Raw genomic sequence first — 56,549 nt, 5'->3', positions numbered from 1 at the left:
ACGTCAGTTTCCAACCTTTCTGTACAGTCAGGAGCCGGGAAACTGGGGAAATTGCTATAACGCATTGCATGAAGGGGGGATGAACTGCGCCAGTCGCTTGCTGCAAACCTGAAGCCGCCAAATCCAGCTTTCAAGGTCAAATGGCGCAGCATGCCTTCGGCAATCGGCTGAGTGGAAGATCTTCTTTTTGAAGGGATGGCGTGAAGCGAACGAATTACCGGCTTGCTAATTGACGCATTGCACTAGTCGGCATTCGTGAATATCCGGATTTAAAGACGAAGAACGACCATGTTTCAGCGAATAATCTCACGCCGTGCCTGAAATGGAGAAAGGCGCTTTGCCACGCACCGTTCATGGAAGCCTGTCGATGCATGTTTGCGGACATCGGCGGTCTGGCGTGTTCGCCGCACTTTCCATTGCTCTGGCGCGGGTGAGCAGGCTTGCCGAAGTTACCGGGAAAATGAGCCTTGTGTGGCTGCTCATTGGCGCGGCGGCCGCGCTCGCCGCGGAACCCGCGCGCGTGGAGATCCTCGCGGGCGCAGACCCGATACAGCCGGCTGTCCTGGTACAGATCAAGGCGCTCAGAAGCATACTGGAGACGTCCGCTGCAAACGGTGTGGAAGTGTATCTCGACGCACTCGACGGCTTTCGCTTCGGCTCCGACGACCTCGCGCCCGAATTTCTGGCGCTAATGAAGAAGAAGTATGCGGATCAGCGCATCGATCTCGTGGTGGGGATAGGCAACCATGCCGCCGATTTCGCATTGAAGAATCACGCGCAGCTATGGCCCGGCGCACCCGTACTGCTAACGAGTGTGCCTGAAGAGTGGTTTGCGCAGCACACGCTGCCCGCAGGCTTCAATCGCGTGCCGTTTCGAATCGACATCACGAAAACGCTGGCGATCGCGGAGGACCTCCAACCCGACGCGCATCGACTCGTGGTGATCGGGGGCGCGACCGACACCGATTACTCATTCATCGATCGCGTCGCTCAGGTGGCAACGTTGCACGGCGCTCACTGGAGCACCGTCGAAACATGGCGGGGGCTGCCGTTGCGCGAGATCGAGCAGCGGCTCGCGCGCCTCGACAGGCAAACGGCCGTGGTCTATACGACCATGTATCGGGACAGCGAGGGGCATCGTTATTTGCCGTATCAAATCGTGCCCAATCTGGTCGCGGCTTCGCGTGCGCCCATCTACGCGTGGTATTCGACCTATCTCGACGGCGGGGTGACGGCGGGCGCCATGTACGACTTCGAAGAAAACGCTCGCTTGACCGCGCAAGCCGCGTTGTCGATCCTGCGCAGCCCAGGCCGCGTCGACGGGCCGGCGTTCCCCGCGCTGCCCGCGCGGTGCACGGCAAACGTCACGCAACTGGAACGCTATGGTCTTTCTGCCTCGGCGCTGCCAGCGGAGTGCCGGTTGATCGACTTTCCCAGGTCGATTTTCCGCGAATACCGCGGAGTGGTGCTGATCGCGCTGGCGGTGCTGCTGGCCCAGACGCTCACCATCGTCGCGTTGCTGGCGCAGCGCCGCAGCCGCCGGCTTGCGGAAGCCGAAGTCACTGCGCGGCGCGGCGAACTCGCGCGTGCGGCGCGATTCGCGACGGTGGGCGAGCTGAGCGCCTCGATTGCGCATGAGGTGGGGCAGCCGCTGGGCGCGATCCTGAGCAATGCGGATGCCGCGGAACTGCTCATGAAGTCCTCGCATCTCGATGCCGACGAGTTGAGGGAAATCCTCTCCGATGTGAAGCGCGACGCATTGAGGGCCAATGACGTGGTGCAGCGCTTGCGCAGCTTGCTGCAGAAGCAGAGCGTCGCGTTCAGTCCGCTGCCGCTCGACGCCACGCTGCAATGCGCATTGAAACTGATCGTGCCGGAAGCGAAACGACGCAACATTAGCGTGGAAGAGAATTACGCCGCAGGCAATGCCGAGATCATGGGCGACCCGGTCCAGGTCCAGCAAGTCGTACTCAATCTCGCGATCAACGCCATGGACGCCATGCAGGATACCGGCCAGGCCACCCGTATCCTCACGCTAAGCACGCAACGGCTTGCCGACGGCGTTGAATTCACCGTGGCCGACCGCGGCAGCGGCTGCGGGGCCGTTTCGGCGCAGCGCCTGTTCGAGCCGTTCTATACGACCAAGCCGCACGGCATGGGGCTGGGTCTGTCTATCGTCCGCTCGATCGTAGAGGCCCATCACGGGAGCGTCGACGTGGCGGCGCGCGAAGGGGGCGGAGCGGCCTTCACGGTGTGGCTGCCCTATGCCGGCGAGTCGCTCGATGTGGCGCGAGGGCGTGCGCCTCACCCGCAGCCGCGGGTGGCGAGGCTTGGCCGCGCAGGGAGCGCAGCCCAAAGAACCTCCTCTTGAGCTTGCCTGCGGCGCGGCTCAGGCCGCGGTATCGGTTTCGGGCGTCAGCACGTAGAGCGTGAGCATGCGGCTCAGTGCGTCGGTCATGGCCGCTTCGTCCAGACGCAGCGGGCCGGGGTCGTTCAGCGCCGCGTTGATCATCGTGGCGATAACCGCCTGGAAGCCGACTTTCAGCCGCTCCACCGCTTCCTTGTTGCGCCGCAGTTCCGGCAGGCGGATGAGGTGCGCCGCGATCTCGTCGACGAAACCGCGCGCGAACTGCTTGATGGGTTGCCAGCCGTCGGCCGTATGGTCGCGCCGCTGCAGCGAAGCCCGAATCATGCCGCGATGCCTCAGGTGCCACACGCGCACGCTATCGACCACGAGACGCAGATATTCGGCTGCAGTGGTCGTGCTGGCGCCGCCCCGATCCAGCTCGACTGTGAGCGCGCGCTGCACACGCGCCGCGTCGTCCAGCGCGAGACGCTGGAGCGCGTGAAAGAAGGCGTCTTTGCTTTCGAAGCGTCGATAGAACGCGCCCTTCGTGAGGTTCGCCTGACTGCACAGTTCGTTGATGCTCAGCGCCTCGTAACTGATCTCCGCAAGCAGGACCCGGCCCGCTTCCAGCAAGGCGTCGGCGGAGCGCTGGCCGCTGCGGTAGCGCGGCGCGACGAACCCGTCCCCGCTTTCCAGAGATTCGGACAACGGCTTTTCATCGTGGTGTGACATGGGAAAACCCTCGGTTGACCCGCCAAATGATACCCAATAGTATCTTTCAAAACGATACCCGTGAGTATCTTTTGTGCGCCGGGTTCGAATCACCATGGAGAGAGTCATGCACGCCACCCCCGAAAGTCCCGCGATCGTCAGTGCGGGCGCCCTCAAGACGTCGTTCAGCATCGAGCCGATGTCGCCTGTGATTGGCGCGGAGGTCGGCAACATCGACCTCACGCAGCCGCTCGACGACGACCAGTACGCCGCATTGCGAGCCGCGCTGCTCAAGCACAAGCTGCTCGTGTTCCGCGATCAGGACATTAGCGCCGCACAGCAGGTCGCACTGGCGCAGCGTTTTGGCGAACTCGAAGTGCATCCGGTTTTTCCGCATCACCCCGATCATCCGGAGCTTGTGGTGCTGGGCGGCGACAGCAAGATCCCTGGCCGCGAAAACGTCTATCACTCGGATGTGAGCTGGCGCGCGCGTCCTTCGATGGGCTCGATGCTGCGCTGTATCGAGTGCCCGAAGGTGGGTGGCGACACGATCTGGGTGAACATGGCCGAAGCGTATGCGCGGTTGCCTGAGGCCACGCGCAACGCGCTGGAAGGCCTCATCGCCGTCCATGATCTGCTGCCCGCATTTGGCACGCGCATGACGCCCGAGGAGCGCGAGTCGCGCCGCGCCGCATTTCCGCCGGTCATGCACCCAGTCGTGCGTACGCATCCGGAAACAGGCGAGCGTGTGCTGTACGTGAACGAAGCGTTCACAACGCACCTGGCGAATTTCATCGAAAAGAATGAGGTGCGCTTTGGCTTCGATTTCCGCCTGGCCGAAATGGATTTGCTGCAATACCTGTATCGCCAGGCGGCCGTGCCCGAGTATCAGGTGCGCCTGAAGTGGCGCCCCAACACGATTGCGTTCTGGGACAACCGCTCGACGCAGCACTACGCTATTCAGGACTACTTCCCAGCTCGCCGGCGCATGCTGCGTGCGACGATTATCGGTGACGTGCCGGTTTGAACGCAGGCCACTGACAATCCCGGGAGACTCGTTCAATGAAGCTGATCGATCAGGCATGGCGCACGCCGCACAACGCGGACGATCCCGTTGCGTCCCATTTGGCGGCACGTTTCGCAGCGTTGCGCGCGGCCTTCGCCGCCGCGCCTTATCCTACCTACGCGCAACGGCGCGACACGCTCCAGGGCCTGCGTCACGCGTTGCGCCGTCACGCCGCCGATTGCGCGGCAGCCGCAGCGGCAGACTTCGGCGTGCGCGCCGCGGGCGAGACGATGCTCGTCGACCTGCTGCCTTCGCTGCTGCATATCGACCACCTGTTGCGGCATATGAAGCGCTGGATGCGGCCTTCGCGGCGCTCGCCCGAACTGTTGTTCAGCACGAATCGTGCCGCGGTCCAGTACCAGCCCAAGGGCGTGGTCGGCATTGTGGTGCCCTGGAATTTTCCGTTCTATCTCGCGCTCGGGCCGCTCGCCACCGCGCTCGCCGCGGGCAATCGCTGCCTGATCAAGACCTCGGAATACGCACCCGCCTCTTCGCGTGCGCTGCGCGCGCTGCTTGCGGACGCACTCGGCCCGGACGAAGTCGAGGTGATCGAGGGCGACGCGCAGTGCGCAAAGCGTTTTTGCGCACTGCCTTTCGATCATCTCGTGTTTACCGGCTCGCCGGCAGTGGGGCGCGAGGTGATGCGTGCCGCCGCCGACAACTTGACGCCCGTTACGCTGGAACTGGGCGGCAAGTCTCCGGCGCTCGTCTCGCGCTCGGCCGATCTCGCGCGTGCGGCGCGCCGCATCGTTCACGGCAAGACGGTGAACGCGGGCCAGATCTGCGTTGCGCCCGACTATGCGCTGGTTCCCCGCGAATCGGTCGAAGCGTTTGTGGCAGCGGCCGCGCAGGCCTTCGAAGGGTGGGTGGGCGACGGCGCGAACTATACGTCGATGATCGATGCGCGTGCACACAGCCGCATGCTCGAACTGCTGGAGGACGCACGCGCGCTCGGCGCGAAGGTCACCGTATGCGGGTCGTGTGCGACGACCGGACGCCAGCTGCCGCTGCACATCGTCACCGGCGTGCGTCCGCAGATGCGCATTGCACGCGAGGAGATCTTTGGTCCGCTGCTGCCGGTGATCGCGTATGAAACCTTTGGCGATGCGCTCGACTACGTGCGCCGGGGCGAGCGTCCGCTCGCGCTTTACTGGTTCGGCGCCGATGCGCGCGAGCGCGCCCGCGTGATGCAGGAAACGCACTCCGGCGGTGTCACGCTCAACGACTGGGGATGGCACGCGATGAACCACTCGCTGCCTTTCGGCGGCACCGGCATGTCGGGCATGGGCAATTACCACGGCGAGGAGGGCTTTCGCGAGCTTTCGCATGCCAAGGCCGTGTTCGCCGAGCATCGATGGTTTCCGGTCGAGTTGTTTCATCCGCCCTATGGCCGTGCGGTTCAGCGTGCGGTCTTGCGCTGGTACTTCGGCTCAGGCCGCTAAGCCGCGCCGTCTCACTTCCAGAAAACACAAGCATGCAACCCACCTATCAACCCGCGCGCGCCTGGTTCATGACGCTCATGCTGTTCCTGCTCGTTGCGATCAATTTCATCGACAAGGTCGTGCTCGGTCTCGTCGCGGCGCCGCTCATGAAAGAGCTTGGCCTGTCGCCAGCGCAATACGGACTGCTCGCGGGCAGCTTCTTCTTCCTGTTCGCGGTGACAGGCGTGGTGGGCGGTTTCCTTTCGAACCGCTGGCCCACGCGGTGGCTGCTGCTCGCGATGGCCATGTTGTGGGCCGTTGTGCAGCTTCCGATTGCGTACAGCGCGTCGCTTGCCACCTTGATCGCCTGCCGCGTGCTGCTGGGCGCGGGCGAAGGGCCGGCGCAGCCCATCGCGATTCATGCTTGCTACAAGTGGTTTCCCGATGCAAAGCGCAATCTGCCTGTCTCGGTGTTCCAGCAGGGCGGCGTGTTCGGCATGGTCGTCGCGGGCATTGCCGTGCCGTGGATCGACGCGCGGTGGGGCTGGCGCACCAACTTCATCGTGCTGGCGGCGCTGGGTTTGGCATGGGCTGTCTTGTGGCTGATCGTCGGGCGCGAAGGGCAACTCGATGCGCACGCAACGAACGTGGCAACGGGCCCGGATGCGGATGAACCCGCGCCGCGCGTGCGCTATCGTGCGCTCCTGACGGACCGCACCGTGGTGTGCATCATCGCACTGCACTTTGCGGCCTTCCTGACGCTGGCGCTTGCCCTGACCTGGCTACCGGCCTACCTGAATCAGGGGCTCGGCTTTGCGCCGCAGCGCGCCGGCCAACTCTTCGCCGCGGTGCTCGTAACGAGTGCGCCGGTGAGCCTCGTGCTTTCCGCTTGGTCGCAGCGGCTCATGACGCGTGGCGTGCCATCGCGTATTGCGCGCGGTGCGTTCGTTTGCGGGTGTCTGGCCGTTGGCGGCGTTCTGCTCCTCGGGGTTGCGGTTTGCGATTTCGGCCCATTCGTCAAGATCGCGTTGATCGCATTGGCGATCGCCACCACGCCGATCATCTATTCGCTCGGCCCCGCAATGGTCGCGCAGATCGCGCCAGCCGGGCAACGCGGCGCGGCGCTCGCCATCGAGTATTCGGTCGCGTGGATAGCAGGCATCGTCGCGCCGCCCGTAGTGGGCTGGCTGATTCGCGGCGCGCACGACAACGTAGCGGTGGGCTTCGAGCAAGGCCTGCTGCTTACCGGGGCGCTGCTCGTGGTGCTTGCGTTGGGCGGCCTCGTGGTGCTCAACCCTGAGCGGTCGATCGAGCGCATCGCACGCCGGATTGCGGCGTGATGTCAAGCATTCCGAATTGTCGTTCTCGACTGAAGTCGATGTTCGGCCAGCAATTGATAACTACGTGATAACTGCGACAGGAGACTCGATGCAATCAAGCAACGCAATGCAGCTCAAGTTCGGCGGGGCGGCGCGGATGGCCGTTGCCGTGGCGATGGCTGCGTTTGGTTCGGCGGCGCACGCGCAATCGTCGGTGACGCTTTACGGGATCGTCGACACCGCCGTGCGCTATACGACCCATGCCAATGCGGCCGGGGACGACAAGGTTCAACTCGCCAACGGCGGTCTCAGCGAAAGCAACTGGGGGCTGCTTGGCGCGGAGGATCTCGGCGGCGGCAATCGCGTTGTTTTCCAGCTGGAGAGCCGGTTCTTCCCGAACTCCGGCATGAGCGATCCCGGTTATCCGTTCTTCAACACGGCGTATGTGGGTTTGCAGTCTTCCACGCTCGGCCGGCTGACGCTGGGGCGCCAGACCAACCCACTTGCGGATGCCGTGCTGAAAACCTACGTGAGTGCGCAGTGGTTGCCGACGGTCTACCAGTTCCGCCCGGAAGTCGCGATGGCCCAGGGCGTCTGGGCCAGCAACATGGCGAAATACATTGCGCGCTGGCAGGACATCACGCTTGAACTCTCATACGCGTTCGGCGGACAAGCCGGCGCATTCGGCGCGGGCAGCCAGATCGGCGCCTCGGTCACCTATATTCCGCAGTGGCCGTTGCGCCTCGCCGCAGGCTATCTGGACACGCGCGACGCGATCAACAGTTCCGCGCACTTCAAGGCGTGGACCGCAGGCGCGGCGTACACGTTTGCGGAAACGACCGTCAACTTCGGCTGGGCGATGAACCGGCAGGACGCCGGCTTTATGGGGAATTTTCCGAACGGCCCGTTCACAGCCGCGCAACTCACTGCGCTCAAGTTCAATACGTTTTCTTCGCGTGAAATGTTCTTTGGCGGCGTTTCGCAGCTGGTCGGGGACAATACGCATCTTTCCGCCAACGTGTGGCGCACGCTGCAAGAAGGCAAGAAACAAAGCGGCGATGGTAACGCCACGCAATTCCAGCTGTTGGCCGACTACGATCTCTCGCGTGCGACGAGCGTTTATGCGGAAGCCGATTACTCGTTGTACCGCGGCGGCCTGGTCGGGGCGCAACTGCAAGGTTTTGTTGGCGTCAGTGCAGCGGCGACCACCACGCAGCTCGGCATGATGGTGGGCTTGCGCCATATGTTCTGAGCGAGAGACGCGGCGCGGGCCGCGTCCGTTTTCTCGTCGAACGTGGCGCCGGCAGGGAGCGGCGGGACTCGCGCCTGCGGCATTACATCGCGTTTTCAGCTTTGCAGCGGCATTTCTTCGCCAGTCCATATAACATGCATTGAAAATGTATGTATTGGCGAGGGCGATCATGACCGTCTTTCGAATCGAAGAACCCACCCCCGCGGCTCGCGGTGGTTTCGCGCTGTGGGCGCTCGGCTTCCGGCCGTTCTATCTTGGCGGTGCGCTTTTCGGCGGCGCGGCCGTGCTGGCCTGGATGGCCGCGTATGCCGGCCACCCGTTGCCGGGTCTCGGTTCGTACCTGCCGGGCATGTTCTGGCACGTGCACGAGATGATTTTCGGTTTCGGCGCGGCGATCGTAGCGGGGTTTCTTCTGACCGCCGTGCGCGCATGGACGTCGGTCACGCCAGCACAGGGCAAGTCGCTGGCGGCGCTTTGGCTGCTGTGGCTCGCCGGGCGTATTACCGTTGCCTACGCAACGCCTGGCGTGGCCGCCGTGGTGGACAGCCTCTTTCTTCCCGCGTGCGCGATCGTGCTGCTGCGTGTACTTATCGGCGCAAAGAACAGCCACAACATCTTCTTGCCGGTCGCGCTCGGCATGCTCGCCGCGCTGAACGTGGCGTTCCACCTCTCGATGCTGGCGGGCCGCGCGGACTGGGCGCTGCACAGCGCGTATCTCGCCGTGGGCATGCTGGTGCTGTTCATCACGATCATCGGCGGGCGCATCATCCCGTCTTTCACGGCCAACGCTGTGCCGGGTTACACGGCACGGCGCTGGCATGGGGTCGAGCGCGCGGTGCTGCCGCTAAGCGCACTGGCGTTCGTGCTCGACGCGGTGTTCGGCTCCGGCGTGCTTGTCGCGCTAGCGGCGCTTGCGGCGGCGTGTGCACAAGGCGCGCGCATCTGGGGCTGGCGTTCGTGGCGGGTCGGCAACCGGCCGATCCTGACCATCTTGCACATCGCCTATGCGTGGATACCTGTTGGCTTCGCGCTGCTTGCGCTCGCCGCATTGGGTTTCGTCGCGCATACGCTGGCCATTCACGCGTTCACGGTGGGCGCTATCGGCTGCGCGATCATGGCGATGATCACGCGCACGGCGCGCGGACATACGGGCCGCAAGCTGGTGGCTGGCGGCTTCGATATCGCCTGCTATGGGTTGCTCGTGATCGCCGCGTTGATGCGTGTGGCGGGACCATGGCTCGCGCCACAGTGGCTCACGTTCTGGATCGAAGCTTCAGGTGCATGCTGGGTCGTTGCGTTCGCGGCCTATTGCTACCGCTACGCCGGCTGGCTCATCGCGCCGCGTGCCGATGGTAAGGAGGGCTGACCCTTCGGCCTTGCACACAGCGTGTTGCGCGAGTATGTTGGTTGGCCTGGGCTTGCCGCGCGTTGCGCCCCGGGCCCGCCGACGTAGGAGGGGGCAATGCATCACTGTGTTCAGATCGCAGCCACAGCCTGTCTCGTCTTTGTAACCACCGTGCAGGCTCAAACGTCAGCTTCCACGCCGCCGGATGCCGCTGTGCCGGAGCGTATGCCTTACGATATTCCTTACGGTTTGCCTATCGGGCTCGATGCGGCGAAGCATCTGCTCGCACTCGCTGAGGCCGAGGCGCGCAAGCACGACTGGAAAATGAACATCGCCGTGGTCGATCCGCATGGCGATCTCGTCGCGTTCGAACGCATGGATGGCGCGCAATACGCCTCCATCGAGGTTTCGCAGAACAAGGCGCGCACCTCCGCGCGCTTTCGGCGCGAGACACGCGCTTTCTACAGCCAGTTCGAGAGCGGTCATGCCTACGTGGCCACGCTCGACCAGGGGCTCGTGGCTTCGCCCGGTGGCTTTCCGCTGGTCGAGGACGGCAAGTTGATCGGCGCAATCGGCTGCAGCGGTGGCACGGGTGATCAGGATGCCGTAACGTGCAAGGCCGCGGCGTCCACGGTGAAGTGAGCGCTCAGCGCGCTGGCATTTCCGCACTCAATGCGGCGAACCGTATCCCTGCACGTTCAGCAGATGCTCGCGCATGCAGCGCGCGGCGGTTTCGCCGTCGCGCTCGAGAATCGCATCGACGATGGACTGGTGCTGCTGCGCGAAATGATGGCGCGTAGCCTGGTCCGTGGTCTTCTCACGCTGGGTTGGCTTGACCCGCATGCCGTTGATCACTTCCATGAGGGCAATGATCGCGGGATTGCGCGAGGCCTGCGCGATCAGCAGGTGAAAGCGCTGGTCCCATAGTTGCCACTCCTCATCGTTTTTTGCTGTCGCGTTTCTTTTCACGCACTTCTCCAGCTCGGTCAGATCCTCGGGCGTGGCCTTCGCCGCGGCAAGACCGGCTAATGCCGGTTCGAACATGAGGCGCATCTCCGCGATGTCGGCCGGGCTCGTGCGCGAACGCAGGCCGCGCAGCGTGGGCGCGAATTTCAGCGGCCGCGCGCCCAGGTAGGTGCCGCGTCCCACGCCGCGCCAGATTCGGCCCGACGCCTCCAGCGAGGCAAGCGCCGCGCGCAGTTCCCGGCGGCTCACGCCCAGGTCCTCGGCGAGCTTGCGCTCGGGCGGCAACGCGTCGCCGTCTTTCAACCGGTGTTGTGCGATGTAGGCAAGCAGGCTGTCGAGCGCGGATCTTTCCATGGTGCGATATGAACCATTAAGTATTGGTTCGATTCTAGCAGCCAGGCTGCCGCGCGCAAGACACGAGGTCTCAGGGACTGACGAAAGCGGGCATAAGCGCGTAAATTTAAGGGTTAACACCGGGTGCGGCCAAAAATCTTCCTTCGTAAGCTGATCGTGACGGATTGTGGAACCAATAGTGAATGGTTCGGCAGAAGTTCGAACCTTTCGCACAGGGAGTGGAAGATGTCTTTTACAACGCGTCCGGAACTGATCGGGACCTTCGGGATGGTGGCCTCCACGCATTGGCTTGCCAGCGCGTCGGCGATGGCGGTGCTCGAGAAGGGCGGCAACGCGTTCGACGCGGCCGCCGCAGCCGGCTTCGTGCTGCAGATTGTCGAGCCGCATCTCAACGGTCCCGGCGGCGAGTTGCCGGTCGTGTTCTACAGCGCGCGGGAAGACCGCGTGCGCGTGTTGTGCGGCCAGGGTGTGACGCCCGCGGCCATGACGATCGAGCGCATGCGCGCGCTCGGGCTCGAAGTCGTGCCGGGCACCGGCTTGCTGCCCGCCGTGGTGCCGGGCGCGTTCGGCGCATGGATGACGATGCTGCGCGACTACGGGCAACTGCCGCTCGAAGACGTGCTGAGCTACGCGATCGGCTACGCGGAGCACGGTTATCCGGTTCTGCCGCGCATGTGCGCGTCGATTCTCGCGATCAAGGACTTCTTTCTCAGCGAATGGACGACCTCCGCCGAGCAGTGGCTGCGCAACGGCGACGCGCCGGCACCGAACGAACTGTTTGCGAATCCCGCCATTGCGGCCACGTACCGCCGCATCCTGCGCGAGGCGAGCGCGAAAAGCGATCGCGCCGAACAATGCGAGCTCGCGCGTTCGGCGTTCTACCGCGGCTTCGTGGCCGACGCCATCGACCAGTATTTCCGCTCGACCGACGTGCTCGACACCTCGGGCCGCCGCAATCGCGGCTTGCTCAATGCTGACGATCTCGCGCGCTGGGAGCCCACTTACGAGGACGCGCTCTCGTACGACTATCAAGGCCTGCGTGTGCACAAGACCGGACCGTGGGGCCAAGGGCCGATGTTCCTGCAACAGCTCGCGCTGCTCACGGGCTTCGATCTGGACGCGATGGATCCGTTCGGCCCGGATTTCGTCCACACGGTCATCGAAACGTCGAAGCTCGCCTTTGCCGACCGCGACGTGTTCTACGGCGATCCGCGCTTTGCGAACGTCCCGATGGAGACGCTGCTGAGCGACGCCTACAACGACGAGCGCCGCCGTCTTGTCGATCCGCACAAGGCCTCATTCGAATTCCGTCCGGGCGCGCTGCTCGACAGCGAAGCGCGCGCGGCGCGCATTCTGGCGAACGCGGGGCGGCAGCAGCCGGGCGGTTTCGGCCAGGGCGAGCCGACTTTCGCGCCGCTACCCGAATTGCGCGGCGACACCGTGCATCTCGACGTGGTCGATCGCTGGGGCAACATGGTGTCGGCCACGCCGTCGGGCGGGTGGCTGCAGGCGTCGCCCGCGGTGCCCGGCCTCGGCTTCAACATCACCACGCGCGCGCAGATGTTCTGGATGGAGGAGGGCCTGCCTTCGTCGCTCGGTCCGGGCCGCCGTCCGCGCACGACGCTCTCGCCCACGCTCGTCACGCGCGAGGGCAAGCCCTACGCCGCGTTCGGCACGCCGGGCGGCGATCAGCAGGATCAGTGGTCGATGCAGCTGTTCCTGCGTCACGTGCATGCGGGCATGAACCTGCAGGCCGCCGTGGACGCCCCTTCGTTCCAGACGGCGCATTTTCCCGGCTCGTTCTATCCGCGCTCGATGCAGCTCGGCAAGATGTCGGCCGAGTCGCGCTTTCCCGAAGCCACGCTCGCCGAACTGCGCGCGCGCGGCCACGACCTCACCGCGGCCGAGCCGTGGGGGCTCGGGCGCGTCTGCGCGGTGGGCATCCGCAACGGCCTGATGCGCGGCGCGGCCACGCCGCGCCAGATGCAGGCCTACGCGATTGGCCGCTAGACACGTGCCACGCTCAACCGGAACCGACTGACCATGTCCACCGTCGCTGCCAGACTCGAAAGACTGCCGCTCGCTGGCTTCCACCGCAAACTGCTGCTGATCGGCGGGCTTGGCTATATGTTCGACGGGCTGGACTCGTCGTCGCTTGCTTTCTTGCTGCCAGTCGTGAGCAAGCTCTGGCATTTGACGAGCGCCGAAACGGGACTCGTCGCCAGCAGCACGTATATCGGTTATTTTTTCGGCGCGTTCCTCTCCGGCGTGCTGGCCGACGTGATCGGCCGACGCCGCATCATGATGAGCGCGCTGGCCATCTATTGCGCGGCATCCATGGCGAGCGCCACCGCGCAAGACTGGCACACGTTTTTCGCGCTGCGCATACTCGCGGGTTTCGGCTCGGGCGCGGAAACGGTCGTGATCGCCCCGTTTCTTGCAGAATTCGTGCCGCGTCGCTATCGCGGCATGTTCTGTGGCGCGCTCGTCGGCTTCATGTCGTTCGGATATCTAAGTTCATCGATTCTCGGCTATACCGTCGTGCGCAATTTCCCAGACGGCTGGCGCTATCTTGCCGTGTTGACTTCGCTGCCGGTGGTGATGCTGCTCTGGTGGCGCAGAACACTGCCCGAGTCGCCGCGCTGGCTCGAAAGCCGCGGACGCTCCGCCGAAGCCGACACTATCGTGCGGGCCATCGAGTCGCGCTACGAGCAAGAGGGGATTGCGCTGGCGCCGGTTGGCCCGCCAGGCGCGATTCCGGCCGTGGCGCAGGGCAGTCGCAGTGCGCTGCAAAACGTGCTGACGCTGTTCTCGCGGCGGCTCGTGGGCACGACGGCGGTGAGCTGGCTGATGTGGTTTTCCGTCGCCTTCGCGTATTACTCGTTCTTCTCGTGGATTCCGAGCCTGCTGGTCAAGGAAGGGTTGACGCTCACGAAGAGCTTTGGCTATTCGATCGCCATCTACGGTGCGCAGATTCCCGGCTATTTCTCGGCGGCGTGGCTCAACGAACGCATTGGCCGCAAAGGCGTCGTGGCCTCTTATATGACGCTCGGCGGCCTTGCCGCAATTGCGCTGGCTTTCTCGCATACAGGCGTGCAGATCACGGTGGCAGGCGTGTGCCTCTCGTTCTTCATGAATGGCGCTTTTGCGGGCGTCTATGCCTATACGCCGGAGGTCTTCCCTACGGCCGTGCGCACGACCGGCACGGGCTCTTCGTCGTCGTTCGGCCGTATCGGCTCAGTGAGCGCACCCATTCTGGTTGGGCTCGTGTACCCGGCGTTCGGCTTTTTCGGCGTGTTCGCCATGACGACCACCGTGTTGCTGGCGGGCGCGTGCGTGGTGTTCTTCCTTGGCATCGAAACCCGCAATCGCTCGCTCGAAGACATCGAGGCGAGCGGCGCGCAGGCGGGCTTCGACACGCACAAGCCGCTCGCCCGCGACGGGCTGCGAGGCTGAGCGCACACCTTGCACACTTCCCTACGTCCCATGCAAACGCCCCTTTCCCTCGCGAGCGAAACCTATGCGCTGCAGCGTGAAGTCGCCGATCTCGCGCGCCTTTCGCGCGTGATTCGCCAGCCCGGGCAACCGGATGCGATTTTTCGCGAAGTGTGTGCCGTCGCCGCCGAAGCGATCGGTTTTCGCCTCTTCACCATCATGGCCTACGACGCCGGGAAGCAGGAGGTGGAGCGCCTGTTCACGAACATGCCGGACGTCTACCCACCGGGCGGACGCAAGAAGAAAAGCGGCACGCCATGGGCGCAACGTATTCTTTCGGATCTCGAACCGTTTCGCGCGACCACGCCACAAGGCCTGCGCGAAGCCTTCGACGATCACGCGGTCATGACGGCGATGGGCCTCGGCTCGATTCTGAACATACCGGTTGCCTACAACGGCCGCTGTGTCGGCACGATGAACCTCACGCACGTAGAGGGCTGGTACACCTCGCAACACGAAGAAACGGGCCTGCTGCTCGGCGCGTTTCTCGCGCCTGCGCTAGTTGCGCATGGCATGTCTTTTGCAGCCCATTCAAGCCTTTGATTGCAGGACCTTTGTCGATGAACACAACGACATCCGCAGGAAACGCCAACCGTTGGCTGCTCGTCTTCGCGCTCGGCTATCTCGCGCTGCTGGTGGACGGCGCGGACGTCATGATGTACGGCCTCACGCTCACGCGCATCAAGACTGAATTCGGCTTGACCAATGTCGAAGCGGGCGCGCTCGGCAGCCTGACGCTGCTCGGCATGGCCATTGGCGGCATTCTGGGCGGCTGGGCGAGCGACTCGTTCGGTCGTGTGCGCGTGGTGGTCTGGGCGATGATGCTGTTCTCGGTGGGCGCGGGCCTGCTCGGTCTCACGCACAGCTTCCTCGAATTCGCAGTGGTGCGCTTCATCAGTTCGATGGGTATTGGCTGCATGGTGCTGGTGAGCACGCTCGTGGCCGAGTACGTGCCCATGGCGCGGCGCTCGCTGATACTTGGCGTGCTGCAAACAGCGATTTCGGCGGGCTATATCACCGTGATCGCGCTCAGCACCTGGATCCTGCCGCACTATGGCTGGCGCATGCTGTTTTATATGGCGGCTGCGCCCGTGGTGCTCGCGGTGGCGATTCACTTCTTCGTGCCCGAGCCGCCGAGCTGGCGCATGAGCGAGGCCGCGTCGCGCCCGAGCGGCCGCCGCTGGCACGACAACCGCTACGCGTTGATTTTCGCGGACCGCCAGGCGCGCAGGATGTTCATCTTCTGGTCGCTTGCTTCCGTGTTTGCGCTCTCCGGGTTCTATGGCCTGAACAACTGGCTGCCCACGTATCTAGAGAGCGAATTGCACATCAAATTCAGCGCGATGACGGGGTACATGACCGCGACGTGGGTCGTTGCGTTCATCGGCAAGATCGTGGCGGGCTGGCTGGGCGACCGCTGGAGCCGGCGCGGCGTGTACGTGCTCGGCTGTATCGGCGCGGCCGTCTTTCTGCCCGTCATCGTGCTATTGCACACCCGCGAAAACATCGCGTGGCTGATGCTCGTGTTCGGCTTTCTTTATGGCGTGCCGTTGGGCACGATCGGCACGTTCATGTCGGAGAGCTTCGAAACGCGTATTCGCGGCACGGCTGTTGGCGGTTCCTATAACGTGGGGCGCTTTTGTTCGGGCGCGGCCCCTGTCGTGATTGGTTATATCGCCACGCAGTTTTCGATCGGCATGGGCTTTCTTGTGGTTGGCGCGGTGTTTTTCCTGAGCGGCGTGATGGCGCTGTTCATTCCGGATCGCTTGCACGATACGAGCAAGGGCGATCCGGGGCAGGCGAGTGGGGAGGTGCAGCAGGCGGCGTTGGCTGCGGCGGCGGGCAGGGGGTGATGCGTAGCGCTTGTGCAATGCCGGTTATGACAACACCGGCCTGAAAAAGCTCCGCTCGTAACTCACGATACAACGCGTATCGGCGGCATAACGAAACGCGGCCTGGCACTCGGCGTCTTGCATCGAATCGGCGCGGTACGTTTCATAGGCCGCGAGGCTTGGAAACGAAAAGAGCGCGAGCGCGATATTGTTGGCGCCTTCGGAGGGCAGGAAGTAGCCGTGATGCGTGCCGCCGAACTTTTCGACGAGCGGAATCCACATTTTGGCGTACGTTTCGAACTCTTCGAGCCGGTATGGATCGATGACGTAACGCAGGTAGCAGGTAATCATGGGTCTTTCTTTGGGTTGTTGAAGAGCGGTGTGCACCGCGACTCACCTGGAGGTCACGCTTGCGCGATCTCCAGCAGCTTCGCCACGGTATTCATGTTGCGCGACGTGCCAGCTTTCGCCGCAGCGATTTTGAGCTTCGAACGCCCGATGCCGTCCTTGTAAAACACATAGATCTCGCGCTCACCCAGGCGCAATTCTTCTGCGTTCTGGCCGCTCACATGGTCGAGTGCGTCCGCGGGCGGCGGTATGTCGAGAAAGATGGCGACCGTGCGATCCGGCGCGGCAGCCGGAAACGGATTACCTTGCAGCACCGCGGCGAATTCCGTGGCCGTGCGCACCACAACGCCAACGGACTTGCCGGCATAAGCCTCCAGGCTCTGCTCGAGCTTCTTTTTCACCGATGCTTCGGCCAGCCGGCTCTCGAACACCACGTTGCCGCTCGCGATATAAGTGCGCACGTGCGTGAACCCGAGCGCTTCGCACATGTCGCGAAGTTCGGGCATCGGGAGCTTGCCGGTTCCGCCGACATTCACGGCGCGCAGAAGGGCGATATAGACAGGCATGGATTTGATCGAGAAACGGCAAGTTAGTCGGGGCGCCGCAAGTCCGTTGCGCCGAGCCCGTCGTTTGCCACGATGGCAGGGCGCCTTCTCGCGTTGATCGCCACGAAGAGCGCCATCAGCACCATGAAGGCGGCGAGCAGCAAGGCGCTGTTGACGAGCACGTGCGCATAGCCGAGCTGCCCGACGTCGATGAACGGGTACGGATAGAAGTCCGTCTCGCTGCCGCGCCAGAAGGTGATGGCGAGATAGCCCAGCGGATAGACGAGCCAGGCGAGGCGATCGCGAGCACCAAGGGTGAGGCGCGGCACGAACAGCAGCCAATACGCCGCGCATAACAGCGGAATCAGGGTATGCAGGCTTTCGTTGAGCAACGCGCGATATCCGTGCGGCGTCCAGAGATGACGCAGCAACACATTGTAAGCAATGCCAACGAAGACGATGTACACCGTTACGGCGCTCACTGTGCCCGGAGCCCTAAAGAAGCGTGCCGGCCACGCGCGCAGGCGCAGCGCGATGCAGGTGAAGGTGAGCGCGACGAGCAGCACCGTGAGATTGGTCAGGTAGGCCGAAAGCCGGCCGATGGCCTCGAACGTATCGAAGCCGCGCAGCACCATGCGCTCAATCGTAATGTCGGTTTGCGCGGCAAGCGCTCCCCACGCGAGCAGTGCGATCACACCCGCCAATGCGGTGGCGTAAGCGCTTTGGGAGAGCGGCGCGGCAGCGGCGGGTAGCGGTTGTTCGGACATGCAGCGATGGTAGCGCACAAAGATCGTGCGCGCCTGACGCCGTTTCTCCTGCGTCAGCAGGCTATTTGCCGTCAGCGCGCTGCGCAGCCGAAACGAGATACAGGCGCACGAGATCGCGAAGCTCGGCCATCAGCACGGCCCGCGCCGAGGGCTCTTCGTTGGCGATGTTCGCGACGCCCTTGAGCATATGGATCAGCACGATCGCCATAACTTTTGCTTTGGCTGGCTTGAGATGCACGATCGCGCGGCTCAGGATGGCGGCCACGCCTGAGCGCATCGCCTCGCGAAAGCGCTTGCGGTGGTCGTCGCTGCCGCTGCGGGCGTCGACGAGAGCGACGGCAAAGCTGCGTTGCGACTGCAACAGCAGCACGAAGTCGACGAGCGCATCGGCTACGGCCTCGAGTGTCATTTCCGGGACCTGTTGCTCGAGTTCGGCGAGTCCGTTCCTCGCCTGCTGCGCGTAGCGCAGCAACAGCGCCTCGGCCAGCGCCTCCTTGGTGGGGAAGAAGCGGTACAGCGAGCCCGTTGCCGTGGACGAGCGCGCCGCGATTTCGGTCATGGTGGCCGCGTCGTAACCCTTCTCGGTGAATACGGTGACGGCGGCGTCCATGATCGCGGCCACCCGCTGGCGGCCCCTTTCGCGTTTGGGTTCGGTTGGCCGCGCGGGTTGCGCGACAGGCGTGGAGGGCGTCATGACGAATTCTTCAAATGCGGGGATATGAGAGGAATTCCTCGCATATTAGCATGATAGATTTCATGCCGATTCGAGCGGCATCTAGACGTACGGAATCATTCCATCCGAACCGGATGAATTGACTTATGCGAGGCGACTCTCTACTATTATTTGTGAGGGTATCCTCGCATTTCAGCGCGGCGATCGCCGCCGATGCGCCATCCCGCTGCCCCTTTCCGTTGGTCCGTTCGAGGTTACGACATGCCGTACGTTTGGCTCTTTTTTGCCGGTGCGTTCTTTTGCAACGCGGTCCCGCATCTGGCTTCCGGCCTGCAGGGGCTGCCTTTTCCCACGCCCTTCGCGCGTCCGCGAGGGCGAGGCGACTCGTCGCCCGTTGTGAACGTGGTTTGGGGCTTCGTGAATATCGCGATCGCGATCGCGGTGGCGCTTGGCATGCGCCCGCTCGAACAGCCTGTCACGCGTGAAGACCTCGTCGCGGTGCTGGCCGGCGCGCTCGTCATGGGGCTTTTTCTTGCGTTTCATTTCGGCGCGGTTCAGAGAGAAAAGCACGCCGATTAAGGGCCGAAGCAGGCTGCGGCAAACCGTGAAAAAAACAGTTGCGCAGATTAGGGGAAAACCCTATACTGCATTCGTCTCCTCCATGTCTCCTCCTGATATGGATTCAGCCCGCTCTCTGAAGCGGGCTTTTTCTTTTCTGGCGCCGGTTCGTGCGCGCCGCGAGCCGTCCGCGCCAGTCATTCTTTTACGAACACAAAGTCGCATTTGCGCGCCGTCGTGCGCGAACCGCTGCCTGAAGTCGCGTCGAACTGTGCGCTGACTTCGTACGAATAGGGCGCTTTGGCGTTGGCGTGGCCCATCGCGTAGGGCGATGGTGCGGCCAGACCCTGTGCGACGAGGGTGGCCGACCCGTCGGGTTCGAGCTTGCCGTCCAGCGTGAGCCAGCCACCCGCATCTCTTTCGCCGTGCTCACCGTGCAGGACGTTTTCCTGGATTTCGGCCGGAAATTGATAGCGGTAGCCGGATGTGCCCGCGGCACCTTTGGGGCAGGTGAGCGTCACGTTCCAATTGCCGTCGAAGGTGCCTGCGGCGTGTGAAGCCGGTGTTCCCGCAAGGCCCGCGCAGACGGTCATGCATTGCACAGCCAACGTTAATTTTCCTGCCCCCATTGCCGCTCCCGTTGTCGAATCATCTGGCACTATTCTGAGCGCAAATGGCGTGCCGGTATGGGCGCCGTCGCACAGTCCATTTCGCCGCCGCGCCGCCGCTGGACCGGATTCGCACAAGCTTGGCGAATTTTCATTTACGCAACTAACTGCCTAACCCGGCCACCGCGCTCGAATTTGGCCCGCGCAACTGGAAAACATCCGCCATTGGCGTGAATGACACCCGTCTCCAGGGCGCGCGGCGCAAACGCCAGGCGCGCGCCGTGGCCGCGACGACGGCTAACCGGCCCACTCCTATCGCCGGGCGAGATTACGCCTGAGCGCCTCGCAACCCGCATCCGTGAGCGGCTCGACCATCTGTATCCGCTCGTCGGGCTTGAAGTCGCTGATCCAGACCACGCGGCAACGTTGCGGCGAATCCGGCATCACCTGGAGCGTCGCGTGATGATGCTCGAATCGTCCGCCGCCCACGGTGTAGGCGAGGCGCATGTGCGCGTCGTCCACGCCTATCACGCGTTCTTCGATCACCGTGCCGTTGGCAAACGTGACCCAGCGTATCTCGTTTTCCATGCGCGCCTCGGTCACCACGCCAGCGAATACGTGTGCGACGTTGGCGGGATCGCGCAGCGCGGCCCATACGTCATCCGCCGCGGCTTCAACGAGAATGTCCCGGTAGACGGTAGCCATGGCACTTGCCTCCTTCGTTTTTATGACGAGTGCATCGTGCGCGCGCAAAGCGCGGTGGTCCTGGGAAATCTTGACGTCGCTTTCAGATCGATGCGGCCGCGACTCGTCCCGCCGTCAATGTGCGTGCCGATGGTGCACGTCGGGGTAGTGCGCGTGGCTATGCGTGATCGGCGCGTGACGGTGCGCATGCGTGTGCGGCTCCGTGCCGTCCCACGCGAAATCGTGCTCGTGCTGATGGTGTTCGTCGTGCCGGTGAGCGTGGGTGTGTTCGAGCGGCTCGTGCGTGTGCGTGTGGTCATGCCGCTCGCGCACATGCAGCCAGACGCCGAACGCCATGAGCGCGAGCGCGAGCCAGAAAGCGAGCGCCGGGCGCTCCGGCCACAGCAGCAAGGAAAGCGCCACGCCGAAGAGCGGCGCCACGGAGAAGTAGGCGCCGGTGCGCGCCGTGCCGAGATGGCGCAGCGAGACGACGAAGAGCACGAGGCTCACGCCATAGCCCGCGAACCCCACGGCCATGGCGCCGCCGGTTGCCTGCCAGGCGGGCCAGTGCGCACCCGCGGCGAGCGCAATGCCGATATTCACCGGACCGGCCACGAGCCCTTTGGTGCAAGCGACGACCATCGCGTCGTTGGTCGAGACCTTGCGGGTGAGGTTGTTGTCGATGGCCCAGCACAGGCACGCTAGCGCGACGAGCAGCGAGCCAGGCGCGATGCCCGCCGCAACGCCGGACACCGTGCCGGGCCAGGAGAGCAGCACGCCGCCCGCCACGATCGCCAGCATGCCTAGCGCAATCTGCGCATCGAAGTTTTCGCGAAAACAGACCCATGCGATGAGCGCCGTCAGCACGCCTTCCAGGTTCAGCAGCAGCGCGCTCGTGGCGGCGGGCGTGGTGTTCAGGCCGAGCATGAGCAGGGCGGGAGCCGCCACGCCGCCCGCGGCGATCGCGCCGGCGAGCCACGGCAATTCGGCGAGGCGAAGCGGATCGTGTGCGGGTGCCGAGTCGCCGCGGTGCGTCGAGAGTCGGCGCAACAGCAGGACGACCGCGAGCCCCGAGCCGCTGCCGAGATAGAAGAGCCCCGCGAGCATGAACGGCGACACGCTGCCGAGCAGCGCCTTGGCGAGCGGTGTGGTGATGCCGAACAGGGCGGCGGCGAGCAGCGCCGTGAAGATGGTGTGCCGATGGGACTTCATCGCAGGCTCGAAGCGGAAAGACGACGAAAAAAGCGTAGGAGAAGCGCGATGGGCGCGCAAGCGTGCTAGATGGTCGGGGAACCATTAATCTTTAACTTGGGCAGGAGATAAACGTCGATTCTTGCTTATTTGCGCCGTGTTTTGAGGTTGACGCGGATCGGTGGTCATCAGATAAGTCCGTAGTCTTTATGAAAGGTACGTTACTTACCGAAGCCTGCAAAATATGCCGGATTTGACGTCCCTGGCATCGGGATCTGACGCGAACAGAAATCCGCAGTTCGGTGACAAGAAAGTTCGCAGCGAGGGTGAAGTTCACGGTGCGTCGCACAATTGCAATGTTATTAAGCTATCGATGTACTCTCGGCGATATGGTGAGTGATTTGCGCCGTGCTTCAAGTTGGTGCAAACCATCTGCCGTTTGCTAGAGACGGCTGCTTGAACTGCTTAGGCAGTCGATCACTCGCCGGCTGACACCCATTGCTCGACCTTAAGCCTCTCCAAGCCGCCGGCCAAGGGCTCCTGCGGCCACTTCCTTGCTAACAGTTCAACAGGCTCGCCCATCACTTCGCCGGTTTCGGGGGCAAGATGCCGTGACCTGCCTTTTCGCGAGCAAGCGTCGAACGATGGCGAGGAGGTTTTTTGCGCGATACAAGCGCATCTAACTCGGCAATCCTGAGGTTATTGGAAGCAATCCCGATGTCCGATAACGAATCGGCGAGCAAGACGATCAGCAAGTCCAGTCGCGACCGTTCACGTAGGCAAATTGAGAGCGCAGAGGTGCGAAATTGACCGGTGTTCGCTGGCATGCACCCGTGTAGGCAGCGTGCTCATAAGCGCGCAAATACCGGATGACTTTCCAGGCGACACTACGCCCGCGTCATTGGCAGGGGCGCAACTGAAGCTTGCCGCGCGGAGAATCGCCGGTCGAGTTGTCGTGGGGATGACGGCGCGAGAAAGATATGAGCGATGGGACGTTTGCGAAGACCTCGCGCGGCAGTTGGTATCTAAAACGCTCAGGGACGCCGAGAAATTTCCCGGGAATTCAAGTGACGTTACGCTCAGGCGCGTGCGACGCGCTATTGAAGGTAAGGAATGGACGACCGTTGTGGAAACAGATTGGTTGTTGGAGCGGCTTCGAGTTTTGCTAGGGTGGTAGTGGCATCCATAGACCTGCTCTTCTCGCCGCGTATCTCGCACAGTCTCCACGCCCATCCAATCGCACCTATCGAATGTGCGGTTCCGCACAGTTGCCTGCTATTTGGACGTTTCAAATAGCCGAAGCCGACAAGAGGCACGAAAATCTGCCTCTGCTTTTTGTGGTTCGTCACGGAGTGAGGGGCGTCGGCAATCAAGCCATGCGCTCAGCAACGACGTCGGAGGTTATATGACTTCAATGAAGTCGGAGAACGGAGGCGCGTGGCCGATGTTTTTCCTCGTTTGGATGAAGGAGATTGCTGACTCCTTTTCCTACGCGCCCAAGCACCTTCAGCAATCTATCAATCCATGGACCTTTAACGGGCTTGTAATCAATGAGAAGAATTCCAGGAATCCAGCGGCCGAGCGGGCAATTGTGAGTGAAGTCAGCTATGGGCAGCAATTGGGTCGGGTCGAGGACGTTGTTGAAGCAATCATCAATGGCGCACCTCCAGAAGACGAAGCGTTTGGCGCCTTTGCGAAGATGCGGCAGAAAATCGCGGACATCAAGACCGACAGCCGGAAAGAGCGATTCGAGGCAGTTTTGGCGGACCTCAAGCAAATGAAAACGGACGATAAAAACGGGTACGAGGCCTGCATGGAGAGCATTCAAGCGTTACGGCGTGAGAAGTAAAAGGCGCGCTGCCTGGCTTAATGCCGCTTCCACACGATAGCCTACCTTCGCGCAGTGCCGCCTCGGCGAACTCGCCGAGCGATTCGTCTTTGCGCTGCACAGCAGAGCAGCGGGAAAACGGACCCTTGAAGCGCTCGCCCCTACCGCTGTTCGCCAGTAACAGGACCATTACTGCGGGGACGCCCGTAGTGCGAGGTGTCCTACCGCTCCAGCGGCCTCATTTCGGTCATTCGTTGATTGCGCATTTTCGAATAAAGTCCGGCGGGTTTGAACCGATAAACATTCACTCCAATGTGTTCTTGGCTCATTGCCGACTTGTCATGACTTGTATGTATTGCCGTCTGATGGCACAACGTTTTAGCTTCGCGTCAAAGAATAAGTGGTTGGCACTAGCGGCTTGCCGCGGCGGCCGTCATACACCTGAATGGTCGGCAAATTCGTCTGCTCGTAATTTGTTCAATGCAAGGGATATACCGATATGAAGCTGTCGTTTGTCCAGAGGCTCTGGCTGCCGTTGATCCTTAGCCTGCTCTGTCTCGCCGGAATATCGATCTATAACGCTTACCAGACGAGAGAAATGCGGCTGGAGGAGCGCAAGGCCGACCTGATACACGCATCAGAGATCGCGCTGAGTGTCGTAGACGTCTGGCGACCAGGCGGCCGCTGGTGCAATGCCGTTAGCGGAAGCCCAAAAGCGGGCACTGGAACGTATCCGGAACATGCTGTACGGCGAGGACGGCTATTTCGTGATCGTCAACTCAGAGCCACGGGTCCTGATGCATCCGACGAACGCCGATTTGATTGGCAAGGGAGTCGATGACTACAAGGACCCGAACGGTGTCTACAGCTTCCGGGATATCGTTGCTGCCATCAAGCGTGACGGCAAGGCTTTTACCGCGTTCAGCGGCCCGAAGCCGGGGGCGACCGAGGCCTCGGCGAAAATCGCCTACAGCGTGACCTATCAGCCGTGGGACTGGATTCTTATGACGGGGCTTTATGTCGACGACCTGGACACGGCATTTCGCGCATCGCTTTATCAGAGCCTTGGGATTGTGGTGGTATTGGCAGTTGTTTTATCGGCTGTTGTGGTCCTCCTCAATCGCGGTATCCTCCGGTCACTGGGCGGCGAGCCATCCTATGCCGCCGAAATTGCCAATCAGATCGCCTGTAACGATCTGACTGCCGTGGTGAAGACGGCACCGGATGACCACTCGAGTTTGTTGTTTTCAATGAAGCGCATGCAGGAACAGCTCACGCAAGCGATCGGCGCGATCAAGACATCGGCCGACTCGATTGCCACAGCCAGCCACCAGATTGCGCCGGGCAACCAGGACCTGTCGCAACGCACAGAAGAGCAGGCCGCTTCGCTCGAGGAAACCGCGTCCAGCATGGAGGAGCTGACGTCGGCTGTCACGCAGAACGCTGACAATGCTTCTCAAGCCAACCAGCTCGCCGCGCAGGCCGCTCAGGTGGCTGAGCAGGGCGGTGTCGTCGTGGCACGCGTGGTGGAAACCATGGAAGGCATCAATGCCAGCTCAGACAAGATTGCCACCATCGTCGGCATCATTGAAAGTATTGCCTTCCAGACTAACATTCTCGCGCTGAACGCGGCCGTCGAAGCTGCGCGCGCGGGCGAGCAGGGGCGGGGTTTTGCCGTCGTGGCCTCGGAAGTGCGATCGCTAGCGCAGCGTTCCTCTGCGGCGTCCAAGGAAATCAAGGAATTGATCCACGATTCCGTGGAACGGGTGCAGGCAGGTGCCGGCCATGTACGGGATGCAGGTGCGAAGATGCGCGCGATCACTCACGAGATCCAGCGCGTGACAGACATCATGAGTGAAATCATCGCCGCCTCACAGGAACAGAGCAAGGGCATCGGCCAGGTCAACCGGGCCGTTACGCAGATGGACGAAGTCACGCAGCAGAACGCGGCCCTGGTCGAACAGGCTGCCGCGGCCGCCGGTGCGCTTGAGTCTCAAACGAACGACTTGAAAGCCGCCGTTTCGATCTTCAGACTGGAGATCCAAAGCGACGCAAGCACCACGGAGAGGGGGGCGCACACTCGCTTGGCGGCTTAGGAGGGTTCCTGAGCGCCGCCCGTTCCAGACGCGATGTGTCCCGCACCGCGGCCCAAGTCGAGGCGACGATGGGCCGTCGATCAGAGCTCACAAGGCATTCGCATCAGCATGACTCTGCAAGAAAGAGCACAGTTCGTTGTTCGTAACCGTGAATGATTGACCGCACGAATAGCGGATAGGCAGCGCTCACTATTGAGCGCATCGTATCGATCAGAACGAGGGCCCGTGAAATGTTAGTCGATGCTTCTTCCTTACATATCGATCGGGGTAGTGCAGGGAGCAAGACCGGCATCCTGCTGATCAATCTCGGGACGCCAGATTCACCGACACCCCGGCATGTAGGCCGTTATCTCAAAGAGTTTCTATCGGATCCGCGAGTAGTCGAGCTTCCGCAATGGATCTGGCAACCCGTTCTTCGCGGTGCGGTGGTGCCATTGCGGAGCCGGGCCTCAGCCCGGAAATACGAATCGGTCTGGCTGCCCGAGGGTTCTCCGCTGAGAGTCTTTACCGAACGCCAGGCCGCCGCCTTGGCGGAGTGGTTTTCGCTGCGAGACGTTGACGTTACTGTTGGGTTCGCCATGCGTTACGGGAACCCGAGCATCGAAGACGAGATCCAGAAATTCACTGCGATGGGAGTGTCGCAGATTCTGATTCTGCCCATGTACCCGCAGTATGCTGCGGCAACAACTGCTACGGCACTCGACAAGGTTGCCGGTACGCTCGCAGCAATGAGGAACCCCGCCTGAGGTCAGGATGGTGAACGGATTTCACCTCGAGTCTGGATATATCGAAGCGATGGTACGCACGATACAGCTCTACTGGAAAAGTGCAGGTCGTCCCAATTTCGAGGGCGGCGATCAATTGATATTGAGCTTCCACGGACTTCCTGTGTCGGTAGTCGAAAGAGGCGACCCATACTATGCCCAATGTCAGGCAACGGGAAAGCGTCTCGCAACTTCGCTGGGCCTCGGTCCGTTGAACTATCGGATTACCTTTCAATCGGAATTTGGCCGGCAAGCGTGGATAAGCCCACATACAGCAGAAGTCCTCGACCAGCTCGGTGCCATGAACACACACAGAGTGGACGTGTTCTGTCCGGGATTTACCGCTGACTGCGTCGAGACGATCGAGGAGATCGGCATGGAGGGACGCGATCTATTCCTCAACGCCGGAGGCAAGGTGTTTCATCGCATCGAATGTTTGAACGATTCAGAGCCATTCATTTCCGCAGTCGCGACGCTGGCGTTGGATAACCTCCGTGGGTGGCTGTTGGAAAACGCTTATGCCGATATTTGAAGGGTTCGCTCAACCTTGATACTGCAGGAAGACAACCTTAAGCTTGTCGCCTATCTTCGTGCTTTGCACGAGGTCTGCAGCGAAAACACAGACGTAGCGACCACGAGTATGATCGAGGATTGGATCGATCAGGTCGAGCAACGTTTATGGTTTCTGCTCGAAACAGCACGCGAGCCTCGCTAGCGCTGACACGGCGATGCAGGCATCATCGTTGTGTCGGTGCATAGTCAGACGATCGTCAACCAGATCGGAGATTGACACGTTGAGATGTCCTGATCCCGACTGACTTCCCCCATCGCCTTTGGCATGCACGGCCCGCAACGACCATGAGCAAACCGTGGAATCTCGATGACATCCCGCCCCAAACGGGCCGGCGCGTTGTCATCACTGGTGCAAACAGTGGCATCGGTTATCAGACCGCCGCAATCCTGGCTCGGCGTGGCGCCGAGGTCGTGCTCGCGTGCCGCGATGAGCGGCGCGGCGCAGAAGCGCTCGCTTGTCTGCGGGGAGAGGTGCCAGGAGCCCAGGCGGAGCTTGCGCCGCTCGATCTTGCCTGCCTCGCATCCGTGCGCGCCTTTGCAGACCGCGAGAAGGCGTCACGTAGGCCGATAGATCTGCTCGTCAACAATGCGGGCGTGATGGCGCCACCTCGGCGGCTAGAAACCGCAGACGGCCTGGAACTGCAATTCGGCACCAACGTACTTGGGCATTTCGTGCTGACCAAACTGCTCCTTCCGGCGCTCCAAACCACGGCGGCCAACTCGAGGGAACGACCGCGCGTGGTGACAATTGCTTCGATCGCACACAAGCAGGGCCGGCTCGACTTCGACGACCTTCAGGCAACGCGAAGCTACCGACCCATGGTCGCCTATAGACAGTCGAAGCTCGCCAACCTCATGTTCGCGTTAGAACTCAACCGGCGTCTTCGCGCTGCCGGATCGCACGTCATGTCGGTTGCCGCTCATCCCGGCGTTGCGAACACGAATCTGTTTCGCAGCGGCAGCCATTCCTCCGCTGGCCACGCCGCGCGCGCCGCGCTCGGCGCTTTTATCGGCGCCGTCCTGAATAGCGACGTCGCCGGCGCGCTGCCGACGCTCTATGCCGCGACGGCGTCTGATGTAGTCGACGGTGGCTACTATGGCCCGCTTGGCCTCTTCGAGGCACGGGGCGAACGGGTGGTGCCGGCAAAGATCGCCGCTCAGGCGAAAGACGAAGACGATGCACGGCGGCTCTGGCAGGCGTGCGAGACGTTGGCTGCTGCCTTGACTGCCGCATAGGACTGTCTCTTCAATTCTGGCGGCGCATCGAGCGAACGATTCGAGCAAATGGCGCCCTCGATCTTATATCGCCGGCAAAAGCAGCCTGCACTCGGAAACTGGGTGCAGTATGGCCGAACGCTGATAATTTAATTCGGTTAGCTAATCGAAAGCGTGCGGTCGTTTCAGATTGCGCCCCTGGTCGGTGGTGCGCTCGGGCGAAAGATGACAAATTTGTAACCTGCCCGACATATTTCGGTTGGTAGCGAAGTCGCAGAATGCCTTGGGCGTTCGCGATCGATGGGTGTCGCACGGACCCGAAAGGGCGGCACAGCGGACATCCGAACCGTTTATCCACTGAGTAAGGATTAGCATCATGAAATCGTTCTTTAAACTCGCTTTAATCTCGGGTGTACTGAGCATTCCGGTCTTTGCCTTTGGGCAAACGCCATCTGCACAAGCGGACAGCGCTCCCATTACGCGCAGCGAGGTCAGTGCCGATCTCGTTCGCCTCCAGCAAGCGGGCTATCGTCCACTCCGGAATCAGTACCCTGCGGACATTCAGGCAGCGGAGGCGAAAGTCGCGACATCGAATGACTCTGGCGGCGTCGCCGCCGGCACGAGCGTGAGCGGCGCACCTGATGAAGCGAGTGTCGGATCAACGACGGAGCAAATGCTTTACCGCCATCATTGAGGTGAATGGCCGCGAGTCGGCACGGCTTGCGCAGCCTCGATGTTCGTGAATCAAATTCTCCGCGAAACAAGAATTGGATTGGACGAACATCGTCGCCGTTGTTCTTGAGGAGTGTATAGAAGCAGCGTGGCGAAAACGTGGCCGGTAACTGACGCGCGAATGGCGAGAGGATGGCATTGGCTATGCCGGACCACGACGCGTTACGCGAAGGGCGCGTATTTACGCGCAGCGCGGCGCACAGATGTCAATTTCGTAATCGTGCCGTTATCGTGCGGCCATCCAGTGTGAATAATAATTCCGACACGGCGCGCGGCGTTTCGTCGCGCACGTGTATCGACATGACGCCTGGCTTGTTAGCTTCGAAAGCTTTCCAGGATCGTGTTCCATTCACACTTTTGAGGCAGTGATGTACACGGACAGCATCGATCAATTCGCTCGCGTCGGCGCACGAAAGGTGTCGGCGATCGCGCGGACACCACTAGCATTTCTGATTGGCTCGGCGATGGCGGGTGCCTACATCGGGTTCGGCGACATTCTGATGTTTTCAGTTGGGTCGCATGTCGACCCTGCCTATGTCCACTTGATCATGGGTGCGGTGTTCGCCAGCGCACTGACGATTGTTGTATTCGCGGGCTCGGACCTCTTCACCGGCACCGCGATGTATATGCCGCTGGCCGTATTGCGCGGGGAAAGCGGCGTTGGCGGCATGGTGACGGTTTGGGCGATTTGCTGGATCGGCAATCTGATTGGGGCAGTGACACTTGCGGCGATTCTGCACGCGGCAGGCGGCGGCGTTTTGCTGACCGACGGATCCGGCGCTTTCTACAAGGTGGTCCTCGCGAAGATGTCGGCCTCGGGCGAGCAATTGTTCGCAAGGGGGCTGCTGTGCAACTGGCTTGTTTGCCTTGCAATCTGGATGGCTGCCCGCACCGAAAATGACGCCGCGAAACTGGGCCTGATCTTCTGGCCGATATTCGCGTTTGTTGCGAGCGGATTCGAGCACAGCGTTGCCAACATGTTCGTGTTCTCGCTTGCACTGATGGCTGACCATCCGGCCGATATCACCTTTGCCGGCGCAGTGCACAATGAAGTGTTCGTCACGCTGGGCAACCTGGCCGGCGGTGCGGTTTTCATGGGCCTTGGCTATTGGCTTCAGGATGATGGCGCGCGCCAGCCGTCGAAAGTTTCCGCATCGTCAACCGGCGTACACGTCGGGAAGAGCTGATCGGCGGCCCGAAGTGCTCCCCGACTTTCATACGCGGCGTTACGTCTGAAAGATATTCGGAAGCAGGATGAGGCCATCATGGCTTCGCTATGTGTTCGCGTACTGCGCGTACGTTTCCGGGCGGAAAGCAGGTACCCGAGCGGTGTCTTCTGGTGCATGGACGCGGAAGCTGAAATAATCGCCTGGGGGCTCGTACTGCTGTAAGGACGCCCAGCGCCGACGCAAAAAGCGCGCTCCGTTGGCATACCTCCAAATCTCATCGGGGCGCTGCGGCGCTTGCGCAGACACCTCGATTCACAGAGCAAGGACCCACACCATGTCTTATTCTGCTTTGACCAAGGGAGCCGTCGCCGTCGTCACGGGTGGCGCGGCGGGCATAGGCCTCGCGGCGGCAAAGCAGTTTGCCGCACTTGGCCTTCGCGTTTGCATCGCGGACCGCGGCGCCGATCGAATTGCACGTGCCGTGGAAGAAGTCGCCGGGCTGAGCGCGCATGGCGCGCAGGACGTGTTTGGACTCGAAACGGACGTGAGTCTCCTCGACGACGTGCGCCGTCTTCACGCGGCCGTTACCGAACGATTCGGTGGCACTGACGTGCTGATGAACAACGCCGGCATTCAACCGGGCAGTGGCATGTTCGGTCCCGCCGAAGCCTGGACCCGCGTGCTGGGCGTCAACCTATGGGGCGCCATTCACGGCACGCAGGTTTTTGTGCCCGACATGATCAAGCGCGGCCGGCCGGGGCTCGTCATCAATACCGGCTCGAAGCAAGGCATCACGACGCCGCCCGGCGACCCGGCGTACAACGTCTCGAAGGCCGGGCTGAAGGCTTTCACCGAAGCGTTGCAGCACGAACTCCGCAATACCCCCGGGTGCAAGATCAGCGCGCATTTGCTTATTCCTGGCTTCGTGTTTACCGAGCTGACTCGCAACGGCCGAACGGAAAAACCTGCCGCGGCGTGGACACCCGAGCAAACGGTCGACTTCTTGCTTGAGCGGCTCGAAGCCGGCGACTTCTATATTTTGTGCCCGGACAACGACGTGCCGCGCTCTCTCGACGAGCGCCGCATGCTATGGGCCGTCGGGGATATCGTCGAAAACCGGCCAGCCTTGTCGCGCTGGCATCCGGACTATGCGGCGGCGTTCGAAGCCTTTATCAAACTGCCGCGCTAAAGGCGCGCTGAATACCACGAGGCGAAGCGCTATGTGGCAGCCCAGTCAAACCTATCCGGACCCCGCGGTCGAGGTGCTCGACCCGCGTTTCAGAAAGTACCGAATCACGAACGCCGCGGTCGAGCGACTCGCCACTGGCATGCGTTGGGGCGAAGGGCCCGTATGGTTCGGCGACGGGCGCTACCTGTTGTGGAGCGATATTCCAAATAACCGCATCCTGCGATGGGACGATGAAACCGGCGCTGTGTCGGTATTTCGCAAGCCCTCCGGATACGCCAATGGCAATACGCGTGATCGACAGGGGCGACTTGTCACGTGCGAACATGGTGAGCGGCGGGTAACGCGCACCGAGTACGACGGGTCGATAACGGTGCTCGCCGACCGCTTCGAAGGCAAGCGGCTGAATTCGCCCAACGACGTGGTGGTCAAGAGCGATGACAGCATCTGGTTCACCGACCCGGACTTCGGCATCACGACGAACTACGAAGGCAGGAAGGCGGAGCGCGAATTGCCGACGCATGTCTATCGCCTCGATGCGGCCACCGGGCGCTGCGAGATCGTCGCCGACGACATCGTCAATCCCAATGGATTATGTTTCTCGCCCGACGAACAACGGCTCTATATCGTCGAATCGGGCTCGAAGCCGCGGCGCATCCGTGTCTACGAGGTCGTCGACGGGAAGCATTTGAGAAACGGCCAGGTCTTCGTCGATGCGGGCGAGAACGGCGCGCCAGACGGCTTTCGTTGCGATGTCGATGGCAATCTTTGGGCAGGCTGGGGCACCGGAGCCGGGCTCAATGGGGTCATGATATTTGCGCCCGACGGCGACGCCATCGGCCGTATTGCACTTCCCGAACGATGCGCCAATCTCTGCTTCGGCGGGGCGGCGCACAACCGGCTGTTCATGGCGGCGGGCCAATCGCTCTACGCGCTATATGTCGATGCAGCGCCGGCGGTAGTGCGCTAGCCGCCGCTGGCGACGCGGGCGGATCATTCGCAAGATCGGAGAAAATTCGCAATGCGAATCAATCTGCGGAAAGATTGAAAATCTCCCGCAGATCGTGCATGGCGCGGTTCGCGCCGCTTGCCTGTCAATGGCCCAAGTGCTTGTCGAAGAACTGGGTGATTTCAGCGAACGCCGCTCTTGCCTCCGGCACACGGTCATCCATTTGATATTGAGCGTGTGACATTCCATCAAAAACCTCGAGCTGCGCTTCGACACCGGACTGCTGGAGCTTCTGGTGCACGCGGACGGTGTTGCTGAGCAGCAGGTCCCGAGTCCCCGTAGTCAGGATGGCTGGTGGAAATCCATGCATGTCGCCATATACCGGGGAGAGGAGCGGGTCCTTCAGGTCATGGCCGTGCGCGTACACGTCCGCCGCGGCCTGGCAGAATCCGTTGCGCGACACCAGCACGTTGTCCACTTTCTCATTCGTGTAGAACGAATCGCCAACCTTCGTGAGGTCCGACATCGGCGTGCCTGGGGCTATCGCGCCAGGCAGTGGGAGCCCGTCGTGTTTTATCCGCAGCATCAGTTCGAGCACCAGCGCGCCTCCGGCCGACGTTCCGAAAACGCCCACGTTTCTCGAGTCGTGCGTGCTCAATACCGATTTGTAGACCGTTTCGACGTCGTCGAGCGCCGCCGGAAAATACGCCTCGGGCGGCATGCGGTAGTCCACCGAAATCACCCGGTAATGTCCGAGGCCGGCCATGATCATGGCTTCGGTCGTACCGGATTCTCCCGGGTACAACTCATAACACCCGCCATGAATGTGGATGAGCACCTTGTCGCGATGTTCGGGCGGGATGTCGTCGGGCGTCACGATATATGCCCGCACGCCGCCGATCGTCGTCGGCTGCACCGTTACGCCGAGGCGCTCCTGCATGGCCGGGATGTTTTTCAGGACCGCGGCGGCCTGGATGTTCGCGGCTTTTCGCCACTCGTCGCCTGTTGTCCACTGGGCGTTCCAGTTGGGGTTGTAGGGCGCTGCGATGAGCTTTTGCAGCTCGGGGCTGACATCGTCCGGTACGGGCACGGTTTTCGCGGGGACCTGCCGCGGTGTGAGCGCAACGCTGTCGGCGTGCGCGACGCCTGAAACAGCAGCAAACGCGGCGCACGCCAGCAAAATAAATTTCGTGAGCTTCATTCTGTATTGCCGTGAGATGACGTCATGGGAAATGTGCCCGCCGATGGCGACGCGTCGGTCTGCGCAAGGGCATCAGCCGACCATCCACCACCGACAGCGTGGATCAACTGCACGTTCGCGCTCAACTGTTGGGTCTGAATATCGAGCAGGGCGCGCTGTGCGTCGAGCGCCATGGTCTGAGCCGTCACCACGTCGAGATAGCCGATGGCGCCGTGCCGATATTGCGTCAGCGCCAGGTCCACCGCATGTTGTGCGGCCTGCGCCGCGTCGCGTTGCTGGCCCAGCGCAGTGCCGAGATCCGACAGCAGCGACAGGTTGTCTTCGACCTGCTGGAAGGCGGACAAGACGATACCCCGATAGATCGCGCCCGACGCGTCCATTGCGGCCTTTGCGGCATCGAGTTGCCCGCGTCGCAAGCCGCCGTCGAACACGTATTGGACAAGCTGCGGACCCACCGTCCAGAAGAGATTAGGTGCACTGAAGAGGCCCGCATAGGCGGCGCTTTGCAGGCCGGCCTGCGCACTCAGCGTAATCGATGGAAAGTACGCGGCGCGCGCGACGCCGATTTTCTCGTTCGCCTCGGCCACGCGTCGCTCCGCAGCGGCGATGTCCGGCCGCCGTTGCAACAACGCGGAAGGCACGCCGACCGGGATCGAGGGCAACGAAAGCGACGCGGTTTCTTCAGGCAGTGTGAACTCGGATGCCGACGCCCCGACCAGCACCGCAATCGCGTGTTCGAGCAGCGCGCGTTGCGCCAGGTTTTGCGACAGCATCGATTGCGTGGACGACAACTGTGCCTGCGCTCGCGATACGTCGAGACCCGGGACGATCCCGCCTCCATGGAGCGTTTGGGTCAGCTGGAGCGCCTTCGCATAAGCTACCACCGTCTCTTGCAGGAGCTGCGTCTGTTGATCGAGGCCGCGCAGCTTGACGTAGCTGTCGGCAAGCTCGACTTCGAGGCTCAGTTGCACAGACGCGAGATCGTCCTTCGTTGCCTGTGCCTCGTCCTTGCCCGCTTTCACCGAGTCGCGCACGCGGCCCCAAAGGTCGAGGTCGTAGTCCACCTCGCCGCCAAGTGTCACCGAGTTGTAGTAGTCCGGGCCGCCGACGCGTAGCGGCCGCGTGGCCGATTGCCGGTTGCGTTGCGGAATCGCGACCGCTGTGACACTAGGGAAAAGACCGGAGCTGACCTGCTCGACGAACGCCTGGGCTTGCTGATAGTGCGCGAACGCAACGCGCAGATCCGTGTTGTTCGCGATGAGCCGCGCCTCGAGGTCGTCAAGCTGCGTATCGCCGTACATCTTCCACCACCCGTCGCGGCTCAACTGGTCGGACGGCTTCGCATCGACCCACGGCCCCATCGTCCGGTATTGCGAAGCGACCGGCGAGGGCGGCACCTTGTAGTCCGGCGTGAGCGAGCAGCCGGCAACGAGCGCCGCACCGGCGAACAAGGCAGGCAACGCCCATGGCAAGCGGCGCGCACGCGGCTGGATTGCAGTCTTAGCCATGGACGCTTACCTTGTTACCGCCGGTCGCGACTTCGACGGAGTCGCCATTGACGAGCCCATCGGGTGGCATATCGATCACACGGTCGTTCGGCTTGAGACCCGAACCGATCTCCACGGCGTCGCCCAGATCGCGCGCAATCGTTACGTCCTTGAAGCGCACATGGCCGCCTGGGTCGAGCGTGGCAACGCGCAGCCCGTGACTGTCGAACACCAGTGCGCTGGCCGGCACACGCAGTGCGTTCGCTTCGACGGGCAACCTGAACTGCAGGCTCGCGAACCCGCCAGGCAGCAGCTTGCCTTCGTTGTTGTCGACGAGCAGTTGCACAAGCGTCGAGCCCGAATTCGCGTTGACCGCATCGGCCGATGCAATCACCTTCGCAGTGAATGGCTGGTCCGGGTAGGCAGGCACGGTAAGCGTGGCGGTCGTTCCCTCATGGATCAATGGCACGTAGTTCTGCGGCACCTGCACATAAACACGCAACTGCTTGACGTCTGACACGGCGAACAGTTCCTGCCCCGCGCCTGCGCTGCCCGCGTTGATCAGTGCGCCGACGTCGGTGTCACGCGCGGTGACGACGCCATCGAACGGCGCAACGATGCGGGCGAAGCCTTTCATCGCGACAAGGCGGTCGACGTTGGCCTGCGCGGCGGCGACGATCGCTTTCTTGGCGGCGTAGTCGCCCGTGCGCTGGTCGACGTCCTGCTGGGCGACCGCGTCCGTGCCAAGCATTGCCTGCCAGCGTTGCGCCGTCGTCTGCGCCAGTGCCACATTGGCCTTGGCAGTGTCGAGATCGGCCCTGGCCTGTGCGAGTTGCTGGTCAAGCTCTGGCGTTTCGATTTCGGCGAGCGTTTGACCGGCCTTGACGTGCGCGCCGATATCGACATTCCACGCCTTTAGATAGCCGCTCACGCGCGCGAAGATCGGCGCGCGCGAGTAAGCCTGCAGTTCGGAAGGCAACGTGAGCACGGGCCCGCTTCCCTCGCGTGCAGGCGCGATCACGCTCACGGTCGGCACGGCCTGTGCATCGGTCCAGGTCCTCAGCTTGCGCGCATCCGCGGCGCGCAGCACAAGGCCCGATGCGACGGCGACCACGACAATCGCGACGCCCGTGAGGGTCGCAACCGCGAGCCGCCGGGGGGCTCGCCTGCGTGCGACGCCGGGCTCGGAAGCGGACTCGCGGGCGGATTCAATCGGTTCAGACGACATGAGCGGTACCTTCCGAGGCAAACGAGTCGGGAGTAGCCGCGCGCCCGCGGCGCGCGTGGACAATGCAGAAAACGACGGGCACGAAAAAGAGCGACGCTGTCGTTGCGAAAAGCAGGCCGCCGATCACCGCGCGGCCGAGTGGCGCGTTCTGTTCGCCGCCCTCTCCGAGCGCGAGCGCCATTGGCGCCATGCCGATGATCATTGACAGCGCGGTCATGAGCACCGGCCGAAAGCGCGTAAATCCAGCCTCGAGTGCGGCCTTGAGCGGGTCGCCGTGCGCGGCGAGCCGTTCGCGGCAAAAGCTCACGACGAGAATCGAGTTCGCGGTCGCGACACCCATGCACATGATTGCGCCCGTCAACGCAGGCACCGATAGCGTGGTATGCGTGAGGAACAACATCCATACGATGCCGGCGAGCGCTGCCGGCAATGCCGACACGATGACGAACGGATCGGCCCACGACTGAAAGTTCACGACGATCAGCAGATAGATCAGCGCCACAGCACCTATCAGGCCAAACAGCATACCGGTGAAGGCACTGTTCATTGTTTGCACCTGGCCGAGCAAAGCGACGGACGAGCCTTTCGGCAGCGACTTCGCATGGCTTGCGACGACCTTCTGGATATCGGATGCAACCGCGCCGAGATCACGGTCCTGCGTAGTCGCGAAGATTTCGACCATCGGCTGGATGTTGTACTGGCTCACAATCGAGTTGCTGCTCGTACGGTCGAACGTGGCGAGGCCGCCGAGAATCTGTGGGCCGCTCAACGTAGAGGTCGAAGACGTGATCGGCAGATTCTGCAACGACGACAGCGTATCGAGACTGTACTGGGGCGTCTGCATCACGATCGGGTACGAGACACCGTTTGCGTTATTGAGCCAGAACGTCGGCGCGACCTGGCTCGAACCCGCCAGATTCACAACCATGCTGTTCGTCACGTCTCGCTCAGTGATGCCGAGCAGTTGCGCGCGCGTGCGGTCGACATCGATGTTGAATGTCGGGCTGGCTCGCGACTGCTCGATGCGCGCGTCAACAACGCCCGGCACCCGGCGAATGTCTCGCAGCAGCAGGTTCGTGTAGTCGAAGTTGCCCGCGAGATTGTTGCCGCGCACTTGCAGGTCGATGGGAGCGGGTGATCCAAAATTCAGGATCTGGCTGATGATGTCCGCTGGGGGGAACGAGAACGTCACGCCGGGAAACTCGCGGGGCAGCTGTTCGCGCATTTCGCGTACGTATTCAGCGGTTGGCCTGTGTCCTTCGTTCAGCTCGATCTGGATGTCACCGTCCTGGGAACCGATGATGCCCGTGTTGTTGTACGCGGTGTTGATGCCGCTTACCGGCAAGCCAATGTTATCGACCACGGTGCCAAGCTCCGCAGGCGGCACGATCCGGCGCACGGCGCCCTCGACGCCCGCAATGATCTCCGATGTCTTTTCGACGCGCTCGCCGATGGGCGCACGAACGTGCAGCAGGATCTGGCCTGCGTCCACGGCGGGAAAGAAGTTGCGGCCAAGCAATGGCACGAGTGCGAATGAAAGCAGCACGAAACCGAGGAAACAGCCGACGAAGGTCCTGCGATTTGCAAGCGCCAGTTCTAGCAACCCGCGATAGCCCGAGCGCACGTTTTCAAAACGCGCCTCGAAACCCTTCTGAAAACGCGCCAGCGGGCCGGGCCGCCGGACGTCATGCTCACCGTGCGCATCGATGTGGGGGCGCAGCAGGAAGTTCGCCATCGTCGGGACCAGCGTGCGCGACAGGATGAACGAGGACACCATCGCGAAGATCACTGCCTCTGCCATGGGTACAAAGAGAAAGCGCGCCACGCCGTTCAGGAAAAACATGGGGACGAACACGATGCAGATGCAAAGCAACGAGACAAATGCAGGCGTGACGATTTGCGCGGCGCCATCGAGAATCGCGGTCTCGACAGGCTTGCCGTGTTCGAGGTGCCAGTTGATGTTCTCGATCGTCACGGTCGCGTCGTCGACAAGAATGCCGACAGCGAGCGCCAGACCGCCTAGTGTCATGATGTTCAGCGTTTCGCCGAGTGCCGAGAGCGACGCGATGGAGCCGAGAATCGAAAGCGGGATCGATGTCGCGATGATGATCGTCGAACGCCAGCTGCCAAGAAATAGCAGGATCATCAGGCTGGTCAGCACCGCAGCGATCACCGCTTCGCGCGCTACGCCGCCGATTGCTGCACGCACAAACAGCGACTGGTCGCCAATGGCGGCGACCTGAAGATTGTCCGGCAATGCGGCCCGCGCATTGGCGAGATGCTGCCTGATTCCTGCGATGATCCCGAGCGTCGAGACGGAGCCGTTCTTCAGGACCGTCATCAGCACGGAGCGGCGACCGTTCACGTGCACGATATTGGTCTGCGGCGGGCTGCCGTCGGTTACGTTGGCAACGTCGCGAATATAGACTGTCGTACCGTTCACGGCCTTCACCGGCAGGTCGCCGAGCTCGCGTATTGCAGCGGGTGCATCGTTGAGTTGCAGCGTGTACTCGTGATCACCCATTTTTGCGGTGCCGACAGGCGTGATCAGGTTTTGCATCGCCAGTGCGTTGGCGACATCCTGTGCGGAGAGGCCGCGAGCCTGTAGTTTCGCCGGATCGACGTCGATCTGGACCTGGCGCGTCTTGCCGCCGAACGGATAGGGGATCGCCGCGCCCGCAACCGTTACGAGTTGCGGGCGCAACTGGTTAAGTCCGAGGTCGCCGAGGTTCTGTTCGCTGAGCCCTTTTCCCGACAGCGCGAGTTGGATGATCGGCACTGTCGAAGCGTTGTAGTTGAGGATCAGCGGCGGCGTCGTGCCCGCCGGCAATTGCCGCAACTGCGTCTGTGCGACTGCGGTGACCTGCGCATTCGCGGTGGCGATGTTCACGCCGGGCTGAAAGAAGATCTTGATAATGCCGAATCCAGCTACCGATTCGGCTTCGATATGTTCGACGTCGTTGACGGTGGTCGTAATCGTCCGCTCGAAGGGCGACGTGATTCGGCCGGCCATCTGATCCGGTGGCAGCCCTGTGTATTGCCACACGACGCTGATGACGGGAATGCGGATATCGGGAAAGATGTCGGTTGGCGTTTTCATCGCGGACAGCGGTCCGACGACGAAAATGATGATTGCCAGCACGACAAAGGTGTATGGACGCCGCAGCGCGATACGTACCAGGCCGAGCATGTGGATTTTCCTGCAAAACACAGTGACTGGGAAAAGCGGGCGTCGTTCGTTCGAACTATTCGCGGCAAACGTCGCACGTGGCTTCGATAGCGTTCGTCAACGCGCTGGGAGCGGCACGCCTTCTTTGCGGCCGCTGCATGATCCTTTAGCTCATGGGAGCCGTCAGCGAAGACGCATTGTGGTGCGTGTGTCCTTCGTGACTGATGCGCGTGCAAACGTACAAAGCCGGAATGTACACAAAGGATCAACTTCTCGCTGGCGGCATTTTGTAAGGATGACGCACTAAACAGGTGACTGCACAAGTTGATCGTGTACGGTCAGCGTGCATGGACTTCGTGGTTTTTATTGAGAAAACAGTGGCTTACCGAAGCGGTAAAAGAGGGTGCGGACAAAGGTCGCATTGCACCTTGAATTGAGAGAGGGTTTTGTTACGAGTTATTAACGGCCTATCAGATCATCGAATTTTACGTTCAAGAACAGTTACTCGTGGTTGATTTAGTTTCCTTGTGGAAACCATGATTCTGTCTGGTACCTTCTGTTCGTTTCCAGGCTGCTTGAATTGCGGCTGGATTGGCAGAAATCGACGTATTCCATTTGTTGATGGCAAGCGCCGCGCGATCGACAATGGCTGCACCAGGCAATGTGTAGAGAACACCCGGACGGCCGGGTTGCCTCCGTGACGCTGTGGGCGATGTGGTCACCCAATTTAAACGGAAGTTAAAAATGCCTTTGTACGATTACCAATGCGAAGCGTGCGGCGTTTTTGAGACTATACGCAAGCTTGCTGAACGTGACGAACCCCTACCTTGCGCCACGTGCGGCGTGCTGGCGGACCGGGTACAGACGTCGGCATCGCTTCTGCTGACGTCAAACGGAAACGCTCCTGATGCTCTTGTCGCGGCCGGATCATACGGCATGAGACATTGGGGTGGATGCCGATGTTGTCTTTGACGCCGCGCTAATCCATTCCCGCCTGAAGGTCATCGCAGACGCTCACGCCGGTCCTGGCGATTTGTTTCCTCCCGGTAAGTATGGCTCCATCTAGTACGTGCTGGTGCGTCCCGCGAGAAGCTGAAACAATCCGCTTGACGGCGGCGAAGGACGTTATCGCGTCGAGAGGCACATTCAATTGGAAGACGCAGCACGTGCCTGATTTAATGCGCGAACCCGGCTATTTATTTGCAGGCTATGGCAAAGACGAATCACAGAATTTCGCGCAACGTGCGCTCGGCTCAAGCGCAGCATTCGAAGGCGCGCCTGTTGCCGCTTCCCCGGGCCGCGTCCAGTTCCACGGCATTGCGTGCTCACATTGCGCTGGATCTTCTGCGGCGCGGCAAGGGGAGTGCATCGTGCATTCGCTTGCTTGCCGACGTCATGTGTCTTGTCGCGTACATGGTCGAACTGGGCTATTGCATCACGAGCCAGGAGCAAATAGACGATGCCGATGGCTCGGTCGCGCGTTCATTCGATTGGGCCGAGCGGACCGGAGAATGGTGCCTCGACGAACGCGGAGTGGCGGCGTTCGCACCGTTCGTGACGGCTTACGACAAGTTGCTGCAGTACGTTCCGGTTGGCGCGCTGGCAACAGCTTATGACGCACTGGATCGCATACGCGCGAGGGCAGTCGTGGTCAAAAATGCCGGTGAGGTTGCGGCGCGCGCGGTGATGTAGGAGTGCGCGTCTTAGCGGCCGCGCGCAACGTGCTTTGCAGTCGTGACGCTGTTGGCCGGCTTCTGCGGCAATATGCCTGTCGCTTGCTCCGAGCGAAAGCGCGCGCGGTAGTCCGCAGGGTTGATCTGCAGGCGTCGCGCGAACACACGCCGCAACGCATCGGTGCTGTCGAAGCCGCAGCGTTTCGCAATCTCGCGCAAGGACAAATCCGTGCCTTCCAGGTAGCGCCGTGCTGCGTCGATGCGCGCATTGGCGAGAAACATCATGGGCGTGACGCCGCATTCCTTGCTGAAGGTTCGAGCGAGATTGCGCGCGCTCATGTGCACGCGCTCGGCGAGCGAAGCGACCGTGTGGTCGATCTGCAGGTTGTCGAGAATGTATTGCTGTAGTGACGTGGATTGCGAGTGCGGCGCCGCCTGCGATTCCAGCAGCGGGCTGAACTGGGACTGGCCACCGGCTCGCCGCAGGTACACGATGAGATACTTCGCGACATCCAGCGCCATCGCGCGTCCGTAGTCTTCCTCGATCAATGCGAGCGCAAGGTCGATCCCCGCTGTCACACCTGCCGTCGTGTAGATTCCGCCGTCCTTCACATAGATATGATCGGGCTCGATGCGCGATTTCGGAAAGGTCGCGGCGAGCCTGGGCACGTCCATCCAATGCGTGGTGACCACGCGGTTGTCGAGCAGCCCCGCGGTGCCCAGAGCGAAAAGGCCGTTGCAAATGGCGCAGACACGACGAGCACGCCGGTAATGCGCGTGCAGCCATTCGCTGAGCGCCGGGTCGTCGAAGATCTCGAAGATCCCCAGGCCACCGGGCACGATTACGGTGTCGAAGTCAGGGCAGGCGTCGAAAATCGTGCGCTCCGGCACGATCGTCATGCCGCTCGACGACTGGATCGCACCGCGCGTCGTGCCGACAGTGAGGATCTCGTACTCGCATTCTCCCTGGCTCAGGACCCGGACCTCGGCGAATGCGTCGCGCGGCCCCGCGATATCGAGCAACTGGAATCCCGGGAATACCACCATGCCGACCTTGATGCGGTTCATTGCGCTCACTCGCAGACAGTGGGAGGAAGGCCGCCGGTCGGCCGCGGACCAGGCCGTGCCAGGCGGCTTCGGATCATGCCGGCGAGGCCCCTTGCTCGTAGTCTTTCAGTTTATATAGCATCGCCGAGGCGAGCCAGCCAATCGTAAAGATTGCGACGATCCCGTAGCCGAGCAGCCCGAAATTGCCGTTGATGGCATCGACGAAACGCCAGAACGGACCGGAGAGATCGAGCATTTGCGCGGCGAGTCCCAATGCCTCGATGCCCCCGATCAGCGCGGCGACGAGCGTCGATAGCAGCGTGATCGTCAGGTTGTAGTACAACTTGCGCAAAGGCTTGATGAAGGCCCACCCGTACGCGCCGAGCATGAGGATGCCATCGGTCGTGTCGACGGTAAGCATGCCCGCTGCGAAAAGGCACGGAAAAGCGAGGATCGTCCAGAGCGAGAAGCCGGCCGAAGCCTGCGAGGCCGAGGTGCCAAGCAGCGCCACCTCAGTGGCGGTTTCGAAGCCCAGGCCGAAGAGAACGCCGAGCGGAAGCATCAGCCAGCTCGAACGCACAAGCCCAAAGAGCGGGCGGAACATACGCGCGAGCAGATTGCCCGCAAGGGGGGCAACGCTGTCGTTGTGCGCGTCGCCGATCCCGCCGCGGCGCGCCTTGCGAAAGGCCCGCACGAGATCGATCAGCAGCACGACGTTGAGCATTGCGATCGCGAGAAGGAAAACCGCGGACACGAGTGTGCCGATCGTCGCGCCGGTTGCGCGTAGCGCTTCGAAATGGTGCGCAAGCGACTGGGTTGCAAGCGCGACGACAAGCGCGCCCACCACGACCGTGAGCGAATGGCCGAGCGCGAAATAGAAGCCGACCGTCACGGGCCGCTTGCCGTCGTTCATCAGCTTGCGGGTCACGTTATCGATCGCGGCGATATGGTCGGCGTCCATTGCGTGGCGCAGGCCGAAGCTGTACGCGAGAAACGCCGTGCCGAGCAGCATGGGCGACGTGCGCAGGACGATGAGCGCCCAGCTCCACGCGAGGATGTTGACGAGCGCCAGTGTGGCGTACATGGCGACGATGCGCGAGCGGTTCGACGCGTTGGGATGCCGCGGTTCGGTGGCGAGGCTCATGGGTGTCTCCTTCGTGAGATTACTGTTCGATCAGCGCGGATTGGCTCACAGGGCGTGGCGCGAGTGCGCGCGCCAACTCCGCCGGGTCGAGCGTGCCGCTCGCCTCGATCACCTTCAGGAGCGCTTCGAAAAAGCGCTCGTAATAGTCCCAGCGCGGCTGGTGCGCGCATTCGAGTGCTTCCCAGCGGCCGATCGCTTCGATCAGGCACTGGCGAAAGTCCTCCCACTCGAAGCAACCGACCTTCGCCAGCGAAAGCGCAAGGCCAAACACGTCGCGCTCCCAGCGGTTCGTGAACAGCAGCTTGCCTTCGATGCGTGGCGGCGAGTCGGCGTGACCGAGCATCGACGCCGCAGCGTATTCCTCGAATCGAGTGAACATCGCCTGCTCCTACGCCTGCGGCGCGGCAACCAGCGCCACACCCATCATCGACTCGGGCGTGACGAGTGCGGCTAGCGCTTCCTCGCTCATGCCCTCCGTGTCCGCCGGGCGCTCGGGCACGACGAACCAGCGGATCTGCGCGCTGCTGTCCCATACCTTCACGGCCTTCGTTTCGGGCACCGCCACGCCGAATTCGCTCAGCACGGCGCGTGGCTCGCGCACGCCGCGCGCGCGAAACACCGGGTCCTTGTACCAGTAGGGGGGCAGGCCGAGCACCGGCCACGGGTAGCACGAGCACAGCGTGCAGATGATGAGGTTGTGCACATCGGCGCTGTTGGCCACAGCCGCCATGTGCTCGCCCTCCGCGCCCGTCATCCCGACGGGCAGATCGAGTTCGGCGATCGCGGCGGGCGTGTCTTCGAGCAGACGCGCCTTGTAGGCCGGATCGACCCATGCGCGCGCAACGATCCTGGCGCCGTTGAAGGGACCTGCCACGGTTTCGAAATGGCGCAGCACCGTATCGACCGATTCGCTGCCAATAATGCCCTTTTCGATTAGCAGCGCTTCGAGTGCGCGCACCTTCGCGGCGCTCGACGACTCACGGTCGTCAGAAAAAGCAAAAATATCGCTCATGTTTCTCTCCTTGGTCAGTTGTGCGCGGAATCAGGCAACCGCTGCCACGTAGGCTTCAAACAGGTCGGCGTAAATCGTCGTGTTGGCCTCGCTCTTGCCTGCGCCCCAGATGTCCGCCGCCGCGAAGGCAATGCGATAGACCGGCATGGGCTCGCCGATGCCGTCCACGCCGGTCGAAACGAAATACGCATAACTGTCCGGATAGGCGAGATCGACCGTGCCCGTCTTGTTGCGCAGGTAACCCGGCAGCCGCGTGTGATCGACGGCTTCGGGGTCGGCAACGCGCACGCGCTGTCCCGCCTTGAAGCGTGCTGCCTGCCGGCTCGGGTGCCGGGGCGAATCGCCTTGTTGAAGGTAGGCGTCGATCTGCGCGTCGAGCGGCGTATTGGGCCGGTGGGGCAGTGGCGAGTCAGGCTGGCTGCGGTAGAGCGCGGTCTTCTCGGCCAGCTCCTGTGCAGTGAGGTAGCCCGCGTCGATGAAAAACTGGGAAATGCCGCCAAGCCACTTCTCGTAGTAGCGGAACTTGAAGTATTCGAACGGTTGCATGCCCTCTGCGCCCGTGCGCAGCGACGCCCACGTCCAGTCGCTTCGAAAGGTCGTTGGCAGCGTCTTGATGGCATAACCAGGCAGCGCGCTTTCGAGGTGCGCGCTCTCGGCCATCATGGCGGTGTGGATGCCGAAGATGCGCTGTTCCCACGGCTGGGCGAACACGCGCGTGTCCAGATTGACGGGACCCAGGTTCTCGAGTCCGCCAAGGTGATGTTGGAGTTTCATTTGGAGTCCATATCGTTGAAAATGGATCGGGCCACTACGGGGTAAGGGAGACTCAGCGCATTGGCACAGGCGCTGCGCCTTCCGCTACTGAGGCGACACAGCCCAGAAGGCCGGCGCGCAACGCCTGCACATCCAGGCCGCGGCCAATGACGACGAAACGGCTTTCGCGCAACGCGTCGCGCGCCCAGGCTTTGCCAAAGTGCGTGTCCATCAGCATGTGGACACTGTGGAAATGCAGACGACGCGTTTCGCCGTCGAGGTTCAATACGCCCTTCATGCGCAGCAAGGATAAGCCTTGCGACTGCACAAGCTGGGTCGCCCAACGGTTGAAGCGCAGCGGGTCGAGTGCGCCGGGAATCACGAAACCGAAAGACTCGATACTCGTGTCGTGCTCGTGTTCATGCTCGCCGTCGTCGAGGATGTCCGGCTCGATAGTGAGCAGATGGTCGACTGAGAAGGTCTTCGTTGAGAGGAGCGCGGGAACGTCGATACGGGCGCGCGTCGTCAGCTCGTGCGTCGCGGCCGGATTGAGCTGACGCAGCGTTGCTTGCAGCGCCTCTACCTGTGCGGGCGTGGCCGTATCGGCTTTGTTCACAACAATGCGGTCGGCAAAGACGATCTGCTCGCGCGCGATGTCATCGCGAAGCTGTGCTTGCGCATGACACGCGTCGACGACCACCACCACGGACTCCAGTTCGACGCGCTCGCGCACGTCTGGGTCGGCGAGAAACGTCTGCAACACGGGCGCCGGATCTGCGAGCCCCGAGGTCTCGACGATCAGCCGCTCCAGCCCGTCGCCGAAGCGGTCAAGGAGCGCGAGCACACTCGTCACGAGGTCAGCGCGTACGGTGCAGCACACGCAGCCGTTGCTGATCTCCACGATGGCTTCTTCTTCGGCGACGATCATCTCCCCGTCGATACCCACTTCGCCAAACTCGTTCACGACGATGCCGAATGGCATAGGCCGCGTGGCGTCGAGCACATGATTGACGAGGGTAGTCTTGCCGGCGCCGAGAAAGCCGGTGATCACAGTCGTTGGAACCTTCCTGATCCGCATGGAAATCTCCGTGTCGGGTTGCTGATATATCAAGAAAATAGCGAAGTTACCGTGGCCTGAGAGGCTCGCGTCCTGTTCGGTCGCGACGATGGCACGCTTCGCAAGTGTGGCTGGCCGGATTACGCCGAAAGGTCCGCGACGGCCATGCCCACGCCGTTTCGATCGCGAACCGCCGCTCAGTTCGCACCCATCACGCGCCTTGTGGTGAGCGCGTTCCCGGCGATTTCCGACACATAGCCGAAGACGGCGCCGGTCACGAGTGCGGCGGCCGCGACGAGCGCGGGGTTCGTGAACCCAGGCGTCGTGATCGGGCGGCCTGAAGCGACGGTGGTGCCGACGGTCGAGGCGAATCCCCAGACGATGGCGGGCAGCACGTCGAGCAGCTTGATCTTCGAAGCCTGCACCATCGCCGCGCTGCCAACGCCGACGCACACGGCAATGGCGAGCGCCGTCTGGCTCGTGCCGTGGATGGTGAGCAAGGTGAGGGAACTGATGACGAGGCCGACGAGGTTCGACGCGATGCTCTTGATGAAACCCGCCGAACCGCCGCCGAGCACGAAGAACGACGCCCACGCGATGAACGTGACCCAGACCGGCATGGGAAGCAGGGTGCCGGTCAACCAGGTATCGACCACGGCGAGGAAGCCGATACTCAGTGTGTATGCCTCGGATTGCTTCATTGCTCTCTCCTTGAACGAGTTGACGAAGGGCTCTTGATCGCCACGCGAGCAACCTGTTAGCGATGTTTAGGCCGGCTCAAAGGCTATGTCCGGATTCATGCCGCAATGGTCCGGTACCGCCGTGAGCCGTGTCCGTCAATGCCGAGGTCGACTGCAGCGGACAACCGCCGCCGCATGCCGATAGTGATCAACCATTCGAGAGGTGAGAGCCGGCCGCGCCGCCTTGGTGCACACGTTCACTTCTCCGGTGCGAAGTGAATCGTGCGGCAGCGGGAGCCAGCGTCGGAAGCAGGCATCAAGGTGGCTTAGCTTCCAAAGAAAATGTTGCAATAGCTGGACGGCCCGACGCACGACGAGGACGTGCCGTTGTGCGAAGGCATATGTGAGCCAGAGTCGGACATGCCGCTCATCGTCGTGCCGCCCATGGCTTCGTTTGCCAGGGACTGAGGGTCCTGCGCCGCGATTTTGGCCTCGGCCGCCTGAATGTCCACAGGATAGGTCGCATCATTGCCGATCGAAGGGTTGTAGCCGGCCTGCTCGACGCGGACGAGATCCGCGCGCACTTCGGCCCTCGTGAGCCCCTGCGCAGAAGCGGCGGACGCAACCCCCCCAAATGTCAGTGCAAGCACCGGAAGTGCTATTGCAACGCGTACATTCATTTCGAACTCCTAAATCAAAAATTACATTTGCTGAAAAGCGAAAGAGCGGATTCCTTCATGCTTCTCATGCGAGCAAACAGTCTGGGGGGAGCAATATTCCAGCTTGAATCGCATTTGGTCCGGGGCGTTAGCGGATAGCCCGCCAAAATTCCCGCCGTGACTGATCGTCAAGTGACGACTTTCGTTGGATAATAGTAAGAAAAACCAGCGAGAGAAGCATGAAAGGGAACATGAAAAGCACTGTGAAAGCCCAGCCGGCGGCGGAGTCGCGCCGCCGCGTTACGCGAGGCAAAAGTGCTCCCGTAGAGGGGATGCAGGACAGGGAGGACGTGCAGGCGGACCGCGCAACCTCGGGCGATACTCACGCGAAGCACCCGAAGCAAAAGATCGTACGGCGGCTGCCGCGCACCGAGCGCCGGGCGCTCGTTCTTGCCAAGGCCGCCGACTACTTCGCCGAGCACGGGTTGGAGGCACAGACACGGGCTATCGCGGAGGTATGTGGCATCTCCCAGCGATTGCTTTACAGCTTGTTTCCGAGCAAGGCGGCGCTGATCGAGGAAGTTTACAACCATGAAATTGCCGGCATCTTCAAGGCAATCTGGTTCGTCAATCTCAAGGATCGAGACGTGCCTGTCGAGGCGCGATTGATTGCTTTCTACCGCGAATACTATGAGACGCTGCTCACGCGTCGTTGGTTGCGGCTGTTCCTCTTTTCGTCGCTGGCGGGCCTGAGCATGGCGCCGACATACTCGAATGCAGTCATTTCCCACGCGCTCGAAATTGTCGTGACAGAAGCTGCTCATGAAGCAGGGCGATCGGTCCCGCCAACGCTCGACGGGCTCAAGGAGGTCGGCTGGATCTTGCACGGCGCCATTTCGCACCTTGCGATCCGTCGCCGCATCTATGGTCACGACGACGCGATGCCGGTGGAAGACGTTATTGCAATGACGGTGCGCGCGTTTCTGGCGAGCGTTCCGGCACTGCTTCCGCCGCTCACGCCTGCCTGACGCTTGAAGCGAGAACGGCGCTTGCGATTCAGTGCCGTTCTTCCGCACGCCCGGCTGCGGCCCTAAACAAACTGCACGTCTCCTTCAGGGCGCGCGAGCGCGCGCCCTTTCGCACACAGTTCGGCGGTTCTTGCGATCCTGACACGCGTGCGGCCGCGCGTCGCGCAAGTCGTCAGTTGACGACTTAGTGAATTGGGAATATTGTTCACCTGAAGCATCACTAATGATTGATGCGGCAAATCTGCCTTCGTAATTGCATGAAAGGTCATAGGAAAGTTGTCGTCATATGACGATTTTCTTTTCGAAAGGCGTATGTCGGTTTCGGCTGGCATGGCTGAAGTGCCGCAAACGAGTTCATGAAACCATCTGTCTTTTCTTATCATCGGCCGAGCACGGTGTGCGAGGCGCTGGCGTTACTTGCCGGGCACGGCATCGACGCGAAGGTGATCGCCGGTGGCCAGTCGCTTGTGCCGATGATGAACATGCGCCTCGCGCAGCCGACGCACGTTATTGACCTTAACGCGCTCGAGGAACTCACTGGTATCGCGCGCACCGCCGGCACGCTGTCGATCGGCGCGCTGACTCGCCATCACGAACTGGCGACGAGCCTGCTCGTGCGAGACGGCTGTCCACTTCTTGCGCGAGCCGCGGGCACGATCGGTCACTTCGCGATCCGCCAGAGGGGCACGCTCGGCGGGAGCATGGCGAATGCGGATCCGGCGGCCCAGTTGCCGTTGATCGCACGTACCTTGAACGCCCGGATCAAGGTGGCCGCGAGTGGAGGGACGCGCGAAATCGATGCGGCCGACTTCCTGCTCGCGACCATGACGACCTCGCTCGAGGCGGACGAGATCATCACCGCCGTTGACTTTCCGTGTGCGCAGCCCGGTGAAAAGCAGGGATTCGAGTTATTCAGCCGCCGTCAAGGCGACTTCGCGATCGCTGCCTGCGCGGTGACAACCGTAGTCGAAGCGGGGCGCCTCGCCGCATTGCGCATCGGCATAGGCGGCGTGGGCGACGTGCCTGTCACGCTCGACGAAGTCGCCGCCGATTTTGAGGGCGCTTTCGCGGACGCCACCACGGTCGCGCGCATCGGCAAGCGTGCGGCGGCAGCGGTCGAGCCTGCCGACCATCCGCATATCAGCGCCGCGTACCAGCGCGATCTTGTCGAGGCGTTGACCGCGCGCGCACTCGCGCGAGCATGCGGCATTGACGCGCTTAACACCGCGCACAACACGTGAAACGGCCATGGAAACGAAGCTGATCCACCTGGAAGTCAACGGCACGCGGCATGCGGTGCATTGCGATTCCCGCAAGCTCCTCTCGGACGCATTGCGCGAAGACTGCAGGCTGACCGGCACGCATGTCGGCTGCGAACACGGCGTCTGCGGCGCATGTACGGTACAGATCGACGGACAGCTTGCGCGAGCGTGCCTCACCTTCGCCGTGCAGGCGCAAGAGACGTGCATCACGACGATCGAAGGCATGGCGGCCGGCGCGCGGCTCTCAGCGCTCCAGCAGGCCTTCCACGAGTGCCACGCGTTGCAGTGTGGCTTTTGCACGCCCGGCATCGTGATGACGTTCGACGCGTATCTGCGGGAGAATCCGCAGCCGTGCGCGGTAGAGGTTCGCGAGGTGCTCTCGGGCAATCTCTGCCGGTGTACCGGCTATCAGAACATCGTGCGCGCAGTGCTGCTGGCAGCCGAACGCCTGCGTGGAGAGGCCGCCAATGTCTGAGACTGCATTTCGGTACCTGAACCGGCCCGCGCGCCGCCCCGAGGACTATCGACTGTTGACCGGCCACGGCCGCTATGTCGACGACATCGACATAGCCGGCGCGTTGCACGCCTGCTTCGTGCGCTCACCCCACGCGCATGCACGCATCGCGTCCATCTACACGAGCGAAGCGCTGGCGATGCCAGGCGTAATCGCAGTCGTCACCGGCAGCGATCTCTTGCAATGGACACGACCTCTGCGCATGGCGCCGCCGATCGAGGGGTTGCTTCCTGTCGAGGTAGAGGCGCTCCCGACCGAGGTGGTGCGGTTTCACGGCGATCCCGTAGCGTGCGTGGTGGCGATGGATCGTTATGCGGCCGAGGACGCGGCGGAAAAGGTCTACGTGGAGTTCGACCCGCTGCCGGCCGTGTCTGACATGTGGAGGGCGCTGGAAGCGGACGCGCCTCAGGTCGACCCGATGGTTCCCGGCAATTTGATCTCGCACCAGACCTTTGCGCATGGCGATCCGGGGGAGGCCGAGCGCACCGCGTACCGCGTTGTCGAGGCGACCTTCTCCCAGGCGCGCCAGACTCATGTGCCAATCGAGACGCGGGGTTGTGCCGCGGTCTGGGACCAGGGCCGCGAACATCTGACGTTTCATATCGGCTCGCAGGTGCCTCACCCGTTGCGTACGCAACTGGCTGCGCGCCTCGCGCTCGACGAATCCCAGGTCACGGTGATCTCGCCGGACGTGGGCGGCGCGTTCGGACAGAAGATCGCGCTGTATCGCGAAGAACTCGTTGTGGCTGCGCTTGCTCGCCATCTGCGCAGGCCCGTGCGTTGGCGAGAGGACCGGCTCGAGAACCTGAGTGCGGCCGCCCATTCGCGCGAGGACTTTTGCCGCACGCGGGCAGCCGTCGATCAGCAGGGTACCTTGCTGTCATTGACGCTCGAAATGCGTGAGGACTTCGGGGCGTATTGCTTCTTCCCCGCGAATTATCTTGCGCGCGTGGTCGCAATGATATTGAGCGGCCCATACCGGCTTGAACATTATGCGTTCGACGTCAAGGTCGTGCTCAGTCATAAATGCGGCAACGCTCCCATGCGCGCGCCGATGTCGATCACGAGTTGGGTGATGGACGGGACGATCGAGGCGATTGCGCGAGCGTTGGGTCTCGACCCGGTCGAGGTGCGGCGCCGCAACCTCATCAAGCCGCAGGAACTGCCCTGGCGGACGCCGACCGGCGAACTGCTCTCCGACATCACGCCCACCGAAACTTTCGAGACACTCGTGCGTGCCGTCGGCTACGAGGCGTTTCGCGTGCGGCAGCGCGAAGCGCGCGCCAAAGGGCGCTATTTGGGGCTTGGCCTGTGCAATGTCGTCGAACCGACGACCTACGGCTCGAAGTTCTATAAGGCGGCCGGCATACCAGGGTCGGGACACGAAGCCAGCTGGATACGGATAGAGCCGACTGGAGTGGTTAATGCGTCACTCGGGATCGGGCCGACCGGGCAGGGCTATGAGAGTGCGATGGCGAACGCGGTTGCGGAGGGCCTCGGCGTCGACCCTTCGCGCGTGATGATCCATATGGGACACACCGACGTCGCGCCTTACGGCATGGGAAGCCGTGGCGCGCGAAGCGCGACAGCCGGTGGCGGGGCGTTGTTCCTTTGCGCGCAGGAGGCCAGGCGTAAAGTCCTGGCAATCGCAGGCGCCCGTCTCGGCGAACCGGTTGATGCCCTTCGGATCGTGGATGGCTGCGTGGAGCGCCGGGATGGAGAGAAGTGGCTGGAAACAGGCGTGACATTGTCCGACATTGCGCGCCAGGCGTATCTGGACCCGACTTCGTTACCCGACGGATTGACGCCAGGCCTCGAGTTTCACCTGGCGTACGACCCGCCGGCGATGACGTACTCCAACTCGGCGCATGCGTGCGAAGTCGAACTCGACATTGCGACCGGTGCGTTGAGCCTCGTGCGATATGTGGTCGCGGAGGATTGCGGAACGTTGCTGAACCCTACAGTCGTGGAGGGCCAGCAGCACGGCGCCATCGCGATGGGTCTCTCGGGTGCATTGTTCGAGCAGATGATTTACGACGAAGCCGGGCAGAACACCACCGGATCACTTGCCGACTATCTGATTGCGACCTCAGCCGAGCTGCCCGATATCGAGATCATCCCGATGCACACGCCGAGCCGCTCGACCGCAGCCGGAATCAAGGGCATGGCTGAAGGCGGCGTCATGGGCGCGATCGGTGCCGTTACGAATGCGCTCAACGATGCGATGTCGCCATTCGGCGTGGTCGCCGACAGGCACCCGCTGACGCCGATGTTCATACGCGAGTTGTTGCGTGATTCACTTTGACTGGACGAAACGATATGAAAGAAGGCGTGACATTGCCCATTGTTGGATTCATCGGCCTCGGCATCATGGGGGGCGCGATGGCGGGCAGACTGATCGCGGCGGGCTATTCGCTGCATCTGTATAACCGTTCGCGCGAGAAGGCCGCGCCGCTTCTGGCATCCGGTGCTAAATGGCACGACACGCCGGGCTCGGTTGCGGCGGCATCCGACGTCATTGCGACAATCGTTGGTACACCTGATGATGTGCGCGCGCTCTACCTCGGCAGCGATGGGTTGATTGAGCATGCGAAGCCGGGCACGGTGCTGATCGACATGACGACTTCCAGCCCCGCACTGGCGCGCGAGATAGCCGTCAAAGGCGCCGCGCGCGGTGTCGAAGTGCTCGACGCACCCGTATCTGGCGGAGATGTCGGCGCACGCGATGGCCGCCTTTCAATCATGGTTGGTGGAGGGGCCGAGACGCTGACGCACGTCGAGCCGATCCTGCGTCACCTCGGGGCAAATATCGTGTTGCAAGGCGGCCCGGGCGCAGGCCAGCACACCAAGCTGTGCAATCAGATCGTGATTGCCTCGACGCTACTCGGTGTCTGCGAGGGTCTTGCATACGCGGCACGCGCAGGGCTCGATCCTCAGACGGTCCTCAACTCGATCGGCGGCGGTGCGGCGGGTAGCTTTCAGTTGAACAATCTCGGACCGCGCATTGTGCGTGGGGACTATGCGCCGGGCTTCATGATCGAACACTTCATCAAGGACATGCGCATTGCCGCCGAGGAAACGGCACAGATGGGGCAGGAATTGGCGGGCCTGGAACTCGTGCGCTCGATGTTCCGGCGTCTCGCCGAAGCGGGCCACGCGCGCTCGGGAACGCATGCACTGTCCAGAATGTATGACACGGAGCCGCTCGAATGAAGTTGACCGACATGTGCATGCTGCCTGCGCGACCGGATGTGGTCTGGGCGGCACTGAATGATCCACGGATTCTGGAGGCCGTGCTTCCCGGCTGCGAGTCGCTGCACATGGTCGATGAACGTCATTTCGAAGCGAAGGTGCAAGCGAGAGTCGGCCCGGTAAGCGCGACTTTCCGCGGCGCCGTGGAACTGACCGATCTGGAACCGCCGCATGCCTACACGATTATCGGCCGCGGAAATGCGGGCGCAGCGGGCTTCGCGAAGGTCGATGCGCGCGTGAGGCTGGAAGCGCAGGGCGACGCAACGCTGCTGATCTACGAGGCCGATGTCGAAGTGGGAGGGAAATTGATGAGCGTTGGTGCGCGCCTGATCCAGTCGGCCGCGGCCAGGCAACTCGAATCGTTTTTCGACGCGTTTCGCTTCCACATTGAACAAGGCGCTCTGAGGGATTCATCGGTCGCCTGCGCGGCGCTTGACGGGGCGGTCGCATTCCGGGTGGCGTCGGACGTCGCCGCTGCCGTCGAACAACCACGAGCCGACACTACCGCTCACCCGGATTCGCGAATCGGCGTTGGGTCGCGTACGACAGGCACGCGCCGTACAGCGTGGGCGACTTACGTTGCGACGGGCGTGGCAGCTGGTGTGGCTGGTCTCGTAATCGGTTTCGTAATAGGACACGGGTTTTGAGCAGGTCGCGAGCGTGACGTGAACTCGCGCGATGTTGGCATGAAGCATCGGTCAGCCCGCTTGCGACTTTCAGGAGAAGAAAGGATGTTGGTTGAAATGCGCACATACCAGATTGTACCTGGCAAGGTCGCCGAATTTCTCACCTTTTATGAACGCAATGGACTTCACATCATTTCGTTATATGCGCGCTTGCAAGGGTGCTGGACGAAGGAGTCAGGCACGCTGAACTCGGTTGTGTTCTGCTGGGCTTACGACAGCTACGCGCATCGCGCCGAGCAACGTGCAAAGCTCGCATGCGATCCAGAGTGGCTGGCATTTACGCCGAGCATGTTGCCTTACCTCGTGCATCAAGAGTCGGTGTTTCTTACGCCGGCGCCGTTTAGCCCAGCCGTGTGAACAGGCGGGGACAAGATCGCCGCGCGGCGCGTAAAAGCAGTCAAATCGATTTAAGGATTACTGAATCAATGGAACATTTCACTTACCACAACCCAACGAGAATCATTTTTGGCGAAGGCCAGATTGCTGCGCTCGACGCGGAAATCGCGCGCGACGCAATCGTGCTGATTACGAGTGGTGGCGGCAGCATCAAACGCAACGGCGTCCTCGAGGAGGTCGAAGGCGCACTCGGTGAGCGCAAGTACTTCGTATTCGAAGGCATCGAGCCGAACCCCACGTACGAAACACTCATGAAAGCCGTCGCGCTCGCCCGCGAAAAGAAGGTCGATTTCCTGCTCGCGGTGGGCGGCGGCTCGGTGATCGACGGAACGAAGTTCATTGCGGCAGCGCTCAAGTTTGACGGCGAGCCTTGGGACATCCTTGCGAAGCAGGTACAGGTACGCGATGCGGTGCCGTTCGGCTGTGTCTTGACGCTGCCGGCCACCGGCTCCGAAATGAACAACGGAGGCGTGATCAGCTATCGCGAGAAAGGGGACAAGCTGCCGTTTCGCAGCGAGGCGACGTATCCGCGCTTTTCAGTGCTCGACCCGACGACGACCTTTTCGCTGCCCGCGAGGCAGATTGCGAACGGCGTGGTGGATGCGTTCGTCCACGTCGTCGAGCAATACCTCACCTATCCGGTTCAAGCGAAGGTGCAGGACCGCTTTGCCGAAGGGCTGCTGCTCACGCTGACGGAGGTGGGCCCCGAGGCGATGGCGAATCCTCACGACTACGACGTGCGCGCCAATGCCATGTGGGCGGCCACATTGGCACTGAATGGTCTGATCGGGGCGGGCGTACCGCAGGACTGGGCTACGCACATGCTGGGTCACGAAATCACGGCGCTTCACGGGCTCGACCACGCGCAAACGCTGGCGATCGTGCTGCCGGCCATGCTCGAAGTACGCAGGGAGGAGAAGCGGTACAAGCTGCTTCAGTATGCGGAGCGTGTCTGGAATATCAGGGACGGGAGTGAGGACGACCGCATCACCGCAGCGATTGAAGCGACACGGGAGTTCTTCGAACGCATGACCGTCAGGACGCACTTGAGCGACTACCAGATTGACGGCAGTTCGGTCGAGCCCCTGCTCGCCAAGCTAATGGAGCACGGCATGACGGCGCTCGGAGAACACGGAGATATCACACCGGACGTAAGCCGACGGGTCTACCAGCTCGCGGTGTAAAGGTGCCACCCATCGTTTAACCGATTACTGGAATTGTCATGAGAATTGGATTTATTGGCCTTGGATCGATGGGCTCCGCGCTTGCGAAGAACCTCCTCGAATCCGGGCATGAGGTGCACGTATATAACAGGAGTCCCGAACGCGCCGAGCCATTGCGTCAAGCCGGAGCCATCGTCGCGGCCTCGCCTGCGCAGGCGGCTTACTCGGCGGATGTCGTGTTTTCCATGGTGGCCGACGATGCGGCGCTCACCGCCGTCACTCGCGGCGAGACAGGCATTGTCTCGGGAATGCGGGCTGGTGCAGTGCATGTCTCGATGAGCACGATCAGCGTCGCAGCAGCGCGCGAGTCTGCCGATTTTCATCGCGAGGCAGGGTTCGGCTTCGTCTCGGCTCCTGTGTTCGGCCGGCCCGATGCGGCTGCGGCGCGAACGCTTTTTATCATGGCGGCGGGCGCCGACGAGCATCTGGAGGCCGTGGTGCCATTGCTCGATCAGCTCGGCCAGTCGGTGGGGATTGTCGGCACCGACCCGTCTCACGCGAATCTGGTGAAGCTGATTGGCAACTTCATGCTGTCGGGCGTGATTGAAATGCTTGGGGAGGCGTGTGCGGTTGCGGGCAAGGCTGGCATCGAACCGTCGCACCTCGTTGGGTTGCTGACCACGACGATCTTCAATTCGCCAGCGTTCAGGATTTACGGGTCGCTGATCGCGAAACGGCAATTTCAGCCAGCGGGTTTCGCGCTGCCACTCGGTCAGAAAGACAATCGTCTGATCATGGCTGCCGCGGAGGCACTCGGTGTCCCGATGCCCCTTGCCAACCTTGTTCACGATCGCTTCGTCACCTTGCGTGCGCAGGGCTATGGAGCGGAGCATGACTGGGCTGCGGTTGGACTCTGCGCACAGCTCGACGCTGGGCTCGGCCGTCTCCCCCAGGACGGCTGAGCGCACAACGGTCGTTGGCCCCGACAGGGCGGCGGCACCGCTGCCCTGCGTTTCGAGACGAACGGCTGCGATAATTCAGAGGAAATTTCAAATGATTGACCTGCGTAGTGATACCGTCACCCGTCCCGGCCCGGCCATGCTGGCTGCCATGAGTGCTGCCGAAACTGGCGACGACGTGTGGG

General features: G+C 62.2%; 52 protein-coding genes and 1 pseudogene (1 of these 53 cut by a window edge). 32 read left to right on the top strand and 21 right to left on the bottom strand.

What is annotated here, in order from left to right; genetic code table 11:
• Positions 1-460 precede the first annotated feature (460 nt).
• Positions 461-2,371 carry an ATP-binding protein gene (locus tag U5A57_RS08995; protein ID WP_321910030.1) on the top strand — a complete coding sequence of 637 codons (1,911 nt, stop codon included), beginning with the start codon at positions 461-463 and terminating at the stop codon, positions 2,369-2,371.
• Positions 2,372-2,389: 18 nt separating this feature from the next.
• Here U5A57_RS08995 and U5A57_RS08990 read toward each other — a convergent pair whose 3' ends face one another.
• Positions 2,390-3,079 carry a helix-turn-helix domain-containing protein gene (locus U5A57_RS08990; protein ID WP_321910027.1) on the bottom strand — a complete coding sequence of 230 codons (690 nt, stop codon included), beginning with the start codon at positions 3,077-3,079 and terminating at the stop codon, positions 2,390-2,392.
• Between the two features lie 106 nt (positions 3,080-3,185).
• Between U5A57_RS08990 and U5A57_RS08985 the strand changes: the two genes are divergently transcribed.
• From U5A57_RS08985 to U5A57_RS08960, 6 genes are all read left to right on the top strand, one after another.
• Entirely contained in the window at positions 3,186-4,085 is a 900-nt protein-coding gene (locus U5A57_RS08985) for a TauD/TfdA dioxygenase family protein (RefSeq protein WP_321910025.1), read from the top strand.
• 35 nt (positions 4,086-4,120) lie between these two features.
• Complete coding sequence (locus U5A57_RS08980) at positions 4,121-5,566, top strand: aldehyde dehydrogenase family protein (protein WP_321910024.1); 1,446 nt, start codon at positions 4,121-4,123, stop codon at positions 5,564-5,566.
• Positions 5,567-5,598: 32 nt separating this feature from the next.
• Positions 5,599-6,885 (top strand): MFS transporter, encoded by a 1,287-nt coding sequence (locus U5A57_RS08975; protein ID WP_321910022.1) that lies wholly within the window; start codon positions 5,599-5,601, stop codon positions 6,883-6,885.
• A gap of 88 nt (positions 6,886-6,973) precedes the next feature.
• Positions 6,974-8,116, top strand: a complete 1,143-nt coding sequence (locus tag U5A57_RS08970) for a porin (RefSeq protein ID WP_321910020.1) — start codon at positions 6,974-6,976, stop codon at positions 8,114-8,116.
• Between the two features lie 169 nt (positions 8,117-8,285).
• The gene (locus tag U5A57_RS08965; protein WP_321910019.1) at positions 8,286-9,482 is read left to right on the top strand and encodes an NnrS family protein; all 1,197 of its coding nucleotides are present in this window, start codon (positions 8,286-8,288) and stop codon (positions 9,480-9,482) included.
• Positions 9,483-9,686: 204 nt separating this feature from the next.
• Positions 9,687-10,103, top strand: a complete 417-nt coding sequence (locus tag U5A57_RS08960; protein WP_321910017.1) for a heme-binding protein — start codon at positions 9,687-9,689, stop codon at positions 10,101-10,103.
• 27 nt (positions 10,104-10,130) lie between these two features.
• On the opposite strand, the gene U5A57_RS08955 is transcribed toward U5A57_RS08960, so the two are convergent.
• Complete coding sequence (locus U5A57_RS08955; RefSeq protein WP_321910015.1) at positions 10,131-10,781, bottom strand: FadR/GntR family transcriptional regulator; 651 nt, start codon at positions 10,779-10,781, stop codon at positions 10,131-10,133.
• 225 nt (positions 10,782-11,006) lie between these two features.
• Here U5A57_RS08955 and U5A57_RS08950 point away from each other — a divergent pair, with 225 nt between their 5' ends.
• The 4 genes from U5A57_RS08950 to U5A57_RS08935 are packed head-to-tail and all read left to right on the top strand — an operon-like array spanning position 11,007 to position 16,129.
• Positions 11,007-12,791 carry a gamma-glutamyltransferase family protein gene (locus U5A57_RS08950; RefSeq protein WP_321910013.1) on the top strand — a complete coding sequence of 595 codons (1,785 nt, stop codon included), beginning with the start codon at positions 11,007-11,009 and terminating at the stop codon, positions 12,789-12,791.
• Between the two features lie 33 nt (positions 12,792-12,824).
• Entirely contained in the window at positions 12,825-14,237 is a 1,413-nt protein-coding gene (locus tag U5A57_RS08945) for an MFS transporter (RefSeq protein WP_321910011.1), read from the top strand.
• A 30-nt stretch (positions 14,238-14,267) separates the two neighbouring features.
• Positions 14,268-14,819 carry a GAF domain-containing protein gene (locus U5A57_RS08940; RefSeq protein WP_321910009.1) on the top strand — a complete coding sequence of 184 codons (552 nt, stop codon included), beginning with the start codon at positions 14,268-14,270 and terminating at the stop codon, positions 14,817-14,819.
• A gap of 17 nt (positions 14,820-14,836) precedes the next feature.
• On the top strand, positions 14,837-16,129 hold the full coding sequence (locus U5A57_RS08935; protein ID WP_321910007.1) for an MFS transporter: 1,293 nt from the start codon (positions 14,837-14,839) through the stop codon (positions 16,127-16,129).
• A gap of 24 nt (positions 16,130-16,153) precedes the next feature.
• Here the strand turns inward: U5A57_RS08935 and U5A57_RS08930 are convergent, their stop codons facing one another.
• From U5A57_RS08930 to U5A57_RS08915, 4 genes are all read right to left on the bottom strand, one after another.
• A complete protein-coding gene (locus tag U5A57_RS08930; RefSeq protein ID WP_321910005.1) occupies positions 16,154-16,459 on the bottom strand; it encodes an NIPSNAP family protein in 306 nt (101 codons plus the stop codon).
• A 53-nt stretch (positions 16,460-16,512) separates the two neighbouring features.
• Complete coding sequence (locus U5A57_RS08925; RefSeq protein WP_321910003.1) at positions 16,513-17,022, bottom strand: DUF1697 domain-containing protein; 510 nt, start codon at positions 17,020-17,022, stop codon at positions 16,513-16,515.
• A gap of 23 nt (positions 17,023-17,045) precedes the next feature.
• Positions 17,046-17,768 carry a Pr6Pr family membrane protein gene (locus tag U5A57_RS08920; RefSeq protein WP_321910002.1) on the bottom strand — a complete coding sequence of 241 codons (723 nt, stop codon included), beginning with the start codon at positions 17,766-17,768 and terminating at the stop codon, positions 17,046-17,048.
• 61 nt (positions 17,769-17,829) lie between these two features.
• Positions 17,830-18,462 carry a TetR/AcrR family transcriptional regulator gene (locus U5A57_RS08915; protein ID WP_321910000.1) on the bottom strand — a complete coding sequence of 211 codons (633 nt, stop codon included), beginning with the start codon at positions 18,460-18,462 and terminating at the stop codon, positions 17,830-17,832.
• 240 nt (positions 18,463-18,702) lie between these two features.
• Between U5A57_RS08915 and U5A57_RS08910 the strand changes: the two genes are divergently transcribed.
• Positions 18,703-19,020, top strand: a complete 318-nt coding sequence (locus U5A57_RS08910) for a hypothetical protein (protein WP_321909999.1) — start codon at positions 18,703-18,705, stop codon at positions 19,018-19,020.
• A 176-nt stretch (positions 19,021-19,196) separates the two neighbouring features.
• Here U5A57_RS08910 and U5A57_RS08905 read toward each other — a convergent pair whose 3' ends face one another.
• The 3 genes from U5A57_RS08905 to U5A57_RS08895 form a co-directional block, all read right to left on the bottom strand.
• Positions 19,197-19,628, bottom strand: a complete 432-nt coding sequence (locus U5A57_RS08905; protein WP_321909997.1) for a hypothetical protein — start codon at positions 19,626-19,628, stop codon at positions 19,197-19,199.
• Between the two features lie 291 nt (positions 19,629-19,919).
• Positions 19,920-20,312: an SRPBCC family protein gene (locus U5A57_RS08900; RefSeq protein ID WP_321909996.1), complete on the bottom strand. Its 393-nt coding sequence runs from the start codon at positions 20,310-20,312 to the stop codon at positions 19,920-19,922.
• A gap of 114 nt (positions 20,313-20,426) precedes the next feature.
• Positions 20,427-21,503, bottom strand: coding sequence for a DMT family transporter (locus U5A57_RS08895; RefSeq protein ID WP_321909995.1), 1,077 nt, complete (start codon positions 21,501-21,503; stop codon positions 20,427-20,429).
• A 1,384-nt stretch (positions 21,504-22,887) separates the two neighbouring features.
• On the opposite strand from U5A57_RS08895, the gene U5A57_RS08890 reads away from it, so the two are divergent.
• The 8 genes and pseudogenes from U5A57_RS08890 to U5A57_RS08855 all read left to right on the top strand — a co-directional run bounded on the left by U5A57_RS08890 (position 22,888) and on the right by U5A57_RS08855 (position 32,015).
• Positions 22,888-23,331, top strand: coding sequence for a hypothetical protein (locus U5A57_RS08890; RefSeq protein ID WP_321909993.1), 444 nt, complete (start codon positions 22,888-22,890; stop codon positions 23,329-23,331).
• A 671-nt stretch (positions 23,332-24,002) separates the two neighbouring features.
• Complete coding sequence (locus U5A57_RS08885) at positions 24,003-25,406, top strand: methyl-accepting chemotaxis protein (protein WP_415774594.1); 1,404 nt, start codon at positions 24,003-24,005, stop codon at positions 25,404-25,406.
• A gap of 230 nt (positions 25,407-25,636) precedes the next feature.
• Positions 25,637-26,702, top strand: a pseudogene (gene hemH / locus U5A57_RS08880) (ferrochelatase).
• A gap of 326 nt (positions 26,703-27,028) precedes the next feature.
• The gene (locus tag U5A57_RS08875; protein WP_321909992.1) at positions 27,029-27,979 is read left to right on the top strand and encodes an oxidoreductase; all 951 of its coding nucleotides are present in this window, start codon (positions 27,029-27,031) and stop codon (positions 27,977-27,979) included.
• 355 nt (positions 27,980-28,334) lie between these two features.
• A complete protein-coding gene (locus U5A57_RS08870) occupies positions 28,335-28,652 on the top strand; it encodes a DUF4148 domain-containing protein (RefSeq protein ID WP_321909990.1) in 318 nt (105 codons plus the stop codon).
• Between the two features lie 406 nt (positions 28,653-29,058).
• Entirely contained in the window at positions 29,059-29,877 is an 819-nt protein-coding gene (locus U5A57_RS08865) for a formate/nitrite transporter family protein (RefSeq protein WP_321909988.1), read from the top strand.
• Between the two features lie 316 nt (positions 29,878-30,193).
• Positions 30,194-31,048 carry an SDR family NAD(P)-dependent oxidoreductase gene (locus U5A57_RS08860; RefSeq protein WP_321909986.1) on the top strand — a complete coding sequence of 285 codons (855 nt, stop codon included), beginning with the start codon at positions 30,194-30,196 and terminating at the stop codon, positions 31,046-31,048.
• Positions 31,049-31,079: 31 nt separating this feature from the next.
• Entirely contained in the window at positions 31,080-32,015 is a 936-nt protein-coding gene (locus tag U5A57_RS08855) for an SMP-30/gluconolactonase/LRE family protein (protein ID WP_321910409.1), read from the top strand.
• Between the two features lie 124 nt (positions 32,016-32,139).
• Here U5A57_RS08855 and U5A57_RS08850 read toward each other — a convergent pair whose 3' ends face one another.
• The 4 genes from U5A57_RS08850 to U5A57_RS08835 are packed head-to-tail and all read right to left on the bottom strand — an operon-like array spanning position 32,140 to position 39,100.
• Entirely contained in the window at positions 32,140-33,195 is a 1,056-nt protein-coding gene (locus U5A57_RS08850; RefSeq protein WP_321909984.1) for an alpha/beta hydrolase, read from the bottom strand.
• Positions 33,192-34,703, bottom strand: a complete 1,512-nt coding sequence (locus U5A57_RS08845) for an efflux transporter outer membrane subunit (protein WP_321909983.1) — start codon at positions 34,701-34,703, stop codon at positions 33,192-33,194. The genes U5A57_RS08850 and U5A57_RS08845 overlap by 4 nt, the downstream gene beginning before the upstream one ends.
• Positions 34,696-35,910, bottom strand: a complete 1,215-nt coding sequence (locus tag U5A57_RS08840) for an efflux RND transporter periplasmic adaptor subunit (RefSeq protein ID WP_321909981.1) — start codon at positions 35,908-35,910, stop codon at positions 34,696-34,698. Before U5A57_RS08840 ends, U5A57_RS08845 begins: the two co-directional genes overlap by 8 nt.
• Entirely contained in the window at positions 35,900-39,100 is a 3,201-nt protein-coding gene (locus U5A57_RS08835) for an efflux RND transporter permease subunit (RefSeq protein WP_321909979.1), read from the bottom strand. The genes U5A57_RS08840 and U5A57_RS08835 overlap by 11 nt, the downstream gene beginning before the upstream one ends.
• A 723-nt stretch (positions 39,101-39,823) precedes the next feature.
• Between U5A57_RS08835 and U5A57_RS08830 the strand changes: the two genes are divergently transcribed.
• Both U5A57_RS08830 and U5A57_RS08825 read left to right on the top strand, forming a co-directional pair.
• Complete coding sequence (locus U5A57_RS08830) at positions 39,824-40,051, top strand: FmdB family zinc ribbon protein (RefSeq protein ID WP_321909977.1); 228 nt, start codon at positions 39,824-39,826, stop codon at positions 40,049-40,051.
• A gap of 441 nt (positions 40,052-40,492) precedes the next feature.
• Positions 40,493-40,771 (top strand): hypothetical protein, encoded by a 279-nt coding sequence (locus U5A57_RS08825; protein ID WP_321909976.1) that lies wholly within the window; start codon positions 40,493-40,495, stop codon positions 40,769-40,771.
• 11 nt (positions 40,772-40,782) lie between these two features.
• Here the strand turns inward: U5A57_RS08825 and U5A57_RS08820 are convergent, their stop codons facing one another.
• The 8 genes from U5A57_RS08820 to U5A57_RS08785 form a co-directional block, all read right to left on the bottom strand.
• Entirely contained in the window at positions 40,783-41,820 is a 1,038-nt protein-coding gene (locus tag U5A57_RS08820) for a GlxA family transcriptional regulator (RefSeq protein ID WP_321909975.1), read from the bottom strand.
• Positions 41,821-41,893: 73 nt separating this feature from the next.
• The gene (locus tag U5A57_RS08815) at positions 41,894-42,943 is read right to left on the bottom strand and encodes a HoxN/HupN/NixA family nickel/cobalt transporter (RefSeq protein ID WP_321909973.1); all 1,050 of its coding nucleotides are present in this window, start codon (positions 42,941-42,943) and stop codon (positions 41,894-41,896) included.
• A gap of 19 nt (positions 42,944-42,962) precedes the next feature.
• Entirely contained in the window at positions 42,963-43,322 is a 360-nt protein-coding gene (locus U5A57_RS08810; RefSeq protein ID WP_321909972.1) for a nitrile hydratase accessory protein, read from the bottom strand.
• A 9-nt stretch (positions 43,323-43,331) separates the two neighbouring features.
• Entirely contained in the window at positions 43,332-43,955 is a 624-nt protein-coding gene (gene nthA / locus U5A57_RS08805) for a nitrile hydratase subunit alpha (RefSeq protein WP_321909970.1), read from the bottom strand.
• 30 nt (positions 43,956-43,985) lie between these two features.
• Entirely contained in the window at positions 43,986-44,729 is a 744-nt protein-coding gene (gene nthB, locus U5A57_RS08800; RefSeq protein WP_321909969.1) for a nitrile hydratase subunit beta, read from the bottom strand.
• Positions 44,730-44,781: 52 nt separating this feature from the next.
• Entirely contained in the window at positions 44,782-45,786 is a 1,005-nt protein-coding gene (locus tag U5A57_RS08795) for a GTP-binding protein (protein ID WP_321909967.1), read from the bottom strand.
• Between the two features lie 176 nt (positions 45,787-45,962).
• Positions 45,963-46,466: a DUF1097 domain-containing protein gene (locus U5A57_RS08790; protein WP_321909966.1), complete on the bottom strand. Its 504-nt coding sequence runs from the start codon at positions 46,464-46,466 to the stop codon at positions 45,963-45,965.
• Positions 46,467-46,771: 305 nt separating this feature from the next.
• On the bottom strand, positions 46,772-47,125 hold the full coding sequence (locus tag U5A57_RS08785; RefSeq protein ID WP_321909965.1) for a DUF4148 domain-containing protein: 354 nt from the start codon (positions 47,123-47,125) through the stop codon (positions 46,772-46,774).
• A 218-nt stretch (positions 47,126-47,343) separates the two neighbouring features.
• Between U5A57_RS08785 and U5A57_RS08780 the strand changes: the two genes are divergently transcribed.
• The 10 genes from U5A57_RS08780 to ltaE all read left to right on the top strand — a co-directional run.
• Complete coding sequence (locus tag U5A57_RS08780) at positions 47,344-48,132, top strand: TetR/AcrR family transcriptional regulator (protein ID WP_321909963.1); 789 nt, start codon at positions 47,344-47,346, stop codon at positions 48,130-48,132.
• A gap of 356 nt (positions 48,133-48,488) precedes the next feature.
• Positions 48,489-49,373 (top strand): xanthine dehydrogenase family protein subunit M, encoded by an 885-nt coding sequence (locus U5A57_RS08775; protein WP_321909962.1) that lies wholly within the window; start codon positions 48,489-48,491, stop codon positions 49,371-49,373.
• Positions 49,374-49,380: 7 nt separating this feature from the next.
• Positions 49,381-49,869 carry a (2Fe-2S)-binding protein gene (locus U5A57_RS08770; RefSeq protein ID WP_321909959.1) on the top strand — a complete coding sequence of 163 codons (489 nt, stop codon included), beginning with the start codon at positions 49,381-49,383 and terminating at the stop codon, positions 49,867-49,869.
• Entirely contained in the window at positions 49,862-52,213 is a 2,352-nt protein-coding gene (locus tag U5A57_RS08765) for a xanthine dehydrogenase family protein molybdopterin-binding subunit (protein WP_321909957.1), read from the top strand. The genes U5A57_RS08770 and U5A57_RS08765 overlap by 8 nt, the downstream gene beginning before the upstream one ends.
• Before the next feature lie 14 nt (positions 52,214-52,227).
• Positions 52,228-53,121, top strand: coding sequence for an NAD(P)-dependent oxidoreductase (locus U5A57_RS08760; RefSeq protein WP_321909955.1), 894 nt, complete (start codon positions 52,228-52,230; stop codon positions 53,119-53,121).
• The gene (locus U5A57_RS08755) at positions 53,118-53,807 is read left to right on the top strand and encodes a carbon monoxide dehydrogenase subunit G (RefSeq protein ID WP_321909953.1); all 690 of its coding nucleotides are present in this window, start codon (positions 53,118-53,120) and stop codon (positions 53,805-53,807) included. Before U5A57_RS08760 ends, U5A57_RS08755 begins: the two co-directional genes overlap by 4 nt.
• Positions 53,808-53,891: 84 nt before the next feature.
• On the top strand, positions 53,892-54,203 hold the full coding sequence (locus U5A57_RS08750; protein WP_321909951.1) for an NIPSNAP family protein: 312 nt from the start codon (positions 53,892-53,894) through the stop codon (positions 54,201-54,203).
• A gap of 68 nt (positions 54,204-54,271) precedes the next feature.
• Positions 54,272-55,426 (top strand): iron-containing alcohol dehydrogenase, encoded by a 1,155-nt coding sequence (locus tag U5A57_RS08745; RefSeq protein WP_321909949.1) that lies wholly within the window; start codon positions 54,272-54,274, stop codon positions 55,424-55,426.
• Between the two features lie 38 nt (positions 55,427-55,464).
• Positions 55,465-56,367: an NAD(P)-dependent oxidoreductase gene (locus U5A57_RS08740; RefSeq protein ID WP_321909947.1), complete on the top strand. Its 903-nt coding sequence runs from the start codon at positions 55,465-55,467 to the stop codon at positions 56,365-56,367.
• A 91-nt stretch (positions 56,368-56,458) separates the two neighbouring features.
• Positions 56,459-56,549: the 5' portion of a low-specificity L-threonine aldolase gene (gene ltaE / locus U5A57_RS08735; protein WP_321910407.1), read on the top strand. It continues 914 nt past the right edge of the window; the window shows 91 of its 1,005 coding nt (coding positions 1-91); the start codon lies at positions 56,459-56,461; its stop codon lies off the right edge, out of view.

It is taken from the genome of Paraburkholderia sp. J11-2, from assembly GCF_905220185.1.
Lineage (GTDB): Bacteria > Pseudomonadota > Gammaproteobacteria > Burkholderiales > Burkholderiaceae > Paraburkholderia.
This window is presented reverse-complemented; position numbering and strand designations above follow the sequence as displayed.

What these genes read in the sequence shown, in the direction of transcription:
- U5A57_RS08995 (WP_321910030.1), top strand. Translation starts at nt 461, where the DNA reads ATGAGCCTTGTGTGGCTGCTCATTGGCGCGGCGGCCGCGCTCGCCGCG.
- U5A57_RS08990 (WP_321910027.1), bottom strand. Translation starts at nt 3,079, where the DNA reads ATGTCACACCACGATGAAAAGCCGTTGTCCGAATCTCTGGAAAGCGGG.
- U5A57_RS08985 (WP_321910025.1), top strand. Translation starts at nt 3,186, where the DNA reads ATGCACGCCACCCCCGAAAGTCCCGCGATCGTCAGTGCGGGCGCCCTC.
- U5A57_RS08980 (WP_321910024.1), top strand. Translation starts at nt 4,121, where the DNA reads ATGAAGCTGATCGATCAGGCATGGCGCACGCCGCACAACGCGGACGAT.
- U5A57_RS08975 (WP_321910022.1), top strand. Translation starts at nt 5,599, where the DNA reads ATGCAACCCACCTATCAACCCGCGCGCGCCTGGTTCATGACGCTCATG.
- U5A57_RS08970 (WP_321910020.1), top strand. Translation starts at nt 6,974, where the DNA reads ATGCAATCAAGCAACGCAATGCAGCTCAAGTTCGGCGGGGCGGCGCGG.
- U5A57_RS08965 (WP_321910019.1), top strand. Translation starts at nt 8,286, where the DNA reads ATGACCGTCTTTCGAATCGAAGAACCCACCCCCGCGGCTCGCGGTGGT.
- U5A57_RS08960 (WP_321910017.1), top strand. Translation starts at nt 9,687, where the DNA reads ATGCCTTACGATATTCCTTACGGTTTGCCTATCGGGCTCGATGCGGCG.
- U5A57_RS08955 (WP_321910015.1), bottom strand. Translation starts at nt 10,781, where the DNA reads ATGGAAAGATCCGCGCTCGACAGCCTGCTTGCCTACATCGCACAACAC.
- U5A57_RS08950 (WP_321910013.1), top strand. Translation starts at nt 11,007, where the DNA reads ATGTCTTTTACAACGCGTCCGGAACTGATCGGGACCTTCGGGATGGTG.
- U5A57_RS08945 (WP_321910011.1), top strand. Translation starts at nt 12,825, where the DNA reads ATGTCCACCGTCGCTGCCAGACTCGAAAGACTGCCGCTCGCTGGCTTC.
- U5A57_RS08940 (WP_321910009.1), top strand. Translation starts at nt 14,268, where the DNA reads ATGCAAACGCCCCTTTCCCTCGCGAGCGAAACCTATGCGCTGCAGCGT.
- U5A57_RS08935 (WP_321910007.1), top strand. Translation starts at nt 14,837, where the DNA reads ATGAACACAACGACATCCGCAGGAAACGCCAACCGTTGGCTGCTCGTC.
- U5A57_RS08930 (WP_321910005.1), bottom strand. Translation starts at nt 16,459, where the DNA reads ATGATTACCTGCTACCTGCGTTACGTCATCGATCCATACCGGCTCGAA.
- U5A57_RS08925 (WP_321910003.1), bottom strand. Translation starts at nt 17,022, where the DNA reads ATGCCTGTCTATATCGCCCTTCTGCGCGCCGTGAATGTCGGCGGAACC.
- U5A57_RS08920 (WP_321910002.1), bottom strand. Translation starts at nt 17,768, where the DNA reads ATGTCCGAACAACCGCTACCCGCCGCTGCCGCGCCGCTCTCCCAAAGC.
- U5A57_RS08915 (WP_321910000.1), bottom strand. Translation starts at nt 18,462, where the DNA reads ATGACGCCCTCCACGCCTGTCGCGCAACCCGCGCGGCCAACCGAACCC.
- U5A57_RS08910 (WP_321909999.1), top strand. Translation starts at nt 18,703, where the DNA reads ATGCCGTACGTTTGGCTCTTTTTTGCCGGTGCGTTCTTTTGCAACGCG.
- U5A57_RS08905 (WP_321909997.1), bottom strand. Translation starts at nt 19,628, where the DNA reads ATGGGGGCAGGAAAATTAACGTTGGCTGTGCAATGCATGACCGTCTGC.
- U5A57_RS08900 (WP_321909996.1), bottom strand. Translation starts at nt 20,312, where the DNA reads ATGGCTACCGTCTACCGGGACATTCTCGTTGAAGCCGCGGCGGATGAC.
- U5A57_RS08895 (WP_321909995.1), bottom strand. Translation starts at nt 21,503, where the DNA reads ATGAAGTCCCATCGGCACACCATCTTCACGGCGCTGCTCGCCGCCGCC.
- U5A57_RS08890 (WP_321909993.1), top strand. Translation starts at nt 22,888, where the DNA reads ATGACTTCAATGAAGTCGGAGAACGGAGGCGCGTGGCCGATGTTTTTC.
- U5A57_RS08885 (WP_415774594.1), top strand. Translation starts at nt 24,003, where the DNA reads ATGCCGTTAGCGGAAGCCCAAAAGCGGGCACTGGAACGTATCCGGAAC.
- U5A57_RS08875 (WP_321909992.1), top strand. Translation starts at nt 27,029, where the DNA reads ATGAGCAAACCGTGGAATCTCGATGACATCCCGCCCCAAACGGGCCGG.
- U5A57_RS08870 (WP_321909990.1), top strand. Translation starts at nt 28,335, where the DNA reads ATGAAATCGTTCTTTAAACTCGCTTTAATCTCGGGTGTACTGAGCATT.
- U5A57_RS08865 (WP_321909988.1), top strand. Translation starts at nt 29,059, where the DNA reads ATGTACACGGACAGCATCGATCAATTCGCTCGCGTCGGCGCACGAAAG.
- U5A57_RS08860 (WP_321909986.1), top strand. Translation starts at nt 30,194, where the DNA reads ATGTCTTATTCTGCTTTGACCAAGGGAGCCGTCGCCGTCGTCACGGGT.
- U5A57_RS08855 (WP_321910409.1), top strand. Translation starts at nt 31,080, where the DNA reads ATGTGGCAGCCCAGTCAAACCTATCCGGACCCCGCGGTCGAGGTGCTC.
- U5A57_RS08850 (WP_321909984.1), bottom strand. Translation starts at nt 33,195, where the DNA reads ATGAAGCTCACGAAATTTATTTTGCTGGCGTGCGCCGCGTTTGCTGCT.
- U5A57_RS08845 (WP_321909983.1), bottom strand. Translation starts at nt 34,703, where the DNA reads ATGGCTAAGACTGCAATCCAGCCGCGTGCGCGCCGCTTGCCATGGGCG.
- U5A57_RS08840 (WP_321909981.1), bottom strand. Translation starts at nt 35,910, where the DNA reads ATGTCGTCTGAACCGATTGAATCCGCCCGCGAGTCCGCTTCCGAGCCC.
- U5A57_RS08835 (WP_321909979.1), bottom strand. Translation starts at nt 39,100, where the DNA reads ATGCTCGGCCTGGTACGTATCGCGCTGCGGCGTCCATACACCTTTGTC.
- U5A57_RS08830 (WP_321909977.1), top strand. Translation starts at nt 39,824, where the DNA reads ATGCCTTTGTACGATTACCAATGCGAAGCGTGCGGCGTTTTTGAGACT.
- U5A57_RS08825 (WP_321909976.1), top strand. Translation starts at nt 40,493, where the DNA reads ATGGTCGAACTGGGCTATTGCATCACGAGCCAGGAGCAAATAGACGAT.
- U5A57_RS08820 (WP_321909975.1), bottom strand. Translation starts at nt 41,820, where the DNA reads ATGAACCGCATCAAGGTCGGCATGGTGGTATTCCCGGGATTCCAGTTG.
- U5A57_RS08815 (WP_321909973.1), bottom strand. Translation starts at nt 42,943, where the DNA reads ATGAGCCTCGCCACCGAACCGCGGCATCCCAACGCGTCGAACCGCTCG.
- U5A57_RS08810 (WP_321909972.1), bottom strand. Translation starts at nt 43,322, where the DNA reads ATGTTCACTCGATTCGAGGAATACGCTGCGGCGTCGATGCTCGGTCAC.
- nthA (WP_321909970.1), bottom strand. Translation starts at nt 43,955, where the DNA reads ATGAGCGATATTTTTGCTTTTTCTGACGACCGTGAGTCGTCGAGCGCC.
- nthB (WP_321909969.1), bottom strand. Translation starts at nt 44,729, where the DNA reads ATGAAACTCCAACATCACCTTGGCGGACTCGAGAACCTGGGTCCCGTC.
- U5A57_RS08795 (WP_321909967.1), bottom strand. Translation starts at nt 45,786, where the DNA reads ATGCGGATCAGGAAGGTTCCAACGACTGTGATCACCGGCTTTCTCGGC.
- U5A57_RS08790 (WP_321909966.1), bottom strand. Translation starts at nt 46,466, where the DNA reads ATGAAGCAATCCGAGGCATACACACTGAGTATCGGCTTCCTCGCCGTG.
- U5A57_RS08785 (WP_321909965.1), bottom strand. Translation starts at nt 47,125, where the DNA reads ATGAATGTACGCGTTGCAATAGCACTTCCGGTGCTTGCACTGACATTT.
- U5A57_RS08780 (WP_321909963.1), top strand. Translation starts at nt 47,344, where the DNA reads ATGAAAGGGAACATGAAAAGCACTGTGAAAGCCCAGCCGGCGGCGGAG.
- U5A57_RS08775 (WP_321909962.1), top strand. Translation starts at nt 48,489, where the DNA reads ATGAAACCATCTGTCTTTTCTTATCATCGGCCGAGCACGGTGTGCGAG.
- U5A57_RS08770 (WP_321909959.1), top strand. Translation starts at nt 49,381, where the DNA reads ATGGAAACGAAGCTGATCCACCTGGAAGTCAACGGCACGCGGCATGCG.
- U5A57_RS08765 (WP_321909957.1), top strand. Translation starts at nt 49,862, where the DNA reads ATGTCTGAGACTGCATTTCGGTACCTGAACCGGCCCGCGCGCCGCCCC.
- U5A57_RS08760 (WP_321909955.1), top strand. Translation starts at nt 52,228, where the DNA reads ATGAAAGAAGGCGTGACATTGCCCATTGTTGGATTCATCGGCCTCGGC.
- U5A57_RS08755 (WP_321909953.1), top strand. Translation starts at nt 53,118, where the DNA reads ATGAAGTTGACCGACATGTGCATGCTGCCTGCGCGACCGGATGTGGTC.
- U5A57_RS08750 (WP_321909951.1), top strand. Translation starts at nt 53,892, where the DNA reads ATGTTGGTTGAAATGCGCACATACCAGATTGTACCTGGCAAGGTCGCC.
- U5A57_RS08745 (WP_321909949.1), top strand. Translation starts at nt 54,272, where the DNA reads ATGGAACATTTCACTTACCACAACCCAACGAGAATCATTTTTGGCGAA.
- U5A57_RS08740 (WP_321909947.1), top strand. Translation starts at nt 55,465, where the DNA reads ATGAGAATTGGATTTATTGGCCTTGGATCGATGGGCTCCGCGCTTGCG.